General features: G+C 66.7%; 49 protein-coding genes and 1 tRNA gene (1 of these 50 running past the window's edge). 16 read left to right on the top strand and 34 right to left on the bottom strand.

The genetic code is table 11. From position 1 onward, the window contains the following. From ACWDA7_RS12480 to ACWDA7_RS12410, 15 genes are all read right to left on the bottom strand, one after another. Positions 1–203, bottom strand: partial view of an MraY family glycosyltransferase gene (locus tag ACWDA7_RS12480; RefSeq protein ID WP_450604079.1) — the 5' end (the start) only. 1138 nt of this gene lie to the left of the window's left edge; the window shows 203 of its 1341 coding nt (coding positions 1–203); it begins with the start codon at positions 201–203; the stop codon falls past the left edge of the window. A gap of 127 nt (positions 204–330) precedes the next feature. Then, the gene (locus ACWDA7_RS12475; protein ID WP_450604078.1) at positions 331–1572 is read right to left on the bottom strand and encodes a serine hydroxymethyltransferase; all 1242 of its coding nucleotides are present in this window, start codon (positions 1570–1572) and stop codon (positions 331–333) included. Positions 1573–1823: 251 nt separating this feature from the next. Beyond that, positions 1824–2501: an arsenate reductase/protein-tyrosine-phosphatase family protein gene (locus ACWDA7_RS12470; protein WP_359395457.1), complete on the bottom strand. Its 678-nt coding sequence runs from the start codon at positions 2499–2501 to the stop codon at positions 1824–1826. Beyond that, a complete protein-coding gene (locus ACWDA7_RS12465) occupies positions 2498–3145 on the bottom strand; it encodes an L-threonylcarbamoyladenylate synthase (protein ID WP_359395459.1) in 648 nt (215 codons plus the stop codon). Before ACWDA7_RS12465 ends, ACWDA7_RS12470 begins: the two co-directional genes overlap by 4 nt. Positions 3146–3200: 55 nt before the next feature. Continuing rightward, positions 3201–4040 carry a peptide chain release factor N(5)-glutamine methyltransferase gene (gene prmC, locus ACWDA7_RS12460; protein ID WP_432932644.1) on the bottom strand — a complete coding sequence of 280 codons (840 nt, stop codon included), beginning with the start codon at positions 4038–4040 and terminating at the stop codon, positions 3201–3203. Between the two features lie 68 nt (positions 4041–4108). Beyond that, positions 4109–5176, bottom strand: a complete 1068-nt coding sequence (gene prfA / locus ACWDA7_RS12455; RefSeq protein WP_359395592.1) for a peptide chain release factor 1 — start codon at positions 5174–5176, stop codon at positions 4109–4111. 145 nt (positions 5177–5321) lie between these two features. Next, positions 5322–5543 (bottom strand): 50S ribosomal protein L31, encoded by a 222-nt coding sequence (gene rpmE, locus ACWDA7_RS12450; RefSeq protein ID WP_006142443.1) that lies wholly within the window; start codon positions 5541–5543, stop codon positions 5322–5324. Positions 5544–5771: 228 nt separating this feature from the next. Next, entirely contained in the window at positions 5772–6911 is a 1140-nt protein-coding gene (locus tag ACWDA7_RS12445; protein ID WP_450604077.1) for an LCP family protein, read from the bottom strand. 442 nt (positions 6912–7353) lie between these two features. After that, positions 7354–9285, bottom strand: a complete 1932-nt coding sequence (rho, locus tag ACWDA7_RS12440; RefSeq protein WP_450604076.1) for a transcription termination factor Rho — start codon at positions 9283–9285, stop codon at positions 7354–7356. Positions 9286–9691: 406 nt separating this feature from the next. Further along, positions 9692–10609, bottom strand: a complete 918-nt coding sequence (gene thrB / locus ACWDA7_RS12435; RefSeq protein ID WP_450604075.1) for a homoserine kinase — start codon at positions 10607–10609, stop codon at positions 9692–9694. Positions 10610–10871: 262 nt separating this feature from the next. After that, positions 10872–11930 (bottom strand): threonine synthase, encoded by a 1059-nt coding sequence (gene thrC / locus ACWDA7_RS12430; protein ID WP_450604074.1) that lies wholly within the window; start codon positions 11928–11930, stop codon positions 10872–10874. A 6-nt stretch (positions 11931–11936) separates the two neighbouring features. Then, positions 11937–13283 carry a homoserine dehydrogenase gene (locus ACWDA7_RS12425; protein ID WP_450604072.1) on the bottom strand — a complete coding sequence of 449 codons (1347 nt, stop codon included), beginning with the start codon at positions 13281–13283 and terminating at the stop codon, positions 11937–11939. A gap of 165 nt (positions 13284–13448) precedes the next feature. Next, positions 13449–14843, bottom strand: a complete 1395-nt coding sequence (gene lysA / locus ACWDA7_RS12420; RefSeq protein WP_450604071.1) for a diaminopimelate decarboxylase — start codon at positions 14841–14843, stop codon at positions 13449–13451. Positions 14844–14861: 18 nt separating this feature from the next. Further along, positions 14862–15992 (bottom strand): ArgS-related anticodon-binding protein NrtL, encoded by a 1131-nt coding sequence (nrtL, locus tag ACWDA7_RS12415; protein WP_450604070.1) that lies wholly within the window; start codon positions 15990–15992, stop codon positions 14862–14864. Between the two features lie 300 nt (positions 15993–16292). Further along, entirely contained in the window at positions 16293–16790 is a 498-nt protein-coding gene (locus ACWDA7_RS12410) for a response regulator (protein WP_450604069.1), read from the bottom strand. Between the two features lie 256 nt (positions 16791–17046). On the opposite strand from ACWDA7_RS12410, the gene ACWDA7_RS12405 reads away from it, so the two are divergent. After that, a tRNA-Arg gene (locus ACWDA7_RS12405) sits at positions 17047–17118 on the top strand. Between the two features lie 277 nt (positions 17119–17395). On the opposite strand, the gene ACWDA7_RS12400 is transcribed toward ACWDA7_RS12405, so the two are convergent. Further along, positions 17396–18400, bottom strand: coding sequence for a hypothetical protein (locus ACWDA7_RS12400; RefSeq protein WP_450604068.1), 1005 nt, complete (start codon positions 18398–18400; stop codon positions 17396–17398). Positions 18401–18594: 194 nt separating this feature from the next. Between ACWDA7_RS12400 and ACWDA7_RS12395 the strand changes: the two genes are divergently transcribed. The 3 genes from ACWDA7_RS12395 to ACWDA7_RS12385 all read left to right on the top strand — a co-directional run bounded on the left by ACWDA7_RS12395 (position 18595) and on the right by ACWDA7_RS12385 (position 20123). Next, positions 18595–18894, top strand: a complete 300-nt coding sequence (locus tag ACWDA7_RS12395; protein ID WP_450604067.1) for a hypothetical protein — start codon at positions 18595–18597, stop codon at positions 18892–18894. A gap of 222 nt (positions 18895–19116) precedes the next feature. Beyond that, entirely contained in the window at positions 19117–19920 is an 804-nt protein-coding gene (locus ACWDA7_RS12390) for a hypothetical protein (RefSeq protein WP_450604066.1), read from the top strand. Then, on the top strand, positions 19917–20123 hold the full coding sequence (locus ACWDA7_RS12385; protein ID WP_450604065.1) for a hypothetical protein: 207 nt from the start codon (positions 19917–19919) through the stop codon (positions 20121–20123). The genes ACWDA7_RS12390 and ACWDA7_RS12385 overlap by 4 nt, the downstream gene beginning before the upstream one ends. A 128-nt stretch (positions 20124–20251) precedes the next feature. On the opposite strand, the gene ACWDA7_RS12380 is transcribed toward ACWDA7_RS12385, so the two are convergent. From ACWDA7_RS12380 to ACWDA7_RS12350, 7 genes are all read right to left on the bottom strand, one after another. Next, positions 20252–21640, bottom strand: coding sequence for a tyrosine-type recombinase/integrase (locus ACWDA7_RS12380; RefSeq protein WP_450604064.1), 1389 nt, complete (start codon positions 21638–21640; stop codon positions 20252–20254). Continuing rightward, positions 21637–21846: a helix-turn-helix transcriptional regulator gene (locus ACWDA7_RS12375; RefSeq protein ID WP_450604063.1), complete on the bottom strand. Its 210-nt coding sequence runs from the start codon at positions 21844–21846 to the stop codon at positions 21637–21639. Before ACWDA7_RS12375 ends, ACWDA7_RS12380 begins: the two co-directional genes overlap by 4 nt. Beyond that, positions 21836–23206 (bottom strand): replication initiator, encoded by a 1371-nt coding sequence (locus ACWDA7_RS12370; protein WP_450604062.1) that lies wholly within the window; start codon positions 23204–23206, stop codon positions 21836–21838. The genes ACWDA7_RS12375 and ACWDA7_RS12370 overlap by 11 nt, the downstream gene beginning before the upstream one ends. A 361-nt stretch (positions 23207–23567) precedes the next feature. Beyond that, entirely contained in the window at positions 23568–23858 is a 291-nt protein-coding gene (locus tag ACWDA7_RS12365) for a hypothetical protein (protein WP_450604061.1), read from the bottom strand. A 32-nt stretch (positions 23859–23890) separates the two neighbouring features. Further along, positions 23891–24085, bottom strand: coding sequence for a hypothetical protein (locus ACWDA7_RS12360; RefSeq protein ID WP_062234062.1), 195 nt, complete (start codon positions 24083–24085; stop codon positions 23891–23893). A 12-nt stretch (positions 24086–24097) separates the two neighbouring features. Then, the gene (locus ACWDA7_RS12355) at positions 24098–25207 is read right to left on the bottom strand and encodes an FtsK/SpoIIIE domain-containing protein (RefSeq protein ID WP_450604117.1); all 1110 of its coding nucleotides are present in this window, start codon (positions 25205–25207) and stop codon (positions 24098–24100) included. 209 nt (positions 25208–25416) lie between these two features. Continuing rightward, positions 25417–25764, bottom strand: coding sequence for an SCO3933 family regulatory protein (locus ACWDA7_RS12350; RefSeq protein WP_360994911.1), 348 nt, complete (start codon positions 25762–25764; stop codon positions 25417–25419). Positions 25765–25969: 205 nt separating this feature from the next. Here ACWDA7_RS12350 and ACWDA7_RS12345 point away from each other — a divergent pair, with 205 nt between their 5' ends. Further along, the gene (locus ACWDA7_RS12345) at positions 25970–26710 is read left to right on the top strand and encodes a GntR family transcriptional regulator (RefSeq protein WP_450604060.1); all 741 of its coding nucleotides are present in this window, start codon (positions 25970–25972) and stop codon (positions 26708–26710) included. A gap of 354 nt (positions 26711–27064) precedes the next feature. Here ACWDA7_RS12345 and ACWDA7_RS12340 read toward each other — a convergent pair whose 3' ends face one another. Both ACWDA7_RS12340 and ACWDA7_RS12335 read right to left on the bottom strand, forming a co-directional pair. Continuing rightward, entirely contained in the window at positions 27065–28789 is a 1725-nt protein-coding gene (locus ACWDA7_RS12340) for a GmrSD restriction endonuclease domain-containing protein (protein ID WP_450604059.1), read from the bottom strand. 15 nt (positions 28790–28804) lie between these two features. Beyond that, on the bottom strand, positions 28805–29578 hold the full coding sequence (locus tag ACWDA7_RS12335; RefSeq protein ID WP_450604058.1) for a serine/threonine-protein kinase: 774 nt from the start codon (positions 29576–29578) through the stop codon (positions 28805–28807). A gap of 553 nt (positions 29579–30131) precedes the next feature. Between ACWDA7_RS12335 and ACWDA7_RS12330 the strand changes: the two genes are divergently transcribed. From ACWDA7_RS12330 to dcm, 5 genes are all read left to right on the top strand, one after another. Then, the gene (locus tag ACWDA7_RS12330) at positions 30132–31604 is read left to right on the top strand and encodes an ATP-binding protein (RefSeq protein ID WP_450604057.1); all 1473 of its coding nucleotides are present in this window, start codon (positions 30132–30134) and stop codon (positions 31602–31604) included. Between the two features lie 162 nt (positions 31605–31766). Next, positions 31767–34466 (top strand): Z1 domain-containing protein, encoded by a 2700-nt coding sequence (locus ACWDA7_RS12325; protein ID WP_450604056.1) that lies wholly within the window; start codon positions 31767–31769, stop codon positions 34464–34466. Next, positions 34463–35467 carry a PD-(D/E)XK motif protein gene (locus ACWDA7_RS12320; RefSeq protein WP_450604055.1) on the top strand — a complete coding sequence of 335 codons (1005 nt, stop codon included), beginning with the start codon at positions 34463–34465 and terminating at the stop codon, positions 35465–35467. Before ACWDA7_RS12325 ends, ACWDA7_RS12320 begins: the two co-directional genes overlap by 4 nt. Next, on the top strand, positions 35460–37460 hold the full coding sequence (locus tag ACWDA7_RS12315) for an AIPR family protein (protein WP_450604054.1): 2001 nt from the start codon (positions 35460–35462) through the stop codon (positions 37458–37460). Before ACWDA7_RS12320 ends, ACWDA7_RS12315 begins: the two co-directional genes overlap by 8 nt. A 621-nt stretch (positions 37461–38081) precedes the next feature. Further along, positions 38082–40055, top strand: a complete 1974-nt coding sequence (gene dcm, locus ACWDA7_RS12310) for a DNA (cytosine-5-)-methyltransferase (protein WP_450604053.1) — start codon at positions 38082–38084, stop codon at positions 40053–40055. 17 nt (positions 40056–40072) lie between these two features. Here the strand turns inward: dcm and ACWDA7_RS12305 are convergent, their stop codons facing one another. Continuing rightward, a complete protein-coding gene (locus ACWDA7_RS12305) occupies positions 40073–41392 on the bottom strand; it encodes an ATP-binding protein (protein WP_450604052.1) in 1320 nt (439 codons plus the stop codon). A gap of 807 nt (positions 41393–42199) precedes the next feature. Continuing rightward, complete coding sequence (locus ACWDA7_RS12300) at positions 42200–42388, bottom strand: hypothetical protein (protein ID WP_450604051.1); 189 nt, start codon at positions 42386–42388, stop codon at positions 42200–42202. 53 nt (positions 42389–42441) lie between these two features. Between ACWDA7_RS12300 and ACWDA7_RS12295 the strand changes: the two genes are divergently transcribed. The 4 genes from ACWDA7_RS12295 to ACWDA7_RS12280 all read left to right on the top strand — a co-directional run bounded on the left by ACWDA7_RS12295 (position 42442) and on the right by ACWDA7_RS12280 (position 47080). After that, positions 42442–42906: a very short patch repair endonuclease gene (locus tag ACWDA7_RS12295; protein WP_450604050.1), complete on the top strand. Its 465-nt coding sequence runs from the start codon at positions 42442–42444 to the stop codon at positions 42904–42906. Between the two features lie 208 nt (positions 42907–43114). Next, positions 43115–44050, top strand: coding sequence for an HNH endonuclease (locus tag ACWDA7_RS12290; protein WP_450604049.1), 936 nt, complete (start codon positions 43115–43117; stop codon positions 44048–44050). An 89-nt stretch (positions 44051–44139) separates the two neighbouring features. Then, entirely contained in the window at positions 44140–45081 is a 942-nt protein-coding gene (locus ACWDA7_RS12285; RefSeq protein ID WP_450604048.1) for an HNH endonuclease, read from the top strand. 328 nt (positions 45082–45409) lie between these two features. Beyond that, a complete protein-coding gene (locus ACWDA7_RS12280) occupies positions 45410–47080 on the top strand; it encodes a DEAD/DEAH box helicase (protein ID WP_450604047.1) in 1671 nt (556 codons plus the stop codon). 85 nt (positions 47081–47165) lie between these two features. Here ACWDA7_RS12280 and drmB read toward each other — a convergent pair whose 3' ends face one another. The 4 genes from drmB to ACWDA7_RS12260 are packed head-to-tail and all read right to left on the bottom strand — an operon-like array spanning position 47166 to position 53630. Continuing rightward, positions 47166–48908, bottom strand: a complete 1743-nt coding sequence (drmB, locus tag ACWDA7_RS12275) for a DrmB family protein (RefSeq protein ID WP_450604046.1) — start codon at positions 48906–48908, stop codon at positions 47166–47168. Positions 48909–48911: 3 nt separating this feature from the next. Beyond that, positions 48912–52820, bottom strand: a complete 3909-nt coding sequence (drmA, locus tag ACWDA7_RS12270) for a DISARM system helicase DrmA (protein ID WP_450604045.1) — start codon at positions 52818–52820, stop codon at positions 48912–48914. Further along, positions 52813–53118, bottom strand: coding sequence for an ATP-binding protein (locus ACWDA7_RS12265; RefSeq protein WP_450604043.1), 306 nt, complete (start codon positions 53116–53118; stop codon positions 52813–52815). The genes drmA and ACWDA7_RS12265 overlap by 8 nt, the downstream gene beginning before the upstream one ends. Then, a complete protein-coding gene (locus tag ACWDA7_RS12260) occupies positions 53088–53630 on the bottom strand; it encodes a DUF262 domain-containing protein (RefSeq protein ID WP_450604042.1) in 543 nt (180 codons plus the stop codon). Before ACWDA7_RS12260 ends, ACWDA7_RS12265 begins: the two co-directional genes overlap by 31 nt. Before the next feature lie 206 nt (positions 53631–53836). Between ACWDA7_RS12260 and ACWDA7_RS12255 the strand changes: the two genes are divergently transcribed. Then, the gene (locus ACWDA7_RS12255; RefSeq protein ID WP_450604041.1) at positions 53837–54022 is read left to right on the top strand and encodes a hypothetical protein; all 186 of its coding nucleotides are present in this window, start codon (positions 53837–53839) and stop codon (positions 54020–54022) included. Between the two features lie 422 nt (positions 54023–54444). Here ACWDA7_RS12255 and ACWDA7_RS12250 read toward each other — a convergent pair whose 3' ends face one another. Beyond that, positions 54445–54756 carry a hypothetical protein gene (locus ACWDA7_RS12250; protein WP_450604040.1) on the bottom strand — a complete coding sequence of 104 codons (312 nt, stop codon included), beginning with the start codon at positions 54754–54756 and terminating at the stop codon, positions 54445–54447. Positions 54757–55044: 288 nt separating this feature from the next. On the opposite strand from ACWDA7_RS12250, the gene ACWDA7_RS12245 reads away from it, so the two are divergent. Further along, complete coding sequence (locus tag ACWDA7_RS12245; RefSeq protein WP_450604039.1) at positions 55045–55554, top strand: hypothetical protein; 510 nt, start codon at positions 55045–55047, stop codon at positions 55552–55554. 304 nt (positions 55555–55858) lie between these two features. Here the strand turns inward: ACWDA7_RS12245 and ACWDA7_RS12240 are convergent, their stop codons facing one another. Both ACWDA7_RS12240 and ACWDA7_RS12235 read right to left on the bottom strand, forming a co-directional pair. Next, the gene (locus ACWDA7_RS12240) at positions 55859–56290 is read right to left on the bottom strand and encodes a hypothetical protein (protein ID WP_450604038.1); all 432 of its coding nucleotides are present in this window, start codon (positions 56288–56290) and stop codon (positions 55859–55861) included. Continuing rightward, a complete protein-coding gene (locus tag ACWDA7_RS12235) occupies positions 56283–57269 on the bottom strand; it encodes a hypothetical protein (protein WP_450604037.1) in 987 nt (328 codons plus the stop codon). The genes ACWDA7_RS12240 and ACWDA7_RS12235 overlap by 8 nt, the downstream gene beginning before the upstream one ends. Between the last annotated feature and the right edge of the window lie 402 nt (positions 57270–57671).

The raw sequence follows: 57671 nt of genomic DNA, 5'->3' as shown, positions 1-57671 counted from the left end.
TTGAGGTGGTCGGCCACCAGCAGGCCCGCGCACAGGCCGAAGAACATGGCGATACCGCCGAGCCGGGGGGTCGGTTCCCGGTGCACGTCACGGGCCCGGATCTCCGGCATGGCTCCGGCCACGATCGCGAACTTGCGTACCGGCCCTGTCAGCAGATACGTCACCGCGGCCGTGATGCAGAGCGTCAGCAGGTATTCACGCACGGGCTTCCCCACAGATCTCGCTGAACATCCTCAGCCCCACAGCCTAGCTTCGCGTGCATATGGTTGAGGACTAACGGGTAGCGACGATGGTTGCACGGGTGGCTGTGCACTCCGCTCCGCCTACCCACTACCGGCCGGGATACGGCGGAAATCTTCCGGTGAGCTCCCGCACTTCTTCACGCACCTTCTTGCTGTCCGCCTCGTCCCGCAGCACGGCCGCGAACAATTCCGCGATGTACGTCATCTCGGCCTCGCCCATGCCCTGCGTGGTCAGAGCGGCGGTGCCCAGGCGCAGGCCGCGGGCGTCGCCGTGAGGAAGCGCACACGTGTCCAGGATCATGCCGGCCGCCGTGAGCCGCCCCCGCGCGGTACGGCCGTCCACGCCCAGCGGGGCGGGGTCCACCGTCAGCAGATGGGTATCTGTGCCGCCGGTGGTGATCGCCAGCCCCTCGGCACCGAGGGCCGCCGCGAGACAACGGGCGTTGATCACCACCTGGTGCGCGTACACGGCGAACGGCTCCGTCGCCGCCTCCCGGAACGCGACGGCCTTGGCGGCGATGGCGTGCATCTGCGCTCCGCCCTGGGTGAAGGGGAAGACGGCCCGGTCCACGCGCTCGGCGAGTTCGCTCCCGCACAGGATCATGCCGCCGCGCGGGCCGCGCAGCACCTTGTGCGTGGTGGCGCAGACGACGTCGGCGTACGGCACCGGACTGGGCGCCGCGCCGCCGGCGACCAGGCCGATCGGGTGGGCCGCGTCGGCGATGAGGTAGGCGCCCACCTCGTCGGCGACCTCCCGGAAGAACGCGTAGTCGATGTGCCGCGGATAGGCGATGGACCCGCAGACGATGGCCTTGGGGCGATGGGTACGGGCGAGGGTGCGCACCTGCTCGTGGTCGATGAGCCCGGAGTCCGCCTCCACCCCGTAGCCGACGAAGTCGAACCAGCGGCCCGAGAAGTTGGCGGGCGAGCCGTGCGTGAGATGTCCGCCGTACGGCAGCCCCAGGGCGAGCACGGTGTCGCCGGGCCTGAGCAGTGCGGCGTACGCGGCGAGCACCGCGGACGATCCCGAGTGCGACTGCACATTGGCGTGCTCGGCCCCGAACAGTGCCTTCGCCCGCTCCACGGCGATGCGCTCGGCCATGTCGACGATCTCGCACCCGGCGTGGTAGCGGGCACCGGGGTAGCCCTCGGCGTACTTGTTGGCGAGCGGGGAGCCGAGGGCGGCGAGCACCGCCGGCGAGGTGAAGTTCTCCGCCGCGATGAGCTGCAGCGTCGTCGACTGCCTGTCGAGTTCCCCGAGGAGGATCTCGGCCAGCTCGGGGTCCTGCCGCTGCAGGACGTCGGCCTCGAGGGTGTGCGTGACCGCCATGGTGGGCTCCGGGCGTCGGGAACGTACGTCCAATGTAGGCCCGGCGCCCCGGGCCCGCCGGTCACCGCGTCCGCGCGGGTACCGATGAGCCCTGACGGGGTCCCCCGTCCGCACGCACAGGGGGCTGCGGCGCCTTGGCCGTACCGCCGGGCACGGGCGGACCGGGCCCCTTCCCGCGCGCACCGGAGCTGCGGCGCCCGGCCGTCCTGACGGGCACGGGCGTTGCCTGCGAAGAAGCCGTGGATCGCGGATCAGGCCCGGGCCCGGACGCCCGTCAGGGCCGTCACCACCGGGTCCAGCGCCTGGTGGATCTCGTCCCCGATCGAGCGGAAGAACGGCAGCGGTGCCCCATACGGGTCGAAGACCTCGTCCGCCTCGACCGTCGGGGCGAGGAGCCAGCCGCGCAGGGCCGCAGCGGCCCGGACCAGGGCGCGGGCACGGGCGACCACGCCGTCCTCCAGCGGAGGCAGCGTGGCGGGGTCTATCGCGCGTACGAGGCGGGTGAACTCCTTCAGCGTGAAGGTGCGCAGGCCCGCCGAGTGGCCCATGGAGATGACCTGGGCGCGATGGTCCCGGGTCGCGGTCAGGACCAGGTCGGCGCGGATCACGTGCTCGTCCAGGAGTTCCCGGCCGACGAAGCCGGAGGGGTCCGCGCCGAAGTCGGCGAGGACCGTCTCCGCGTTCGCCTCCATGGGCGCGCCCTCGTGGCCCCAGGTGCCCGCGCTCTCCACGATCAGCCCGCCCCACAAGGGGTCTCCGAGCCGGTCCGCCAGGGCATGCCGGGTCAGCCGCTCGGTGATCGGCGAGCGGCACACGTTGCCGGTGCTGACGTGGAGGATGCGGAAGGTGTCACGGTGAAGCCCCACCTGTACCGGGCTTCCCGTCTCGTCCCCGTTGCCTATGCCACGCCCCGCGTCAGGGGCTGTCAATTCGCCACCTCGAGGTCGGGGACCACCTTGCGCAGCTCCTCGGCCGACAGCGCGCCCTGGCGCAGCAGGACCGGCACCTTGCCCGTGACGTCGACGATGGACGACGGCACGTTGCCGGGGGTCGGGCCGCCGTCGAGGTAGACGGAGACCGAGTCGCCGAGCATCTCCTGCGCGGCGTCGCAGGTCTCCGGTGCGGGGTGGCCGGTCAGGTTCGCGGAGGAGACGGCCATGGGGCCGACCTCGGTCAGCAGCTCGATGGCGACCGGGTGCAGCGGCATGCGCACGGCGACGGTGCCACGGGTATCCCCCAGGTCCCACTGCAGGGACGGCTGGTGCCTGGCGACGAGCGTGAGGGCGCCCGGCCAGAACGCGTCGACCAGCTCCCAGGCCATCTCCGAGAAGTCCGTGACGAGGCCGTGCAGGGTGTTCGGGGAGCCGATGAGGACGGGCGTGGGCATGTTGCGGCCCCGGCCCTTGGCCTGGAGCAGGTCGCTCACGGCCTCCGAGGAGAACGCGTCGGCGCCGATGCCGTACACGGTGTCGGTCGGCAGCACCACGAGTTCGCCACGGCGGACGGCGGACGCGGCTTCGCGCAGACCGGTCGTGCGGTCGGTCGCGTCGTTGGTGTCGTATCGCCGTGCCATCTTCAGCTGGCCTCCTCGTACACGTACTGCTGCGGAAAGAGAGTCTTCGGGGTGCTCACGGCAGCGCCCTGCGGGCGGTCGCGAAGCGGGGGCGGTTGTTGAGGTCGGGGTGATCGGCCGCGTCGGCCCAGCCCCGCTCCTCGGTGAAGATCCACGGCACCTGGCCGCCCTGGGTGTCGGCGTGCTCGATGACGACGACACCGCCGGGGCGCAGCAGCCGGTGCGCGGTGCGCTCCAGGCCGCGGATGAGGTCGAGGCCGTCCTCGCCGGAGAAGAGGGCCATCTCCGGGTCGTGGTCGCGGGCCTCGGGAGCGACGTACTCCCATTCGGTCAGCGGGATGTACGGCGGGTTGGAGATCACGAGGTCGACCTGGCCGTCCAGGTCGTGGAAGGCCCCAAGGGCGTCCCCCTGGCGCAGGTCGACCCGGGAGCCTTCCATGTTCTTGCGTGTCCACTGGAGGGCTTCCTCGGACAACTCCACGGCGTGGACACGGGACCGCGGCACCTCCTGGGCCAGGGCGAGCGCGATGGCTCCCGAGCCGGTGCACAGGTCCACGATCAGCGGCTCGACGACGTCCATCGCGCGCACCGCGTCTATGGCCCAGCCGACGACCGACTCGGTCTCCGGGCGCGGGACGAACACCCCGGGCCCGACCTGGAGTTCCAGGTACCGGAAGTAGGCGCGTCCGGTGATGTGCTGGAGCGGCTCGCGGGCCTCGCGGCGGGCGATGACCTCCCAGTAGCGGGCGTCGAAGTCCGAGTCCTTGACGGTGTGCAGCTGGCCCCGCCTGACGCCGTGCACGAACGCGGCGAGCTCCTCCGCGTCGTTGCGAGGCGAGGGCACGCCGGCGTCGGCCAGCCGCTGGGTGGCCTGGGCCACCTCCGCGAGCAGCACACTGCGGGGGCTTGAGGGTCGCCCCCCAAAATCTTGCTGCACGCTGGTCCTCCGGTTGTGTACGTGCCTTACGCGGCCGCGAGCTTGGCGGCCGAGTCCGCGTCGACGCAGGCCTGGATCACCGCGTCGAGGTCGCCGTCCAGGACCTGGTCCAGGTTGTACGCCTTGAAGCCGACACGGTGGTCCGAGATGCGGTTCTCCGGGAAGTTGTAGGTGCGGATCTTCTCGGAGCGGTCGACGGTGCGGACCTGGCTGCGGCGGGCGTCCGCGGCCTCCTTCTCCGCTTCCTCCTGCGCCATGGCCAGCAGCCTGGAGCGCAGGATACGCATCGCCTGCTGCTTGTTCTGCAGCTGGCTCTTCTCGTTCTGGCAGGAGGCGACGACCCCGGTGGGAACGTGCGTGATGCGCACCGCGGAGTCGGTCGTGTTGACGGACTGGCCGCCGGGGCCCGAGGAGCGGTAGACGTCGATACGGAGGTCGTTCGGGTTGATCTCGACGTCGACCTCCTCCGCCTCGGGCGTGACCAGCACACCGGCCGCGGAGGTGTGGATACGGCCCTGCGACTCGGTCGCGGGAACGCGCTGCACACGGTGCACCCCGCCCTCGTACTTCAGGCGGGCCCACACGCCCTGGCCGGGCTCCAGCTGACCGCGGGTCTTCACGGCGACCTGGACGTCCTTGTAGCCGCCGAGCTCGGAGTCGGTGGAGTCGATGATCTCGGTCTTCCAGCCGACGCGCTCGGCGTAGCGCAGGTACATGCGCAGCAGGTCGCCGGCGAACAGGGCGGACTCGTCGCCGCCCGCGCCCGCCTTGATCTCGAGGATCACGTCCTTGTCGTCGCTGGGGTCCCGCGGGACGAGCAGGAGGCGCAGCTTCTCGGTCAGCCCCTCGCGCTGCTTCTCCAGGTCCCTGACCTCGGCGGCGAAGTCCGGGTCGTCGGCGGCCAGTTCGCGCGCGGTCTCGATGTCGTCGCCGACCTGCTTCCAGGAGTGGTACGTGGCGACGATCGGGCTCAGCTCGGCATAGCGCTTGTTGAGCTTGCGCGCGTTGGCCTGGTCGGCGTGGACCGACGGATCGGCGAGCTTCTTCTCCAGGTCGGCGTGTTCACCGACCAGTTCCTCGACCGCCTCGAACATCTCCGGCTCCCATGGGATGTCCCCCGTCCGGCTGGACATGGGGACGTACGTACGACGAACAGTGGCTGCACCGCAAAGCGCCGGTCCCGGCGCCCCCGCTTCGGCGTGCGAAAAGGGGGCGCCGGAGACCGGCGCTGTGGGCTCGCTACTTCTTGGCAGCGGCAGCCTTGCCGAAGCGGGCCTCGAAGCGGGCCACACGGCCACCGGTGTCGAGGATCTTCTGCTTACCCGTGTAGAACGGGTGGCACTCGGAGCAGACCTCGGCCCGGATGGTGCCGGACTGGATGGTGCTGCGAGTGGTGAACGACGCGCCGCAGGTGCAGCTGACCTGCGTCTCGACGTACTCGGGGTGGATGTCGCGCTTCAAGGTGTCTCCTAGGTTCATGGAGGGCGCCGGGTCGCTGCCGCGGGATACGGGAGCGTGAACCGGAGCCGACGTACCAGTCTGCCAGGACTGGCCGCATCCCCCAAAACCGGGGGCACAAGTGATCTATTCCCACTACTGCCCCGGAGCCCCGGGGTGCCTGCCCGGTGCGCCGGCAGAGGCCCCCAGGGGCCCCGAGGGCGGGCCCACCGCCGGTGCGCGAAGACCCTGTCAGGACGACGCCACGACGCCCTTGGCCTCGCCTGTCGCCGTTCCCTTCGTCGCGCTCGCCGGGATCGGCTTGTCGTTCTTCAGGGCGTCCCACACCAGCTTGGCCTTGCTCTTCTCCACCAGGACCCGGTTGGGGTCCGACGGGTCGTACTCGACCGGCGTCGTCACCATGTTCATGTGCGAGGAGCCGATGCCCTTGAGCCCGTCGGCGAAGGACGCCAGTGCCTTGACGGAGGCCAGGTCGGAGTCGGTGGTGATGGACTTCGTCGCGGTGTCGGCCAGGTCCAGCAGCCTGGTCGGGCTGCTCAGGACGCCGATGTGGTCGACCTGCTCCACCAGGGCCTTGATGAAGGCCTGCTGGAGCTGGATGCGGCCGAGATCGGAGCCGTCGCCCACGCCGTGCCGGGTGCGCACCAGGCCGAGCGCCTGCTGACCGTCGAGGGTGTGCGTGCCGGCCTGCAGATCGAGGTGGCTGTTCTTGTCGTCGATGTTCTTGGTGGTGGTCACCTGGACGCCGCCGAGGTCGTCGATCAGCTTCTGGAAGCCGGAGAAGTCCACCTCGACGTAGTGGTCCATGCGGATGCCGGTCAGCGACTCCACCGTCTTCACCGCGCAGGCGGCGCCGCCCGTCGAGTAGGCGGAGTTGAACATCACGGCGGAGGCCGCGGGGTACGCGGTGCCGTTGGTGCCGGTGCACCGGGGGCGGTCGACGAGCGTGTCGCGCGGGATGGAGACGACGCTCGCCCGCTTGTGGCCCTTGTAGAGATGCACGATCATCGCCGTGTCGGAGCGTGCGCTGCCGTCGTCGGTGCCGCCGCCCAGCTTCTTGTTGCTGCCGGAGCGGCTGTCCGAGCCGAGGACCAGGATGTTCTCGGAGCCGTTGTCGACCTTGGTGGGCCGGTCGGTGCCGAGGGCCTGGTTGATGTCGACGCTCTTGATGTTGCCGTTGAGCTTGAAGTAGACGTAGCCGAGACCTGTGCCGCCGAGCACGACGATGCCGGCGGCGGTCCAGGCAGTGACGAGGAGCGCCCTGCGTCCCTTGCCGCGGGGCTTGCGGCGGCGGCCCTTGGCCCGGCTGCGCGGGCCTGCCGGTGCCGCCTCGTCGGCTATGCCGCCGTCCGGTGTGGTGTCCGCAGGCATGTGCTCCTCAGTCCTCGTCCGGTCGCGTACCCCCTGTTTTCAGGGCCAGTCCTGGTCGACCGTGACCCTGTCGGACGATCTCGGTGTCCCCCGGACGGGGGACCCCTGTCGCTCCATGGTCACTCCGTACGTCAGACGGAGAAACCCGGGACAGGGTTGCACAACGCACGGTGCCCAGCGTGTGGGAAGTCAAGCACGGTCCGTGACCGCCGAGCCGAATAGACCCCCTACCACCTGGGGTTTCACTCGAAAATGTCGTACCGCTGCAAACCGGTACCGACCTTGACCCTTGTGGCGAAAGTCTCTCCCGCGGCCTTCCTGGTGCCTTGCGATGGCAAACGGCGTCATCGGGCGCACGGAGCCGGAAGCCCTGTCCCGAGAAGGCGAAAAGGGCCGCCCCCGTCCGATCGGACGGGGGCGGCCCTCAGGGTGCCGGACGCGCTCAGTCGCCGTTCGGCGTCGGCGTCGTCTTCTGGATCTGCATCAGGAACTCGACGTTCGACTTCGTCTGCTTCATCTTGTCGAGGAGCAGCTCGATCGCCTGCTGCTGGTCGAGCGCGTGCAGCACCCGGCGCAGCTTCCAGACGACGCTGAGTTCCTCGGCGCCGAGCAGGATCTCTTCCTTGCGGGTGCCGGACGCATCGACGTCCACCGCCGGGAAGATGCGCTTGTCGGCGAGCTTCCGGTCGAGCTTGAGCTCCATGTTGCCGGTGCCCTTGAACTCCTCGAAGATCACCTCGTCCATGCGGGACCCGGTGTCCACCAGGGCGGTGGCGAGGATGGTCAGCGAACCGCCGTCCTCGATGTTGCGGGCGGCACCGAAGAAGCGCTTCGGCGGGTACAGGGCCGTGGAGTCGACACCACCGGACAGGATGCGGCCGGAGGCCGGCGCGGCGAGGTTGTACGCACGGCCCAGACGCGTGATCGAGTCGAGCAGGACGACCACGTCGTGGCCCAGCTCCACCAGACGCTTGGCCCGCTCGATGGCGAGTTCGGCGACCGTGGTGTGGTCCTCGGCCGGACGGTCGAAGGTCGAGGAGATGACCTCGCCCTTGACCGACCTCTGCATGTCGGTGACCTCTTCCGGACGCTCGTCGACGAGGACGACCATCAGGTGGCACTCGGGGTTGTTGTGGGTGATCGCGTTGGCGACCGCCTGCATGATCATGGTCTTGCCGGTCTTCGGCGGGGCCACGATCAGACCGCGCTGGCCCTTACCGATCGGCGACACCAGGTCGATGATGCGGGTGGTCAGCACGCCCGGGTCGGTCTCCAGGCGGAGCCGGTCCTGCGGGTACAGCGGCGTCAGCTTGTTGAACTCCGGGCGGCCACGGCCGTGTTCGGGCGCCATGCCGTTGACGGAGTCCAGGCGGACGAGCGCGTTGAACTTCTCGCGGCGCTCGCCTTCCTTCGGCTGGCGGACCGCGCCGGTGACGTGGTCACCCTTGCGCAGGCCGTTCTTGCGGACCTGGGCGAGGGAGACATACACGTCGTTCGGCCCCGGCAGGTAGCCCGAGGTACGGATGAACGCATAGTTGTCGAGGATGTCCAGGATGCCCGCGACCGGGATCAGGACGTCGTCATCGGTGACCTGCGGCTCGGCGACGTCGTCGCGCCCACGGCGGCCACGGCGGTCGCGGTAGCGGCCGCGACGGCCCCGGCGCCCGCCCTCGAAGTCGTCGTCGTCCTGCTGCTGCCGGTCCTGGCGGCCGCCGCCCTGCTGCTGGCCCTGCTGCTGGCCCTGCTGCTGACGCTGCTGGCCGCCCTGCTGCTCGTCGCCCTTGCCCCGGCGGTCTCGGTCACGGCCGCGCTCACGGCGGTCGCGGCGGCGGCCGTCGCCGTCACCGGCGTCGCCCTGCGGCTGCGCCTGCTGGCCCGGCGCCTCGGTCTTCGCCTCGGCGGCGACCGTCTCGGGGCTGCCGGCCTCGGCGGTCACACGGCGGCGGCTGCGCTCAGCCGTGGTGTCGTCACCGGCTCCCTGGCCGGGGATCTCGATCTGCTGCGAGGCCACGGCCTGCTCGGCCGGCTTCTCGGCCTTGGGCTCGGCCGCTGCGGCCTCGTCGCCGGTGCGGGTCCTGGAGGTGGACCGGCGCTTGGGCTTGGTCTCGGTGGCGTCCTCGGCCTTGGCCGGGGCACCGCCTCCCGCCTGCGCCTCCTTGATGACCTCGATCAGTTGGCTCTTGCGCATGCGCGCCGTGCCCCTGATGCCGAGGCCGGATGCGACCTGCTGCAGCTCGGCCAGCACCATGCCCTCAAGGCCGGTACCGCGGCGCCGCCGGGAGCCGGCACCGGTGGCAGGCGCGGAGGCGTCCGTGGCGGGCGCGGCAGCGGTCTCCTCGACACGTGCGCCCATCAGATCGGTGGTGTCGCTCACGAAGGGTCCTTCCCTGGAGCGGACGTCGGCCTGTCTGGCTCGGCGACCGGTTGTGCTGTCCGGCTTGAGTCCCTGCTGTGTGGACCGTGCCGGGGCGGTGGTCCGCCAAAAACGGCGGAGGAAATAACTGGTGATTGGCGCTTCCCGAAGCAGTGACACCCGGTTTTGTGTCACGCGGCTCGTTCACGCCGATTCCGGAGCGTGCTCTGCAACCCGTTCAGTGTCCGCGTACGACGTACTCACGTACGTGATACGGAACACAGTGCGGCTTGGGAGGCTCCCGGAAGAATGGTCGTCCCGGACTGGGACACGAAGCACCTCGCCATGGCTGGGCCCGGTGCAGACTTGAGGTTAACACTACCGGATCCAACAAACATTCCCCCTCTCCAAATCCGGCAACCGTGTGTCAGGACGCAAGCGGCAGCACGCTCGCTCCCTGCATGTCGAGGTCCAGCCGATTGGCGGCCCAGCCCTCGCCCGCCAGGTCGGCCACCTTGTCGGCGCTCGCGCCGTCGGCCAGCGCCAGGACGGTGGGTCCGGCGCCGGAGATCACCGCGGGGATCCCGTCGGCCCGCAGCCGCTCCACCAGCGCAGTGCTCTCCGGCATGGCCGGGGCGCGGTACTCCTGGTGAAGGCGGTCCTCGGTGGCGGGCAGCAGCAGCTCGGGACGCCTCGTCAACGCCTCGACGAGCAGAGCGGCGCGGCCCGCGTTGGCGGCAGCGTCGACGTGCGGTACGGAACGGGGCAGCAGTCCGCGCGCGGTCTCGGTCAGCACCGGCTTTCCGGGGACGAAAACCACCGGAACGATGGAATCGGCGGGGTCCATGCGGATCGCGCGGGCGGCGCCGCGTTCCATCCAGGAGAGCGTGAACCCCCCGAGGAGGCAGGCCGCGACGTTGTCCGGGTGGCCCTCGATCTCGGTGGCGAGCTCCAGCAGCGCGGCGTCGTCGAGCCGGCTGTCGCCGCCTATGGTGACGGCGCGGGCGGCGACTATGCCGGCGCAGATCGCGGCGGAGGAGGAACCGAGGCCCCGACCGTGCGGAATGCGGTTGGCGCAGACGATCTCCAGGCCGCGCGGCTGCCCGCCCAGGGCATCGAAGGCGGCACGCAGGGACCGTACGAGGAGATGGCTCTCGTCGCGGGGGAGCGTCTCGCTGCCCTCACCTGCGATGTCGATGTGCAGCCCGGAGTCGGCCACCCGGACGACCACGTCGTCGTACAGCCCCAGCGCGAGGCCGAGGGCGTCGAAGCCCGGGCCGAGGTTGGCGCTGGTGGCGGGGACGCGCACCCTGACGGCGGCGGCGCGGAAGGCTGGACCGGCCATCGCTCGATGACTCTCCTTGAGCTGCGTGATGGTCGAATGACATGCGAAACGTGCGGAAAACCCGAGGGCCGGGACGCAGGGACGGCGGTGTACCGCGGCATATGCGGCGGGCGGGTTCGGTACAGCTTATCGAAGGAAGGTTCTGTGGCGACATAGGGCGCACAGGAGGCGCACGATGCGTGTCGTATGCCCCCTGTGCCCCCGCAGCCGGGCGCCTACGGGGTTATCCCTCGGCGGCGACCGCGTCGCGCGAGTCGCCGCGTCATGCCAGCCCGAGCCGCTCGGCCGCCGTGGCCGCGTCGACCGGGACCGTGACCGGCTGCGGGGCGCCCGCGACGGCCCAGTCGGGGTCCTTGAGCCCGTTGCCGGTGACGGTGCACACGATCCGCTGCCCCGGGTCGACCTTGCCCTGTTCGGCGGCCTTCAGCAGGCCGGCGACCGACGCGGCCGAGGCGGGCTCCACGAAGACGCCCTCCTGTGCGGCCAACAGTCGGTAGGCACGCAGGATTTCACGATCCGTCACCTCATCGATGAAGCCGCCCGATTCATCCCTCGCCGCCAGGGCGAACTTCCACGACGCCGGATTGCCGATGCGGATCGCGGTGGCGATGGTCGACGGGTCCTTGACGACCTCACCGCGCACGATCGGGGCGGAGCCGGATGCCTGGAAACCCCACATGCGCGGGGTCCGCGTGGCGACGCCGTCCGCGGCGTACTCCCGGTAGCCCTTCCAGTAGGCGGTGATGTTGCCCGCGTTGCCCACCGGCAGGACGTGGATGTCGGGAGCGTCGCCGAGCATGTCCACGATCTCGAAGGACGCCGTCTTCTGACCCTCGATACGCGCCGGGTTGACCGAATTGACCAACGCCACCGGGTAGTTCTCGGACAGGGCGCGCGCGAGGGTGAGGCAGTCGTCGAAATTGCCGTCGACCTGGAGGATCTTCGCCCCGTGCACCAGCGCCTGGCCCATCTTGCCCAGCGCGATCTTGCCCTGCGGGACGAGCACGGCCGACACCATGCCGGCGCGTACGGCATAGGCGGCAGCGGAGGCGGACGTGTTGCCGGTGGAGGCGCAGATGACGGCCTTCGCGCCCTCCTCCTTGGCCTTGGAGATGGCCATGGTCATGCCGCGGTCCTTGAAGGACCCGGTGGGGTTGGCGCCCTCCACCTTGAGATGAACGTCACACCCGGTGCGTTCGGAGAGCACCTGCGCGGGCACGAGCGGCGTACCGCCCTCACGGAGCGTGACGACCGGCGTGCTGTCGGACACCGGCAGCCGGTCCCGGTACTCCTCGATGATTCCGCGCCACTGGTGGGTCATTGCTGGCTACTCTCCTTCAACCCGCATGATGCTGGCGACACCCCGCACGGTGTCGAGGCTGCGCAGCGCCTCGACGGTCCCGGCCAGGGACGCGTCGGACGCACGGTGGGTGACGACGACGAGGGACGCCTCGCCGCCGTCCCGTCGCTCACCACCCTGTTCGATGACCACCGCGTCGCCGCCGCTCTGATTCCTGCCCTGCTGGCGAACCGTATCGATCGAGACGTCGTGCTCGGCGAAGACGGTCGCGACCTGAGCGAGAACACCCGGTTTGTCGGCGACGTCGAGGCTGATGTGGTAGCGCGTGACGACATCGCCCATCGGGGACACCGGCAGGGCGGCGTACGCGGACTCGCCGGGCCCCTTGGCACCGTTGAGCCGGTTGCGGCACACGGCGACCAGATCGCCGAGCACGGCGGAAGCGGTCGGCGCACCCCCGGCACCGGGCCCGTAGAACATCAGCTGACCGGCGGCGTCCGACTCCACGAAGACGGCGTTGTACGCGCCGCGCACCGAGGCGAGCGGGTGGGTCAGCGGAATCATGGCGGGATGCACGCGCGCGGTGACCGAGCCCCCGTCGGCGGCACGCTCGCAGATGGCGAGCAGCTTGATGGTGCAGCCCATCTTCTTGGCGGAGGCGAAGTCGGCGGCGGTCACCTCGGTCATGCCCTCGCGGTAGACGTCGTCGAGGCGCACCCGCGTGTGGAACGCGATCCCGGCGAGGATCGCGGCCTTGGCGGCCGCGTCGAATCCCTCGACATCGGCGGTGGGGTCGGCCTCCGCGTATCCCAGGGCGGTCGCCTCGTCCAGGGCCTCCTGGTAGCCCGCCCCGGTGGAGTCCATCTTGTCGAGGATGAAATTGGTGGTGCCGTTGACGATCCCGAGCACCCGGTTGACCTTGTCACCGGCGAGCGACTCGCGCAGCGGTCGGATCAGCGGGATGGCCCCGGCGACGGCCGCCTCGTAGTAGAGGTCCTCGCCGTTCTCCTCGGCCGCCGCGTGCAGGGCGGCCCCGTCCTGGGCGAGCAGGGCCTTGTTGGCCGACACCACCGACGCGCCGTACTCGAAGGCGGTGGTGATAAGGGTGCGGGCCGGCTCGATACCGCCGATGACCTCGACGACGACGTCGATGTCCCCGCGTTTGACCAGGGCGGTTGCATCGGTGGTGACGAGGCCGGGGTCGATGCCCTCCCGCACCTTGGAAGGCCGCCGTACGGCGACTCCCGCCAGTTCGACGGGGGCTCCGATGCGGGCGGCGAGGTCGGCGGCGTGCGTCGTCATGATGCGCGCCACCTCTGAGCCGACAACCCCACAGCCCAGCAGCGCCACCTTCAGCGGACGCGTACGCATCATCCGACCTCGTTTCCTCATGCGGTCCACGGTTCGACCAGTCTCACTCACCGGACGGTACTTTCTGCCCTTTGTCCGGATCGTGAGACGAGCATTTCATTTTGTCAGCGGTGGAAGACCGCGAGATCTTCCGCCGGGTCCCAGAGGCCCCGAGGGCCGTGCGCACGGTCAGCCGACGTCGAGACGAAGCAGGTCCTCCTCCGTCTCCCGCCGGACGATCACCCGGGCCTCGCCGTCGCTCACGGCGACCACCGGCGGGCGGAGCACGTGGTTGTAGTTGCTGGCCATCGAACGGCAGTAGGCGCCGGTGGCGGGCACGGCGATCAGGTCGCCGGGCGCGAGGTCGGCGGGCAGGAAGGCGTCCCGTACGACGATGTCGCCGCTCTCGCAGTGCTTGCCGACCACACGGACCAGCATGGGCTCGGCGTCGGACGCCCGGGAGACCAGGGAGACGCTGTATTCGGCGTCGTAGAGAGCGGTACGGATGTTGTCGGACATGCCGCCGTCGACCGAGACGTACGTACGCAGGCCCTCCAGCGGCTTGATGGTCCCGACCTCGTACAGCGTGAAGGCGGTCGGCCCGACGATGGCGCGCCCGGGCTCGACGGAGATCCGCGGAGTACGCAGACGGGCGGCCTCACATTCACGCGTGACGATCTCCGTCAGCGCCTTGGCGATCTCGTGCGGCTCACGGGGATCGTCGTCACTGGTGTACGCGATCCCGAGCCCGCCCCCGAGGTCGATCTCGGGAAGCTCGACGCCGTGCTCGTCCCGGATGACCTTGAGGAGCCCCACGACCCGGTGGGCGGCGACCTCGAAACCCGACGTGTCGAAGATCTGCGACCCGATGTGGCTGTGGATGCCGATGAGCTCGAGCCCGTCCAACTGAAGGGCGCGTCGCACGGCCTCGGCGGCCTGCCCGTCGGCGAGCGGGATGCCGAACTTCTGGTCCTCGTGAGCGGTGGCGATGAACTCGTGGGTGTGCGCCTCGACGCCGACGGTGATCCTGATCTGGACGCGCTGCCGCCTGCCGAGGGACTGGGCGATGTGCGCCACCCGCACGATCTCCTGGAAGGAGTCGAGCACGATCCGCCCGACGCCGGCCTCGACGGCCCGGGTGATCTCCTCGACGGACTTGTTGTTGCCGTGGAAGGCGATGCGCTCGGCGGGCATGCCCCCGGCGAGCGCGGTGGTGAGCTCACCACCGGAGCACACGTCGAGGTTCAGCCCCTCCTCGTTCAGCCAGCGCACGACGGCACGGGACAGGAACGCCTTTCCCGCGTAGAAGACATCGGCGTCGTCACCGAAGGCGGTACGCCAGGCCCGGGCGCGGGCCCGGAAGTCGGCCTCGTCCATGAAATAAGCCGGGGTGCCGAACTCCTCGGCGAGCGTCTTCACATCGACACCACCGACGCGGACGACGCCGTCCTGCTCGTCCCGGGTGACGGTCTGGGCCCACACCTTCGGGTCGAGGGAGTTGAGGTCGGTGGGCGGGGCGGAGTAGTGGCCCTCGGGCAGGACGTCGGCGTAGCGGGGCCCGGCGGGATGTGCGGAACGGCTCATGGTGTGATCGGAGCTCTCTCAGAGATAGTCGGGTGCGCTGATGCCGAGCAGGGACAGGCCGCCGGCCAGCACCGTCCCGGCTGCTTCGGCGAGAGCGAGCCGGGCCCGGTGGGCGGCCGAGGGTTTCTCGTCGCCGAGCGGGAGCACGGTGTGCTGAAAGGCGAGCAGGGCATCGGCGACGGCCACGAGATGCCGGGCGAGCCGGTCGGGCGCGCGGTGGGCGGCCGCCTGGGTGAGGGCGTTCGGATACTCCGCGAGGGCACGGACGAGAGGGGCGGCGCTCGGCACGTCCGTCACATCACCGGGTACGGAGGTGAAGCCCAGCCGGGCAGCATTGCGCCCGAGCGCACGGGCGCGCGCGTGGGCGTAACGGACGCGGAAGAGAGGGTTGCTCTCACGCTGCAGCAGATGATCGGCGGTGATCCGAGGCCGGTCGTGGCCGGCGGGATACAGCAGCGCCCAGCGGGCGGCGTCGGGCCCCAGAGGAGCGGGGTCCTCGGGCGCCGGCACGGGCCGCAGATCGACGCTCTCCCCGGGACGAACGTGATCGACCTCGGCACGTCCGCCCTGAGTGGCGATGACACGCACAAGGGTGTCGGCGACGACTTCGGCACGTACTTCGTAGGGGATACGGAGGGGCACGACGGTTTGGGCGAGGGTGGGGGTGTGGCCGTAGGGGGTGGGGGGTGTGTAGTTCGGGGTGGGGGCGGGGGGTGTGCGCCTGGGGGCGGGGTGGCTGTGGCCGGTGGCGGTGGGGCCGTCGGGGCGGCTGGTCCTGTTGAGGCGAATGGGACCGTTGGGGCAGTCAGCGCCGATGGGGCGCGCGCGGCCGAGGATCTCCCCGACGAGGGCGGCGGTGGCGGTGGCCGGTTCGAGGTGGATGTTGAGGAAACCGGGCCCGGTGATCTCGACGTCGGCGACTCCGGCTGCGTCACGGAGCCGAGGACAGAGAATCTCGGCCACCTGCAGGGGCGGGCACCCGGCGGGACGGGCGAGCTGCAGGGCGATGTTGGTGGCGTAGTCGCCACGGCCTCCGGGCCCGGGCGCGGTGACGACGGCACGTTCAGGCACGGCGACGCTGAGTTCCCCGTCGTCCACAGCGCAACGCACCGCGCGCAGCACGGTACGGGAGAGCTCGACGGGGGTCACGGGACAAGGGTATGGGAGGAGGGGGGTGGGTATGCGACCTGGTTTGGGTCGAGCGTCCGGGATGTGGACGAGGGTACTGGGCGGGCTGGGCGGGGCTCGGGGGCTTGCGTGCGCTGCGGTCCTACTCCGGTCTGGATGTCGATGGGGGCGCGGCCGGACGGACTTGAGGCGGCTGAGGCGGTTGAGACCGCTGACAGCCAATGCGGCCGCTGAGGCCAGTGCGGCGATTTGACGCCGCCGGGGCCACCCTTGCCCGCCGGACCTTCGGCCTCTGCCCCTAGCCCCGAAATAGGAAGCTGCTCAGGCTCCTGGGCGCCCCGCGGGATCGGGATGGACGGCGTGCTCGGTGTGCTCGGGGCCGCGCGCACCGCCGAAGGAGCCTGCGACCTCAGCCGCGACCTCGGCACCGGAGTCGACGCGCCCGCGACGCTCCATCAGTTCCTTCACGAGGTCGATAAGTTCGGACGGCTCGAAGGGCTTGGCAAGAAATGCGTCGACGCCCACGTCGAGGCCGCTCTCGACCTCGTACTGAGTGCACGCGCTGATGATGGCGAGGGGGAGGTTCCGAGTGCGCGGATCGGCACGAAGCCGGGCGGCGGTCCGCAGCCCGTCCAGCCGTGGCATGACGACATCCAGGGTGACCACATCGGGCCGCACCTGATGGACGACGTCCAAACACTCGGCACCGTCGGCCGCGGTCACGACCTCGAGACCCTCCAGCTCGAGGTTGACCCTGATCAGCTGCCGGATGACCTTGTTGTCGTCTACAACAAGCACCCGGCCGGACACGCCTGGCACAACTCGAGGGTAGGTGGACACAGGGTGCCGCGTCCGGGTTTTCCCTGACTTCCACCCCGTCCGGGCGAGCCGCGCCCGACACCCGTTCCGCCATTCGGCAGCGTCGGCCAACGGAGCTGGGCTGAGGGCGGCCACGCGCGGTGTTGCCCCCTTGCCCAGGGGAGCCGCGCTCGGCGCACAGCCCGGGAAACCTGTTCATGACGACCCCGAAAGAGCTGGTAGGGTTCTACCCGTCGCCACAGAGAACGGCCGACACGCCCCCGTAGCTCAGGGGATAGAGCAACGGCCTCCGGAGCCGTGTGCGCAGGTTCGAATCCTGCCGGGGGCACCCTGCATAAGGTGCCCAAAGACCCCGTCACCAGCGGAAACGTTGAGGCCGGGGTCTTGTTGCTTATGCAGGCAGACGCCGCCGGAAGCAGGCGTTTGCCAGTGATCACGTCGTAATAGCGTGTTGATCTTGTGAGGCCTCGCAGCAGGTCAGCCGGCGTTTCTCCGGCCTCCGAGAGTGGCCGTGTGGACCGTGCGTGGACAGACCGGAGACCATGAGTGACCGCTGGTTACGGCAACGGCGGCCCGCCCGGCAGGACCTCCTGGAGCCGTACCCCTCAGACTGCGGTAAGCCCGAGGCAGCCGACCAGCTCATTCACGGCGTGGCGATCCTTGTCGGACAGGTTCACACGCAGGCCCAGGGAGATCCCCACGTCGGGGTCGTCGAGCGTCGGGATCATCACGGCGACACCGACGAACGGGGTGGTGTCGGGCAGCAGCATCGCCAGACGTTGCGCCCAGACCTGCGGCGAGCGGATCCAGGCCATGCCCGTGCGGGCAGCGTCGACCAAGAGGATCGTGGGCATGGACTCGGCCTGGCGGGTCTTCTGCGTGTCCTCTAGGACGGCCCGCACCTGGTCCTCGGCGTCCATCAGGTGCGGGCCCGGCTCGTTGCCCCAGAAGTGGTTCGTGACGACGACCCGCGAGCCGCTGGGCAGGTCGACCGCGGGAAGGATGCCGACACGGAGCAGGAGGCGCTTGCGGGCCGACCAGGGCTGCTCCACCTCGAACACTGCGGTTACCAAGTTCCCGCTGTGCACCCGCTGGACGGTCTCTTCGACCACCCTGGCCCGTACGTCGGCCTTGATGATGAGCGGCTGCGAGTCGGGCGTGAGGTGTACGAGGACCGGCGGGTGGATGCCAGCGAGCGCGGCCTCGAGTTCATCGTGCAGGTCCCGCAGACCGTCCAGGCGGCGGGCTTTGACCTCGACGCCGAGATCCATCTCGCGCAGCACCAGGTCCGGTTCGGTGGCGCCGTTGCGCCGACCGAAGTCGAAGAGAACGCCAGCGCGCGCGAGCTTGGCGCCGGCCACGAGCTCGGCTCGCACGATCAGCACATCGTCCAACGTGCGGGCCTTGCGGAAGACGCCGCGCACGCTGTCGAGGCGCTGGGGCTGCGCCTTCTCCAGGGACTCGATGATGTTCTCGAAAGCCTCGCAGAAGATCGAGGCGATGCCGTCCGGTGCCCCGCTGCCGACGGCCTGGTCGACGTAATCGCGCAGCGGGTGATCCTGCCGGGTTTTGTCCATCCACGCCTGCAGGAACGGGAATGACGTACTCACGTGATGTCCTTTTGGAGTTGCGCCGGGCGGAGGTGGTCACGCCTGCGGCACCGACAGCGTACGCGTGTGCGGGATCGGGCCGCACCGGGTTTCCGGGAGCTCCCGACGGACGGCCCTCTGCCCCTCAACGGCCGACCGCCCTCGTTGGCGATTCGGAGCCAGCGAGCTCCCTACAAGGAACCAGCTGACCCAAGTTGGCGCACCTCGGCGTGACGCTCGCCCCGGCGGCCGTCGAGGACACCATCGAGAAGAACATCAGCGCGCACAGCTTCGAGGAGAGCGGCGCCCGCAAGGGCGTGGGGCAGGGGCCGATTCCGCCGGTGGCCGCCCCTGGGCTCACGCTGGTCTTCGCCAGCGTTCCCGAGGCTCGGAGGCAGACCCCCGAGTCCTGCGGACGGCCGAGACCGGAGAACAAGCCCATTTCAAGCCCCGTACCGGATCTGCCGCGTGACACCGGTCACAAAAGGCGGGGGTTCAACAGTGCGTTGAAGTAGTGCGGGTGACGCGCCGTTTCAGGGCACCACCCCGGGCGTGCCGTGCAGATGTAACCGCTCATCCGTCTCCGGTCCTCATGTGTACTCTCAACTTGGACTCTCACTGGTACTGTCAACTGGATCTCTCAACCTGGCTCTCTCATAGCACCCGCTCCAGCGTCTGGGCTATGCTCCCATGATCAGACTGGATTCGAGCGCGTCGGTCTGGTCAAATTTGGCGGCATGAAGCAGATGACGCCGATGACCTCGGATGTGCAGCCGCCGGAGGTCACCGGGCACGAGACGCGGATGGAAATGTTCCACCGCGCCGGGCGCAAGGCCGTGCCCCTGCGCAAGACGTTCATACAGGCGCTGCGCGGCACCGACAGTCGCCACGGCCCCCTCAAGGAGTTCGTCAACAACGGCGATCTCCGCGGGCTCCGGGCGTACCTGATGGTGGTAGGCGCCTGCAGCAAGGCCAACGAGGACGGCTGGACCACCACGCACGACAGCATGGTGTGGGCGCGCCTGTTCGATACGCACATCAACGTGACCGCGCAGTCCGCCCGCACGGCCGCGTGGCGCACCCTCCAGCGGCTCGAGGACCGCGGTCTCCTGATCTGCGACCGGCCGCGGGGCAGCACCCGCATCTCGGTCACCCTCCTGCGGGAGGACGGCCAGGGCGCCCCGTACACCCGGCCCGACGGCACCAAGGCGGAGGACAGGTGGGTCAACCTGCCGATCGCCTTCTGGAAGCGGCAGTTCGACGAGCAGATCGAGGTCCCGGGGCTCGCGATGCTGCTCGCGGTCGCGGCAGGCAAGGCGTGGTCCCGGTTCCCCGCTGAGAGGTCCCCTGAGTGGTACGGGTGGTCGCCCGACACGACGGAGCGCGGGTTGCGGAAGCTGATCGACCTCGGCCTCGCCGACCGGCGCGAGGCGTACGTGAAGGCGCCGCTGTCCCCCAGCGGCCACACGCTGGTCTACGAGTACAACCTCAAGAAGTGGATGCGGCCCGCCCGCGGCAAGAAGCCCGGGAGCACGTCGTGACGTCGAACCCCACCAACTCCCCGGCCATGAAGGTGTTGTCCATCCTCGTGGCGCTGTTGTGCGGGGCCGTGGCTGCCCTGGTGGCCTACATCCTCGCCCGGCACACGTCTCCCGACCTGGGACGGGCTCTGGCCTGGAGCGCTGGATCCTTCATCGCCGTGACGTACCTCGTCTTCAAGATCGAGGACAAGATCGGTCTCTGAACCGTTCCACGTAGGGCCGGGGGGCAGCATGAGGCCCCCGAACCGCAGGATGCCGTTGACGAATTCGTGAATTCGTCAACGGCATCCCAGAGGTGGCCCGGGACCGGTCCCTCGGTCATGTGGCTATGTCAGTCCGTGATGTCGTCCCCCTCCCCTAGGCCCTGCATGATCCGGTCGTTCATCTCTTGCTCCTGGCCGTCGATGCACTTGGCGTAGATCTTCAGGAGGACGTCCACCGAGTGACCGGCGCGAGCGGCGACCTCGGGCGCTGGGACACCGGAGTTGAGCCACTGGGATACGCCCGCATGACGGAGGTCGTATGGCCGGAAGGCAAGCACCGAGGTCACCTGATCGGGGATGAACGCCAGTTCCCGAGCCTGCTTCCACGCTCGGGAGTAGGACGAGGCCGCGATCACGTTGCCCCGCTCGCTGGAGAACAGCCGGCCGTCCTTCGCCGTACCGAACTCCTTCAAGTGGTCGCGGAGCAGCCTCACCAGCGGAGGCGGTATCGGCACGATGCGCACCTCACCCTCGGCCCGCTGCTTCAGGCCGCGTCGATCGTGCGCCTCGCCGGAGTCCGTCCACATCTTCCCCGCAGTGGGACGGGTCTCCGCCAGCTCAATACGGCCCCACCCGGACGCCGGAAGGGTGCAGTCGGAGCGGCGGAGCCCCAATGCCTCCCCCGGCCGCATGGCCGCGTAGTACAGGCATCCGAAGAATGCCCGCAGCCGCCGGCCGCTCGCCCGGTCGTAGCCGCCCACGTACGTGAGCGCGGTCAGCAGCTCCCGAGCCTGCCGGGGATTGACCACCACCCGGCGGTCGACCTCCTGCACTGCACGCTTCCCCCGCTTGCGTCGGACCCGGCTCAGCGGGTTGGACGGCAGGTGTTCGAGCTCGACCGCGTACTCAAGCACGTTGAAGACCACCGCTCGCCGTCGCCGGTACGTCTGGGTCGCCGCAGACTTTCCGTCGAGCCTCCGGCCCAGCGCGTCGATCAGCTCATGTACGCGGGTGATCTCTTGCAGCTCTGCCACCGGAAGCGACGCCTTCTCGATCCACCGCACCGCCGTGGCGATGTCCTCCGGTCGCTCCCGCCCCCTACGGGGTACAGGCAGGACGTACGAGCGCAGCGCCCGCCGCAGTACCTCCGGAGCAGGCCGCCCACGTGCCGGTTTGACCAGGACGGGAACGACCGTCGCGAGCGCATCGGTCATGCTGTCCCGTTGCTTGGCCGACGCCTCCGCCCAGCGCGCATCCACGTACTTCACCGCCATATCGAGGAACGACAAGGCAGCTTTGCCACCACGCAGCGCGTCGGGCACACCGGTGACCGTGTCGAACGGCTCGCCCTTGTCGAGCGCGCGCACCAGATTGGCGCGGAATCGGTCGGCCAGCGTCTTGGTCTTGTAGGACTCGCTGAACGGCTGTCCGTCGACGACCCAGCGCACGAGGTAGGTCGGTTTCTTGGTCGTCTTGTTGACCGAGATCTTCCAGACGGAGACCTTGTACGACTTCACGACGCCGCCCCCTCCGCGCGGTCCTCCAACCAGTCGTTGAGCACGTCCCGCCGAACCCGGAGCTCCCCGTTGGGCAGCCGGATGCAGGGCGGAGCGATCCGCAGTTCCCGCCAGCGGTAGAAGGTGCGTCGGGAGATGCCGCCCAGTTCGTCGAGCACCTCGCGCACAGTGAGCAGCTCAGCCTTCCCACGGCTGTCACGCGCCATGACGACCACCGTCCTCCCGCACCGAGGCGGCCAGGAGCGCCGCTTCCGGCGAGTAGCCGCGACCCGCGTAACGCCACTGGCCGACAACGACGGTCGGGACGCGAACTAGGCCAAGGGATGCTTCCTGCTCCTCCGCGCGATGGTCGGCACGGGCCTGCCGGAGGGCGGTCAACGTGGTCGAGTAGCGACGCGACTTGGTGGAGAAGTGACCACCGTATCCGAGCATGTGGGCCCAACGGCGCAGCCCGAGCGGTGCGAACTCCGGCAGGCCGCCGAGCCACCAGCACGTACCGATCATGCGCAGCACGTGCGCCCGCACGGGCAGCATGACCATGTCCCGCGCGTGGTAGATCCGGCCGTCCACTGCGCCGGCGGACTCCGCGCCCTTCGTGGCGTACTTGGCGATGTAGCCCGCCACGGCCGCAGCGGAGGCGGGCCGTTCCCCCGCGTCCCGGTCGTACGAGGTGACCGGTCGAACGTCGATCTGCGTGCCGAAGTGCAGCTCCCGCGGGCCGACGACGTGCGCGCCCGGAGCCGCCAGCCGCACCCGACCGGCCACCGCCTGGACGGCGTCCATCAGGAGAGGCACGGTCGCCCACCCCGGCGGGGGCGCGTCGGGTCCGTCCGGTCCGTCCAGGCGAATCACGCCGTGGAAGTGGACCAAGCCGCGCCGCTGGTACTCGGCGACCTTCGCGTACGAGAGCCGGGCGACCTCCCCGAACTCCCTACGCGACAGCCCGGCACGCCGTGCAACCTCCCGCCGCAGCTCCAGCCCGAACCGGTGCCAGAGCCGACCGGCAAACGCGTGCCAGAGGACGGCACCCGCGTAGTCGTAGCAGCGCGGGCAGAGCGGTTCACCGAGGCGGGGATCATCCGTCACGTGGCGCTCATGGCATCCGGCCGGCCACCCGTGGGGGCAGCACTGCCCCGACCGGCGGGGACGGCAGGCCCGTACGCGCCGGTCGTGTTCGCGGCGGGTGTGAACCGGGCCGAAACTGGGAGCGGTGAGCGTGGCGAACACGCGCGGGTGTCCGCTCACCGCCTCCGTGACGTTCTTACCTCCGACGAGTCCGGCCCGGACGAGTTGGTACGTGTCCGCCCGGTACAGACCCGAGCAGGCCGGACAGACCGTCGCACGCCGATTGCCGCACGCGACGAGCAGGCGACCGCCGTAGGCGTCCGACCCGTAGGAGAGCAGGGCGGCGCCTGTGGTCGTGTCGTAGACGGTCGCCGCGCCGACCAGGTGAATCGGGTTGGTGCAGCCACCGAGGCGGACGATGTTCCGGCGCCAGGCCGCGAAATCCGCCTCCGATGCCCTGGCGACCAGGGCGGCAGCGCCCTTCGAAAGAGTCGTGGTCATCGGCGACCACCCCCGCCGCCGAACGCGTGCCCCATCACGGCCGAAATGCCCTCCGGCCGAGTCTTGGCACTGAAGCGGAGTGCCGGGTCCGTGAGCCAGAGCGCCGCAGCGTGCGCGGGGCACAGACGCCGCTCGGTGTCGTCGAGCCCGACGAGGACGACCTGTTCCCGTCCGGCGCAGGTCGAGACCTCCGAGTCGTGCTGCCGGAGCTCGCAGTCGGGCAGCTGAGATTTGCGCGAATGATGCGCGGTGGACAAAGTGTGAGTGCTCCTTTCACTGCTCATGTGGCGGATGGAGTGGGTTCCTGACGGGGTCGGGTTTGGCGACTTCGCGCCCCGTCGGGAGCCCGACGTACGGGCGATCACTGCCGCTCCTCAGGCGGAATCGCGGCGACGACGTACGCGATCGGTCCGAAGTCGCGGCGCGCGTTGAAGTAGCCCTGGCCGATGTCCTCCGCCGGCACGCCGAGTGGAGCGGCGACGGACTCCACTCCCTCTCGGCGACTGGCGGAGTCGGATGCGTCGACCAGGACGGCGACGGATGCATGGCGCGGCACCACGACCGCGGGGTTGGCTGTCAGGAAGCCGACCAGCTCCCGCAGACCGGCCAGGAACGCGGCGCGGTCACCAGAGCGGATGACGTACTCGGACACGGGATGTCCCCTTCTCGGATCAGCGGGTCGGTTCAGAAGCGGAGTTGGCCGAGGAAGCCGTTCACGCCGTCGAGGAACGCCTGAGCGAACGGCGCTGCCACGGTCTTGGAAAGCAGGAAGCCGAAGGCTCCGCAGAGCAGCGCGTCGACCCACCGCAGGTACCGGATGCGCAGAAGGAACCAGATCAGCAGGCCCAGCAGCAGGACGGCGGACATGGACACCAGCACGGCAGGCCCCTTTCACGGCGCTTCGACGTGTAGTTCGGACAGGACGGGAGTCAGGTGCGCGTACTCGGCGGCGACGGCTTCCGCGTCTGCCTCCGTGATCAGGTGCGACCGGGCGCGTTCCCAGCCGTCGCCGGAGGCGAGGACGGCCGTACCGGCCTGTTCCGGGGTGATGGCCTGTGCCGCCTTGAGCGCGTCGGGGTTGAGATCGCCGAGCGCCATCTCGGCCGTACCGGGGTCGGCCACGCGATGGCAGACCCGGCCGCCGAGCTGTGCCCGCAGCGCGGTGACACCGGGCCCCAGGTCGGAGCCGACACGCTGGCCAGCGACGACAAGGAACACACCGAGGGCTGCACCGAGTTGGGCCAGCCGGATCAGCGCGGTCGCGGCCGCCTGAGCTTCGTCCTTCTCGTTCCGGCTCGCCACAAGGAACAACTCCGCGAGCTCATCGACGATCACGACGACGGGTACGGGGCGTTCCTTGTCCGGCAGACCCCAGATGTTGCGGACGCGAGCCGCCCGGCAGACGGTCATGCGATCGAGGGTCAGGTCGACGAGCGCGGCCAGCAGCCGGACCGCCTGTTCACGGTTGGTCGCAAGGGCGGACAACCGCGGCTCGTAGAGGGACAGCTCCATCCCGCCCTTGCAGTCAATGCCGACGAGGGCGACTGGTTGCGGAGCCAGACCCGCGACAAGAGCATTGATCAGCGTGGACTTGCCGGAACGGGTGGCACCCACGATCAACCAGTGCGGAACGCGCCGCAGGTCGACCACCCACGCAGCCCCGGTCTCCAGCGCGCCCACGGTCACCCGAAGCAGATGGCCAGGGCCACGCTGCCTCGGGATCCGAGGAGCGGCCAACGGGTCAGCCGCCGAGGAGACGATCCGTACGACCCCCGGCTTCCAGGAGGTCACCCGCACCGCGTGAACCTGCCAGTCCTCCGCCATGGCAGGCGCAGCCTTGACGAAGTCCTCCGGCACCTGCCCCGGCAACAGCCGCACCAGCAGCACGAAGCCGCCCGAGGTCGGGCGTATGAGACCGCGACGAGGGACGCGCGGCTGCGGTGGAGGCGCCCCGTTGCCGACGAGCCCGGACACAACCGTCAGCGCCGGCCGCCGACTCACGGCGAGGCCACACCCGGCCATCAGGGGCCGCCACGTCTGCATGACCCGGAAGGCGGCAACCGGGAAGCCGAGTAAGAACCACCAGGCGACGGGATACCGGCGGCGCAGGGCCGGGCCTGCCAGAAGCAGACCCGACACCAGCACTGCGGCCACCAGCAGAGTCCAACTCGGCCCGGTCACACCAGCCGAAGTAGTGGAGGCCAGGTTGATCACTGCCCGGCCCCCTTGCCCGCCGACGCGGGAGCGCTCAGGGGCCGGATCTCCGCCGCACGGAACGCGATCCCGTGCCGCCCCTCGTTCTCCCACGGTGTGGCGACCAGGTCGCGCACGGCGACCGGCATGCCGAGCTGCACGCCGGTCGGTTCACCGGCAACGCTCACGGTCACGACGTCTGCCGAAGCGCCGGCCATCAAGCAGAGGCCGACTTGGTACATCGTCTTGCCGGTCTCGCGGTCGACGCGAAGCTGACCGGTCTCTCGGTTCGCGACCCGCGGAGCCGGGGGCACGGCGCAGATGATCCCCGTGAACTTCGCGGTGTCGATCGGAAGGCTTGCCACTGTTCGTCTCTCCTCATCTCTGGCACCCGAAGGCCGATCCTCCGGGTTGCTAGACCACCCGTAGTACGGGTGCGCGCCAGATCAGAGTGGCGACCCGTAGTACGGGTTGTCAACCGGCTAGCGATACGAGAAGCTGTCCACGATCGTCGGCAAGCCGTCTACGACGCAGAAACAGCCGCAGAAGCCACGGCCACGGAGGGCCCCCATGCCACCGAAGGACACGCAGCCGAAGTACCGGCAGATCGCCGACTACCTGCGCGATGGCATCTTGGACGGCACCTTCCCGGCCGGCCAACCGCTCCCGTCCGAGGAGGCGTTGGCCAAGCAGTTCGGCGTGACGCGTCCCACAGTCCGTCAGGGCCTTGCCGAGCTAAGGGCATCCGGTCTCGTCGAGGCCATCATGGGCCGCGGCACCTTTGCCCGCTCCCCCCACAGCCGCCCCGGCCTCACGCGCCCGCGCGGCGTACGCCGGGCCTCGGACGGCCGCTACGTCGAGGCCGACGGCATCCGCTGGACCGACGCCGAGCCGCCCGTAGCCACCCGCACCGACGCGCCTCTGGCCCTGGCCGACCTACTCCGCATCCCGCCAGGCGAGCCGATGTACACGTACGACGCCCTCCAGACAGCAGACAACGGCCGACTCCGCCAACTCCACCGCACGTACGTACCGTTCTCGGTCCTCATCGACACCAAGTACGAGGAAGAAGCACCACCGCCGGCACCCGAGCTCTACACGGCCCTGGCCGACCTAGGCCACGAACTCCACTTCACCGAATACGTCCGCACCCGCATGCCCCTACCGGACCAGGCCCAAGCCCTCCGACTCGCAGACGGGGTGCCACTCCTACACGTCCTTCGCGTGACACTCGCGGAGGCAGACAAGCCCTTGGCCCTGGAGGAGTTCCACCTACCGGGCGACGAGTTGGAGCTGTCGTTCAGGCTGTAGCCGAACCTCGGTTGGCTCAGAATTTCTTCACGTAATCAAGGCACCCGCCGCGCACAGCGCGGCGCGTGCGGCCCGCGTCCGGGCCGCCGCTCCTGTCTGCGCCCCGCTCCGGCCCGGCCGCACGCCTGATAGCTCGGGTTGATGGGGGGTGAACCCCTCTGTGGCTGGGGCGGTCGGCTCCACGGCTTTAGCCACCTCCCCGGTCAGGGACCCGCGTCGAGCAGGACCAGGGGGCCACTCGATCACATTGCGGTCACGCTCAAGAGCTGACCGAGTTGCCAACCAGCGTACGGCCCCCTGATCATGCTCGACCCCAGCCCGGGCAGGCCACCGGCCAAACTCGCTCCACCGACCTCACTCGGCCTCGTAGACGATCGAGCGTCCCGTGACGTCTTCGATGAGATCGACTAGAAGGCTTAGTCGCTCCCTCAAGAACATTTCATACGAACGCTTCATCAAGCCGCCTTCTTCACTGGCCTCGATGAGATGCGACTCCACTACTTCGGCGAACTTCTTCTGTGAAGCCGATTCCTGTCCCTCGACGTAATCTGCCAGGTGTCGCTCGCGAACCGCCCTCTTAGTGTCTTTGTCGACCAGGACACGATTCAAGATTAGATCTGGGTCGCGAAGCTGTTCGTCTTCGAAGGAAGACGCGGCAATCACGCTCCTCGGGAAGACCCGAATGTTGTCAAAGCTCGTGGATCCGATACTTGAGATGGCCTGGGCGGATGCGAAATCTTTCGCTCCAGACCGGATCAACAAAGTCATGACTCCACGGAACAGGGCCTTACGGTTAGCGCGTGCAAGCAGGAGATCGGAGTCCACGAGATTGAAGTGCTCGACTGCTTCCGGGAACCGCGCGGATCCTTCAGAGAAGAGCCATTCGCGAAGCGCCCGGAAGTCGGCCCCTGCTTGGCTGTTTGCGCCTTGGTCGTAGTTCTCGGAGAAGATTGAACACCAATAGAAATGGCCTACCTTTTCCATGGCCTCAATCCTGGCCTTTGGGCGCAAGTTAGCGATCTCGGAAAAGATTGCAGCCATAGGGACCAAAATCATGCTGTAGGGCAGCCAGGTAATTGACACCGCACCACACTGGCTCTTCAGGTAGTCAAGAGTGTCCGACATTCCCGAGACTGCCGCGTCCCAATGCTTGAGGACGTCCTGAGATGTCATCCTATTCAGCACGTCGGCTCGCTGCGCTGTTCCGCGAGCCCGCAAGGAAACTGCCTGGAGAAGGCTATATGCGTCGACCCCGAATTCGCTGATCAAGGGGTACCGACTCAGGGCCGCTTCCCAAAGGTCGCGCATGTGAACGCCTTCGGGGTAAAACTTGGCTGTGAGGAGGTCAAACGGAGTGAGCTCTTTTCCTGACCGATTCAGCGTCTCGAAGATGTTGCAGACCGCTACGAGCGGGGTGCTAGCAGGCAGGTCGACAACCGGAAATGCGTACGATTCCAGCGGCTGAAGGTAACTATCGCGAAATTGGTTGAGAAGCTCCTCTAGCTCATCTGCCGCGTCGCGATCAGATTCTACATGTCGGGCGAGTTTCTTAAACCAGGGACGCAGTCTGTCGTATTGGGAAACAGGGAACGTGGCGTTGTTGAGCTGCCACTCTTCGTCATTCGGATTGAAGCGTGAGCGAGGAGAGCGGGAGTCATGGGCGAAAATGGCGTCATCCAGCTCCACCTCGTCGAGCGATCGAAGCTTGCCGCTACCTCGATCGATGAAGGGCCAGACGCGAATAAAGAACGTGTGGTCGCCTGTCCCAGTCAGCGCCTGATACATGGAAGTAAGACGCTGCTGGCCGTCAAGAACGAGCCGATTCGGACGGCGGCCCGCTTCAGAGACACCATCGAAATACCTGTACCCAAAGCTCATTTGGTCGTTTTGTGTCCAAGTAAGCAGGGTCCCTGCCGGGTAGCGGGAAATGATCGATTTGAGGAGTTCAATCGTGCGCCTAGGTTCCCAAACGAAGCTCCTCTGGAAGTCGGGCAGCGCAATAGCGCCCTTCTTGATCGCAACGACGAGGGATCCCGTTGACTCGGGCAGCGCCTTGAATACGGGATCTTCCTTGAACATGGACGACATTATGCCCTAGCCTTTCTTTGCCTCGTCGAGTGCGGAGATGAGTGAACTTCTCAGATCGGCCACACTCTGGAATCGGTCTTCAGGTTCTTCCGCCACGCAGCGAAGCACCGTCGACTTGAATGCGGGAGGAATTTCGCTAAGTCGATTACCCCCCGGGGGTGGCGTGCTCCAAGTGAGGCAATGTACGAGGATCTTCCCGATGGCGAAAATGTCGGCCGCAGGGCCCACGGTGTGCGCATCGTCGTACTGTTCAGGGGCGGCGTACAGTAGTGTCCCTATCAGCCGCTCGGCTTGCGTGATCCGCAGGCTTTCAGAGTTTAAGTTCCGGCAGAAACCGAAATCGGAAACCATCCACTCGTTCTCGACGAGAAGGATGTTGTTTGGTTTTAGGTCCCGGTGGATTACTCCCTCGTCATGGGCGTGTTCCATGCCGTCAAGGATTTTGTGTACGACTTTCAGGGACCAGGCCATGTCACGTTTGCCGGACTGCAGGAAGTCCTGCAAGGAAGCTTTCGCGAGTGGCATAGCGTACCAAGGTCTCGGCCGGCCCGATGAATCCAACACGGGCATAATATTTTCGTGGCTTAGTCGGCTCTGCTCTTTCACCTCGCGCAGGAAGCGGGTTCTTTCCCGGTCGGACTCGACCGGACTAGACTTTTTCGTGCCCGGCGGAGTTAGGGTCTTCAACGCGACTTCCTGCCCAGTGTCCAGATTAATTGCACGATGGACGACTGCCTGCCCGCCGACGGCAATACGTGCGAGCTTCCTGTATTTGGCCATCCCACCCCTCGCCCCTAGATCGAAGAAGTCTAGCCCCGCGTTCACCTCCAACGGGCAGGTCGGCGTGCAGCTCGCTCGGCCGGAGCTGGGCCGTCCCTGGGCCGTGCGAGGGAGCTCAGAGGTGACCAGTGGCGACCAAGGTGACAGGCCAGCTACAGGGCGATGCGGGAATCAGCAGGTCAGGGGCCCTGTCACCTACTGGTTTCCGCGTGGGGGTGGCGGTCAGGCAAGATGGGGCGTTTCCCGCTGCGACGGCAGATGAAGGTGCTCGTGGTGGTGCTAGGTGAGGTATCGGTCCCCTCGGCACAGTTCTGCGGAGCCCCACTCGATGCGCCTGTCACCCAAGCCTGCAGCGGACACCTATGGACGTCTCTGCAGGTTCCCGACATGATGGTTAGTCGCTCCTTCAACAACGCGATGCGTAGGCAGGATGCGCCCATGCTCGTCCCCTCACCTCAGGTTCACCTTGCGCACAGAAGCACCATGACCAGCCACGAGGGGATACCTTCATCATTCAACCGTCTTGGACCGGAAGGGCAGGACCAAGTACCACATGGCGTATGATCTCGCGCCTCCCGAGCCAGTTGGGATGGTGGCCTCCCTGAGTTCGCTGGGCTACTCACTGCCGGACGCCGTCGCGGACTTGGTGGACAACAGCGTCTCGGCTAAGGCGGGGACGATCGATGTGGAGTTCACGTGGGACGGGCGCTCCTCGTGGGTCGCCGTGGTCGACGATGGTCATGGCATGTCGGAGGAGGCCTTGGTTACCGCGATGACCGTCGCGGCGCGCTGGTCAGCGACGGACCGCACGTCCACGGATCTGGGCCGGTACGGAGTGGGGCTGAAGTCGGCTTCCTTCTCCCAGTGCCGTCTGCTGACGGTCTGCACCGCGGAGGACGACGGCCCTTGGCGCTCGCGGACATGGGACTTGGACGTGGTCGAACAGACCGGTGAGTGGCGGTTGCTCCGCCGGCCGCCGGCCGAGGCCGAGAGGGCCTTGGCGCGGCTCACCGCCGGACGGTCCGTCGGCACAGTAGTTCTGTGGCACCGGCTCGCCGGGTACCGGGAGATCACCGCGGCCGACCGCAGGACCCAGCAGCAGTTCTACGACGAGGCCGAGAAGGTCCGCAGCCACCTCGGTCTCGTCTTCGCCCGGTTCCTCACTGGCTCGGCCGCGTTGACGTTGCGGGTCACGGGCCTGGCCGTCGAGCCGTGGGACCCGTTCCTGTCCAGCCACCCGTCGGTGCTGCACCACCCGGTGGAGAACCTGCCGCTCGAAGGGCACAAGGTCAGGGTCGAGCCGTACATCCTGCCCGGGCTGCAGCGGCTGACCCGTGTCGAGGCGGAACGTGCCGGAGGACCCAAGGGGTGGCTGCGGCAGCAGGGTTTCTACGTGTACCGCCGGAACCGTCTGATCCTCGCAGGGAGTTGGCTGGGCATACGCGGACTCCGGCGCGAGGAGAAGTACAACCTGGCCCGCATCGCCGTCGACATTCCGGCGGAGACCGACGCACAGTGGCAGGTCGACGTCCGGAAGGCGACAGTGGTGCCGCCGGTCGCACTGCGCCAGCATCTCCAGCGTATAGCGCGCACGGTCCGGTCCGCCGCAGCCGAGACCGTCCGCAACCGGGGTCAGATAGCGGCACGGCAGCGCGCCGAGAATCTGTCATTCGCCTGGAACGTACGGCGGGACGAGAACATGGTCCACTGCCGGATCAACCGGAAGCACCCCATGGTCGAGGCGGTACTACGGGAGGGGGGCGGCGATCCGGCGAACGTCCGGGCGCTGCTGCGACTGTTGGAGGAGACCGTACCCGTGCCGGCGCTGCGTGTGCTGCACGAGACCGACACAGCAGACGATCCTGAGCCCTTCGGTGGTCCGGGGAAGGCCACCGAGGAGGCGATCAAAGTGGCCCAGCGCATGTTCGATGTACTCGTCGCCCAGGGCCGCTCTCCGGATGAGGCACGACAGGTCATCCGCACAACGCAACCATTCGACCAACTAGATGGATTCTGGAACAAGTGACCGATTACCCGGGGTGGGGCGTGCCCTCCTGTTCCCGACCATCAAGTTACGTATCTCCAGGGGGAGGCATCCGTGGAACCGGCGGTCAGCAAGGATCTGTCCTTTGCGCTGAAGGTAGCCATTCAGTTTCTGCCGGAAGACCGGCAAGCTACTTCGGACGAGGTGACCAAGGCTGTTGAGACGGCCAAGATGGTCGCCGGCCTCAACGGAGTGACGGTGGAGGTCGCCGATCTACGCAAGCTGGTCGAGTCCCGCACTACCGTCTTTCAGGAGAGTTCAGCAGGGCTGAGTAACAGCGAGGACCACGTCCGGTGGCTGCCCGATGCCAAGAACGACCGTTCGTGGGCCTTCTGGACCCGGTACGAACGGTTCCTGAAGCATTCGCGGGGCATGCCACTCCAGGTGGTGAACAGCATCGACCGGACGACGGACGAGGTTCTCGGGGAGCTGGAGGATCCGCACCGGCCCGGCCCTTGGCGTCGGATGGGGCTGGTGATCGGCCAGGTACAGTCCGGGAAGACTGGCCAGTTCATCGGTCTGGCGGCGAAGGCTGCCGACGCCGGATACCGACTGATCGTTGTCTTCGCCGGTGTCCTCAACGACCTTCGTGCTCAGACCCAACTCCGCATCGACGAGGGCTTGCTGGGCTTCGACACCCAGTACCAGCTCCGGTCCGACCAAGAGGGCGCCGACCGTTACATCGGCGTCGGTGCCATGGCCGGTGAGCCCCGTCTTCACATCGCGTCGCTGACCAACAGCACCGAGAAGGGCGACTTCGACCGGAAGACCGCCTCCAAGGCGAATCTGCCGATCGGCAACTTCCCGGTTGTTCTCGTAGTCAAGAAGCATCCGAGGATCATCGACTACCTGCGTACCTGGGTCACGGAGGTCCACGGCGTCGAGGACCCCAAGACGGGCCGCAAGATAGTGCAGGACATCCCGCTCTTCGTCATCGACGACGAGGCCGACAACGCGTCCGTCAACACGGCCGGTGACGGTGCTGACCCCACCAGTATCAACGCCGCCATCCGCAAGCTGCTGACCAGTTTCGACAAGTCGTCCTACGTGGGCTACACCGCGACCCCCTACGCGAACATCTACATAGACCCGGATGCTGACCACGACAGCCTCGGCGGCGACCTGTTTCCCGAGAGCTTCATCCGTACGCTGCGGGCACCGTCCAACTACCTCGGTCCGGAGCGCCTGTTCGGTCTGCGTGCCTACGCGGAAGAAGAGGACATCGACCCGCTGCCGCTGGTACATCATGTCGACGACACCGAGGACTGGGTTCCCGAGAAGCACAAGTCCGGCTTCACGGTGACGGCCGAGCTGCCGGATTCATTGCGGCGCGCCATCCATTCCTTCGTGCTGACCTGTGCCGCCCGCCGCGCGCGGGGGCAGGTGGATGTCCACAACTCGATGCTGGTGCACGTCACCCGCTTCACCAAGGTGCAGGGGCAGGTCCGGGACCAGATCGACGATTACGTGAGGCTGCTCCGGAACGGCCTCAGAGACCGCTACGGGGACGCGTCCCGTGCGCTCATGAACGAACTGCGGGTTGTGTGGGAGGAGAACTTCGAGCCCACCACCGCTTTCTTCACCGCGGACGAGGCCGAACGGCTGTCCTGGGAGCAAACCGCCGCCGAAATTCTCCCTGCGATCCAGAAACTCGAGGTCAAGGCCATCAACGGGGTGGCAAAGGACGTACTCGACTACTACTCGAACCGGCACACAGGCATGTACGTCATCGCTGTCGGCGGGCAGAAGCTGTCGCGTGGCCTCACCCTCGAGGGTCTTTCGGTGAGCTACTACCTCCGCTTCGCCAAGACCTACGACACTCTGCTGCAGATGGGCCGCTGGTTCGGCTACCGGCCCGGCTACGAGGACCTATGCCGGCTTTACACGACCGCACAGTTGGTGGCTGCCTACGAGGAAATCACGGCCGCGACCGACGAACTCCGCCGGGACATCGAGGAGATGGCGGCGATCGGCTTCACCCCCCGCGAGTTCGGTCTCAAGGTGCGCACCTCCTCTCTGGGCCTGAGCATCACAGCCGCCAACAAGATGCGTCAGGGCACGCGGGTGCGGCTCAGCTTCTCCGGCGAACTCGCCGAGACGACGATCTTCCCTCTCACCAACGGGAAGCCGAAGCACAACTTCGACAGCCTGCAGAAATTCGTCGGCCTGCTCCTGGAGCAGGCTTCGCCAGAGGTCGACCCGAAGACTGGCAGCCTCGTGTGGTCGGACGTCCCCGCGGAGGTGGTGGCGTCCGGCTTTTTCGACCCCTACAGGTCTGCGCCGGAGGCGAACCGGATCCGTCCGGACGCCATCTCTGCCTACATCCAGCAGTGCGCCAAGGCCGGGGAGCTCGGCCGGTGGACTGTCCGGGTCGTCTCCCGCCGGGGAGCGGACATGCCCGTCGACCTCGCGGGACACACTCTGGGCGCGGTCACACGAGCGGCGTCCAAGACCGCCCGCCCGGATTCCACGAAGCACACCATCAAGCGCATCCTGAACCCCAAGGACGAGTCGCTCGATCTCGACCAGGAGCAATACGACGCTGCTTGGGAGGCGACGAAGAAGGCCGCTGCGGGGCGCAAGAACCGCAACGGCGAACCGCTCGCACCCACCCTGCCGACGGGTGAGCCGCTTCGCTGGCAGCGCCGCCCCGACCAGGCTCACCTGCTCATCTACATGATGGAGCCGCCGCCGAAGGCGAACCCCGATATACCGCTGATCGGATTCGCCGCCAGCTTCCCCTTCTCCCAGGCCCACACCGCGACCGAGTACGTCGTGAATGCTCCCTGGTGGAAGGACGACTCGGACGACCTCAGCTACGAGGATGGGGCCGAGGACGCGTGATCGACGAATCACTGTGGCAGGAGCTGGAGGCACCGCAGCCGAACCGGGGACGCTCCACCCGGCGGTTGTTCCCCGAGAGCGGGCACGACATCCATGTGGGCGTGTCCCACCCGGGGCGGCAACGCATGCTGCTGGTGCGAGGTGGTTCACAGGCGGTCGACCGTGCGCGCCCCCTCCTTGTCGGCCTACGGGAGACCCACGGCCTGAGCCTGTCCTGCAGTTCGGTGAGCAATCGCGAGTTCGAGCTCCAGATCTCCCTGACCGCGGGTGAACTGCGGGAGGTGTTTACTCCCCTCGCGGAGGACATCGCGCGTGCCTCGAGGGACGCCTCGTCGGAGACGGTCCTCGAGCGGGCGGTCCGACGGTTTGCGCACTGGCAGCAGCTCATGCGCAGTGTCGGATCCCAGGGTCTGGGCAGAGAGGCCCGGCTGGGGCTCTACGGCGAGCTGCGCTACCTGCGCACCCACCTGCTCACTGCTCTTCCGACGTATGCGGCGGTGGAGGCGTGGACCGGGCCCGAGGGCAGCAACCAGGACTTTCAGCTCCCGTCCGTCGCCATCGAGGTCAAAACCACCGCCAAGAAGAACCCGAGCACCGTCCGGATCGCCAACGAACGGCAACTCGACGGTCGTGGTGTCGGCCGCCTAGTGCTCGTACACCTGGCTCTCGACGAGCGCCGGGGTGGTCTGGGCGAGAGCCTCAACTCGGTGGTGGACAACATCCGCGCCGCCGCCAGCCTCACCTCGGCATCCGCCCGGTTCGAGAACCGCCTGATCCAGTCCGGCTACTTGCCGCACCAGCGGGACCTATACGACGAGCCGCGCTACACACTTCGTCGAGCCGACCTGTGGACCGTCGACAAGGAATTCCCGCGCATCGTGGAGACCGACCTGCCCGACGGGGTCGGCAACTGCGCCTACGACATCAGCGTCATCGCGCTTGAGAAGCACCGCACCACGACCGAAGAGGTCACCGAAGTAATCAGAGGTACTGATGGCTGAGCTGCCCCTTGCCGACTACGCCCGTACGCTCACGGGCGACATACAGACCTTGGCAGAAGCTGAGGACGGCTCCATCCCGAAGACGTTCACCCGTTGGGTGCTGGAGCAGTTGGAGGAGTCCGGCTTCGTCTCCAACATGACCGTCGCCTACCACAGCGGGCACGGCGTCATGGTGTACGGCTTCGGATACAGCGACGACCGCTCGGTCCTCGACCTCTACACCACAGATTTCAGCCTCGACCCCGTCGCCGACAGGCTGACCAAGGCCGACGTGACACGGCACTTCCGCAGGCTGCTCGCCTTCCTACAAAAGGCCGGCAGCATCCGGGGCAACTTCGATCAGCCCACCGAGGTGCACCAACTGTGCGAGGGCGTCGAGAAGCTACTCGCCAACGCCTCCAAGGTGCGCCTCTTCCTGTTCACTAACTGCGAGTCGACGGCCCGCACGCAGCCGGAACCCACCGACTTCCAAGACCTCCCCGTCGAGCATCACCTCTGGGACCTCGCCCGGCTCTACCGTCACCAGACGTCCGGTGCCGCCAGCGAGCCGATCGTTGTGGAGTTCGACCCGCCGATCAACTGCCTGTCGGTGCAAAGCATCGAGCCCGATCTCTCCGTCACCCTCGCCGTCGTTCCCGGACGCCATCTCGCCGAGCTGTACGAGGAGCACCGCACGCGTCTTCTCGAACTAAACGTGCGCGCGTTCCTACAGGCCCGTAGCACGGTCAACCGGGGTATCCGCCTCACCCTGCTCAACGAGCCGGGGCGGTTCCTGGCCTACAACAACGGCATCACGGCGACGGCGACCGACGCGGAGTTCGTCGAGGACGCCGAAGGCAGGCGCGTCGGCATCCGCAGTCTCACCGGCCTCCAGATCGTGAACGGCGGGCAGACCACCGCCACCCTCCACCACGTCTTCAAACGGGACAAGAGGGATCTGGCCGGTGTCAGCGTCCAGATGAAGCTGACGCTAATGGGCTCGGACGATCTAATGGAAATCGTCCCGAGCATCTCGCGGTACTCGAACACTCAAAACAAGGTCACGCTGGTCGATCTCTCAGCCAACGACAAGTTCCATGTCGAGTTCGAACGGATCAGCCGCACCCTGTGGGCGCCCCCAACCACCCCCGGCGGTCCGCAGACACGCTGGTTCTACGAGCGGGCCCGTGGCTCGTACGCGGTGGAGGAAGCGAAGCACACAGCAATCGCCGCGCGGCGCAAGTTCAAGGCCGAGAACCCGGCCGCCCAGCGATTCGCCAAATCTGACCTGGCCAAGTTCGTCAACGCGTGGAACGGGTTGCCGCACCTAGTCAGCCGTGGAGCGCAAAAGAACTTCGCCGCCTTCCAGGCTGACGTCAAGAAGCAGCCCCCAGTCATCGATGCGGACTACTGCCGCCGGACGGTCGCCATGGGCATCCTCTTCAAGGCGGTCGACAAGGTAGCCAAGGTCCACGACGCAGGAAGCCACAAGGCCCTGATCACGGCCTACACGGCGGCCCGCCTCTGCGAGGAGACCGAACGGCGCATCGACCTCGACCGCATCTGGCGGGAACAGAAGGTGAGCGACGCGGTCGTCCAAGCCACCCACGATCTGTGTCCGCTGATCATGGACATGGTCATCCAGGACGGCAAGCACGTCACCGAGTGGGCGAAGAGCAGCAAGTGCTGGGAGGAGGTCTCCCGCATTCCCTGGACTGTTCCGGAGGAACTGGCCGAGGAGCTTCTGGCGCAGCCCGTCGAGTTCGCGGTGGACACCCGGGAGGAAGAGGAGGAGCAGCTCTCTCGGCTCAAGCAGATCGAGCTGAGCGAGTGGGAGATGCTGGCCGACTGGGCGCGGGAGACACGCGCCTTGGAGCTGGCCGAGCAGCAGATCGCCACTACGATCGCCGCCAAGCTGGCGACCAACGGCACCATCACGGCGGCCCAGGTCAGGAAGGCGCTGGAGGTCTACGACAACGCGATCGAAGAGGGCTTCAGCGCGTTCGCGCCGTAGGCCGGCACATGACGGGCCTGCTCCCGAGGCAGGGAGCGCTCTTGGAGCAGGCCCTCGCCATCCTTGATCAGGGCGGGACCCGGCCGCCGTCCTCCTCGATAGAGGTCTGGCTGGACAGATCGTCCGCCAGGGGCTTGCCGACGCAGTGCTCGCGCAGCGGACACTACGGGCGGCTGGGTTGAGTGACTTTGCAGTACGCGTTGCCAGTCACGCGGAGAGCGGCCATACGCAGCGAGGAGTCCTTGCCTGCGCCGACAAGGCGGAAATCGACGCCGCGGAGTAGGACGCTCTTGGCGAGTGGGTCCGACAGACACGGGCCTTGGAGCTGTCCGAGCAGCAGCGTGCGGTGACAATCGCCACGAAGCTGGCCCCCGAAGGCGAGATCAGGCCTGCGCAAGTAAGGCAGGCCTTGACGTCCGCAGAAGGCGCTCAGCGTCGGTCTCAGTCCTGCTCTCTAGCCTTCCCAGGCCCCGTGGCTAGCGCTGACGCCGTATGGCGGGACACAGCGCCCCTTCCTCCAGCAGGTCCGAGGATGGCGTCAGCGGTGCGGCACAGCGCGGTCCCGCCCCCGCACCCGAAGCAGCAAAGGTAACCTGTGCTGGTGTTTTCTCAGGAGGCGTCATGACGGAGATCGCGGAAGCGCCGCGCAGCCCATACAAAGTGAAGCTAGTACGGGGCCCGTTCGTCCGTCTGGAACCGCACCCGGAGGAGTGTGGGGATGACCAGGCCTTCTTGGACTACGCCAAGCAGCTGCGTTCGGAGGGAAGGCTGCTGGCAGCGGACCTGTTCTGCGGAGCCGGCGGTCTGAGTTACGGCTTGGAGTCCGCCGGGTTCCGCGTCGTTCTGTCTGCCGACCATGACCGTGAGGCCTTGGAGACGCACCGGCACCACTTCGGCGGGTTGACCTTGGACTGGGATCTAGGCGATCCGGACCGAGTCAAGCGTGTGGCCGGGCTAGTAACTCAGGCCGGTATCACCTTGCTCGCTGGCGGGCCACCGTGCCAGCCGTTCTCCAAGGCGGGGCGTTACAAGATCCGGCATCGTGTCCGAGAAGGGCAGCGTGACCCTTATGACGAGCGCCGCGACTTGTGGCGCTCGTTCTTGGAGGTGGTCCGTCTCGCGCTACCGCCTGCCGTCGTCATGGAAAACGTGCCGGACATGGCACTCGACCGCGAGATGTTTATTCTGCGGACGATGGTCCACGAATTGGAGTCCCTCGGGTACACCGTGGAGGAGCGTGTCGTTGATACTTGGCGCTACGGTGTACCGCAGTTTCGGCAGCGACTGATACTAGTAGCCCTTCGCGATGGGCATCACTTCAAATGGCCTGATGAGACCCCGGACAAGGTCACGGTGTGGAACGCCATCGGCGATCTGCCTGTGGTCGAGGGCGGTTGGCGCCCAGAGGGCGGAGCCGACGGATGGAAAGAGTACGAGCAACCCCTCACGCGCTTCCAGAAGAAGATGCGCGAACAAGTGCCGAGCACGGACGCGGGCAAAGTCTTCGACCACATCACACGACCGGTTCGAAAGGACGATGAGGCCGCTTTCGAATCCATGTCTACAAGCACGCGGTACTCGGACCTCCCCGATGAGATGAAGCGGTATCGGGACGATATCTTCCGCGACAAGTACAAACGTCTCGACGAGAACGGCCTGTCGCGGACTATCACCGCGCATATTGCCAAGGACGGCTACTGGTACATCCATCCTCGGCAAAACCGAACACTGACAGTGCGCGAAGCGGCCCGCTTGCAGACGTTTCCAGATGGATTCCGCTTTGCAGGCCCCCCCTCGGCTGCATTCCGGCAGGTCGGTAACGCGGTTCCTCCATTTCTAGGCGAGCACCTCGGTAGTGCAGTCATGGCTGCTCTGGACGATGCGCGACCCGCCCCTCCTACCACGCAGAAAATCGCCGAAACTTTGGCGAACTGGTTCACAAGTCTGGCGCATCGCAATCTGCCATGGCTGACAGCGTCATCACGTTGGCAGGTCATCTCTGCGGAGATCCTGCTGGACAGAATGCCGCCCCAGCAATCCCGCCCCCTGTGGCCATTGTTGGAACGCTGGGCCACACCTACTGACACAATTACTGCGGAGACCGAACTCCGTGAGATGTCCCGGTGGATCGGTCGCGAGCGGCGTGGCGAACAACTTCTCGCCGTGGCCACCGAGCTCATCGGAGCTCCTCATATGCTCTCCGATGATGAGTTGTTGTCCAATATCGCCGGTATCAGTCAGGTCGTGGCCGACTTGGCTATTCTCACCGTCCCAGTGAGCGATAACGGCGACGAGGTGGGTGAAGGGGACGATTCCGCGTCGGAAGAGCCCGTTCTCGCACGTCAGGGCGTTCTTCGTGTCGCTGCGCGAGTATCCGGCGAGGACGTCCACCGGCGCAATCAGCTCACCGATGGACGTCTGGCAGTAGCCCGTCTGATTGGTTACGGAGCAAATGCTCGCAGCGCGCATTTGGGGCTGCTCGAGCTCGCCGCCAGCCTGTGCCGGCCCGTCGACCCCTTGTGCACCGAATGCCCGCTACAGAAGTTGTGCATTGGCTCCAAGGCCGAGGAACAGAGACAGCAACTACTCTACTGAGAGCGTCAGGTGGTGGCTCAGGTGCTCAACCCCAGGCCTTGAGCCACCGCTGGGGCTTCCGCCTCAAGGACCGCTACGATGCGTAGCAAAGCCGCGTACTCTCCTGCTTGCATCGACGCGGCCCGCAGCGCTAGCCCTGCATCCTTCATCGCAGCCGTTTCCGGCGATTCGGGACCACGCCATACCGCCTGACGAGGCACAAGAGGACTTGGCGTTCCCACGTCCGCGCCACGAGCTGTCTTGCGGTACGCCTCATCCGCTCGGCTACACAACTCGTTGATCGGCCGCTCCAGCATCTGGCGCAGCTGAACTGGGACAGTTACGCGGACCTTAGCGACATTGATGTTGAAGACACCGTCTAGGTCAGTGTCGAAGTCCAATGAGGCGCGGGCCAGCTTGGTATGTTCGTCAATGCCTCGAATCCCGCTCCACCCCCCCCATTGCACAAGGCGATCTGCCCGATAGATGTACAAACCCTGTTGGCGATTCCATTTCAATGGACCCGACAAACGCTCGAATTGCTCCTGCGAGCTGAAGTTCTCCTTGGCAGGCAACACGTATCGATTCATACGCACAGTTCCACTGATATCCCCTACGGTTACTTCGAACCGTTGGCTGGGAAGGTCCTTGCGCGCAGGCTCGTGCGGAGCGAAAGGATTCCACGGCTCAATCTTCTCACCGTTCATTGTGATGACGAGCCTACGCCCGCCGGCTGTACCCTCAAGGAATCGGTGGAACACCATACCGAGATGCGCAGCCGTACGTTTGGCCAGCGCGTCCAGCCTGCGACGCGCCCAACCGCCCTCGGGTCGACTCTCTGGTAGAACCCGGTCGAGCTTCTCCCAAATGACTACGGTGCCGGTTCCCTCAGTGAGGTACGTAAGAGCACGTTGAGGAAGACCTTCGCGGCCGAGCCTCAGAACCAGCCACTGGTCGGCCTCCGAGACCACGTCAAGATCGAGGGTGCGGACATACAGACGGGGAACCTTGACCGACTTCCGGGTGGCAACTGTGACAGCGCGGCACTGGGACAGCGAAGCCGTTTTCAACCCCAGTCCGTAACGCCCAAGTTCCCCCTGCTCGTAGTCCCGCCTAGTGCCATACCGGAGTGCCTCTGTCAAAAGGCTTTCACTCATGCCAGCGCCATCGTCAGCAATCAGAACGTATGATTCCGGGCCGTCGAACTCTATGAAGACGTCAACATGCTCGGCTCCTGCGGAAACACTGTTGTCGACGAGGTCTGCAACCGCTGCAGGGAAGTCGTACCCAATGTCCCGCAACGACTCAGTGAGGCGAGCGGCAGAGGGAGTGATGCTCTCAAACTTCGGTGGAGTCATAGATCAGGTGCCTCCGAGACGTCGACGCGGACCTCCAGGATCCCACACACCGCCATCAGGCGTGCCGTGGACGTAGGTTACGGAGGGCTCGCCCCAGTCGTGACACCAGCGGAGACCGCTACCGGCCGCCGGGGGAAGGATTTCCCTTGGTGGCTGCGGAGACGGAGCATGTTCGCCTCCCGCTTCAGGGCGCATCACACTGGACACTTCACATCGCGTAGAGACCTGAGGTCTCCCTGTCCAGGGAGCCATCTTGTAGCCATCACCGGCAACTGGTGGGATCGTGCTCCGCCGGAAGTCAGAACAGACCGACGCGACATCGCTAACTGACTTCGGAGGGCAGCAATGGCGACATTGACTGGAATGCGACGCGTCCGAACGATGACTCAACCACAGGCACCGCCCCGCCGGGAAGGGAGCCGCGACAGGGGACTGCCGGGCCTCCTCCACCGAGGCGTAGAGCTGCGTCAGCTCACGGGCGTTCACCCACTCTGCGAGACTTACTCTTCGCCAGCTGCCGTTGGCGCTACCCGCCGTCGTGATGCCCTTGTCGACTGTCAAGAATCGGACCTCTGTGGAGGCGAAAAAGATACTCGAGAGTCAGGCCGCAAGTTTTATGAGCAAGGACCTTCACACGGGGTCAGGCTGCGCCGGCTGGCGCCGAGCTTCTCAAGATCCCCGGCAGAGTGAAGCTCGGGCGAAACAGGCCTTGGAGGTCTACGAGAAGGCAACCGAGATCGGGTTCAGCCCTGCTCTCTAGCCCTCAGCAGGGGCGCTGGGGCTCACACGCCCAACCACACAGCCGGCTCACAGCACCCCGTCCTCGAGCAGATCGCGGATGGCGTCCTCTGCCCGGCGCAGCACGATTCTGCCGTCCCCGTCGCTGTAGGCTAGGACACTGGCGCCGGGCGACAGACCGGCCTCCGCCAGCAACCCAAGCGGCAACTCGACGTGGCCGTGGTCATCGATGCCAAGTTCCACTGGTTCCCGGATCATATGCAGAGTATGGCAGGCCCCAAGGGCACGATTGCAGAGCCGAGCGCTTCGGCATGAGCAAGAAGAAGACCAGTGCCGGCCCTGGCTGGGTCAAGACCGAAGAGGGGCAGCACCTCGCGGGCCGTCGAAGTCGCGACACCAAGCCGGAGATCAGGCTTCGACACGCAGTGCACCGGCTGGGGCTGCGCTATCGGCTCCATCGCCAGGTCGCACCCCGTTGTACCGCCGACTTCGTGCTGCCCCGTCATCGCATCGCAGTATTCGTCGACGGCTGCTTCTGGCACGGCTGCCCCACACACGGAGCGTCCGCGTTCCGAGGTCCAAACGCCGAACGGTGGGCAGAGAAGATCGCCGCCAACAAAGCCCGCGACCAGCGAAACACGGCCGCCGCCGAGGAGGCCGGGTGGACAGTCGTCCGCGTATGGGAGTGCGAGGTGCGGACCGCTCCGGACAGGGCGGCCCTGAGGATCCTGCAGCTCAGTGATCGCGCCCGAGACGACGGAACACAATCACGCTAGATCGTCGGAGCTTCGGTTTGGTGGAAGTCGAAGACGGGCGGAGCAGCCCAGCACCCGTGGAGACGGTAGACCTACTGGTATCGATCTGATAGGTCATGCTGGGATCTTCAGTCCTCTACAGGAGGACTAGATAACTGGGGCGACTCAGTGTCAGGGGCGTGAGAGGGATCCGGCCTTGTCACGGGAGCGAAGCGGGCAGGGGGAGCGGATGGCGAACGCGTGGTTGGTGTTGGCCGTGCCGGACGAGGACCGAACGCATGGCGGGAACGACGGCTACGAGGACAAGCCGTCACAGCATTACGGCTGGGACAGCACAGTACCCAACCACGCCGCGCTGACCATAGGTGACGTGATCGCCCTGTGGGACAAGAAGTCACTACTGGGCGTATCGGTCATCGAGAACATCGACACCGGTCAGGCGGTTAAGGAGACCTACACCTGTCCCAAGTGTGGGCGGGCCAGGGCGTCCCGGCCGCGTCGCAACAAGACCCCTGCGTATCGATGCTGGAACTGCAAAGCCGAGTTCGACGCCCCGACGGTGCACCACAAGGAAGTGACTACCTATCGTTCCCGCCACTCGACGGCCTGGGTCGACATGGCCGGCCTGCTAACCGGACCAGACCTGCGATCCCTGTGCCACTCGCCCAACTCCCAGCTGAGCCTACGACCGCTGGACTGGGCCCGGATGCGCGAGGAGATCGTCGTAAGCGGTGCGGCGACCTCGGTAAGGATCGTCGATCGGGCGCAGCGGCAGCTGGCTGGCGGCCACCGCACGGCCATGGTCCGGGTACGGGTAGGCCAGAGCGCCTTCCGTAAGCGCCTACTGGAAGAGCAGGGCGAGGTCTGCGCGTTCACCGGTCCGGTGCCGGCCGCGGCATTGGAGGCGGCACACCTGTACAGCTACGCCGCCGACGGCCAGCACCACCCCGAAGGCGGACTCCTGCTGCGCCGGGACCTGCACCGGCTGTTCGATCTCGGCCTCATCGCCCTCGACCCTCAGCAGGGCACGCTCGATGTGGCGCCCGAGCTGGCTGGCTTTGCCGACTACACGCGCCTGCACGGCCAGCCGGTGGCCGTTCCACTCGGCAGGGGGCACCAGGCGTGGCTCGCAGCGCACTGGGACCTACACCGCACCAGCCGGTAGCCCCGTACGTGCGTCGCTAGCGGCACACCGCGGGGAATGCGATCGCTGCCGGTGTCGGCCGGTAGGTGAAACGGGAGTGAGGAGTAAGGGTGGCGACTGCATGGTTCGTGTTGGCCGTTGGTAGCGAACGTCAGCACGGCGGCAACGATGGCTACGATGACAGTCCAGCAGCCCACTACAGCTGGGACAGCACTGTGCCGCAACATGCCAGCCTGGCCGCCGGGGACGTGATCGCCCTGTGGGACAAGAAGATGCTGTTGGGTATATCGGTTATCGAACGCATCGACGTTGCCCAGGCCGTCAAGTCGTCCTATTTCCACGAGCGCTGCGGCAAGGCTGACTTCAAACGTCTGAAAACCGGTGAGCTGAAGTGGTGGTGCAACAAGTGCCGCATGCGTTTCGAGGCACCTGGCGTGCGCGACAGGGAAGTGACCACCTACCGCTCCCACCACAGCCGGGCCTGGCAGGACCTGCGCGGCCAACTGACAGGCGGAGAAATCCGCGCCCTGTGCGACAAACCGACGTCTCAGCACAGCATGCGCCCGGCCCGTTGGGAGAAGGTGCGAACCGCCCTGCTTGAAGCCGGCGCGCGAGTGACCGTCGACACCACCGATGGCGCTCGTGCGGTCATCCGCGGAGGACACCGCCGCGCCACCGTCCAGGTACGCCAAGGACAAAGCATCTTTCGCGAACAACTGCTCAGCGAGCAAGGCGAGAGGTGCGCGTTCAGCGGGCCGACGCCCGCCTGCGCACTGGAAGCCGCCCACCTGTACAGCTTCGCTGAGAGCGGGGAGCACTACGAATACGGCGGCCTACTCCTACGACGCGACCTCCACCGCCTTTTCGACTTGGGCCACATCGCGGTTGACCCCACCACCGACTGCATCGACGTTCGCGAGTCCATCCGCGCCTACGCGCTGTACGGACAGCTCCACGCCAAGCCTGTGTCGCTCCCGCTCCACTCACAACACCGCGTATGGCTGGGAGCCCACTGGGACCAGAACCGCTCCCAGACCGACGCAACTCGGTGAGGAAGTGCTCCGCGACGTACACCCCTGGTAGCGCCACTCGCACCATGTGCTGTCACAACGCAGCCCGCGAGGCGAACAGACCAGAACCGGCCATAATTTGACATATAATCAGTGCATGTGTAACCCCGGGGGACCACAACTCCGAGCGTGCGGGACTTACAAGCCCCACTGCAACCGATTGACCGGCTGTGAATGGCTCAACACATTCGGTTACTAGTTGTCGAGGAGACAGTGTTCGGTGGAAGCCTTTGGACAGTTGAGCGAGCAGGACCGCTCCCAGGCAATCCAAGTACTGCGTCGGCGGCTCGCCTCACGGGATCTGCGGGCGGTGATCGAGGACCTCGAGAGCGGAGGGAGATCCCGCTCAAGGAAGTCGGTGGAGTGGATCATCGCGGCCGTGGAGAACGAATCCGGAAGGCTGCGGTCAAAGCTTCCCGAGGGCGAGCTTGCCGAGTTCCTGGTCGACAGGTCGGGCTTCGGTCTTCTGGAGTCCAGGACGCTACGGGAACGGCTTGCGCTTTCCGCATCGGAGGACGAGCTGGAGAAGCTGCACGACTACCGAGATGGCGAGCGCAGCCGTGGCGGGAGCAGAGCGAAAGCCAAGAAGATCGCGGAGCGCACGTGGAAGCCAGGCAAGAGCTGGCCCCGCCACTTCGTAAGAGTCCTCGACATCCCGCCTGCCTTTGCCGGCCTGCCGGGAAGTACACGGGAGCCGGACACCCTGGAAGTCGCTCCCTTTGTACCGCTCCGAGATCTGGAGGACTTCCAACAGGACCTCAAGGAGCAGGTGATCGAGGTGCTCTCCGGGGCACCCGGCGCCAATCGGGGTGTTCTGACCCTGCCCACTGGAGCTGGCAAGACCAGGACCGCGGTGGAGAGCATCGTCGCCTGGCGCATCTCGCAGCGTCGCCGTCAGGCCGTCCTCTGGATCGCCCAGAGTGAGGAGCTGTGCGAGCAGGCCGTCCAGGCGTTCCGTGAGGTGTGGACAGACCTGGGGCACCGCGATGACCAGGTACGGCACACCATGGAGATTGCCCGGCTGTGGGGGAACGCCTCGGTCCCGAGCGACCCCGACGTCGTGGTGGCCAGCATCCAGAAGCTCGACGCGGTTCTTCGAGGCACCAACGACGACGTGCAACAGGAACTCGAGCTGCTGCGCGAGAACCTCGGCACGGTGGTTGTGGACGAAGCCCACCGAATGCTGGCCCCCAGCTATGGCAGAGTCCTGCGCTTCCTTGGGATCGAACTCAGGCAGAAGGCCTCGGTGCCCCTCATCGGGCTGACAGCCACACCCTTTCGAAGGGTCGACGCCGAGACTCGCCAGCTGGCGGCCAGGTTCCACAGCAAGCTTCTCAGTTCCCGCTCCTTGGGAGACGACATCGTCTCCGAGCTCCGTCGGCGAGATGTACTGTCACGGCCTGAGCACAAGGTGCTCTCGTACGCCAGCTCTGCGTTTCAGATGGAGGACGTCGAAAGATACCGAGCGCACTTCGCTCAGTTCGAGGACTTCCATCCTGACTTCCTCCGTCAGATCGGTGAATCGGACGCAAGGAACCGTGCTCTGCTCAAGCAACTGCTCGAACTGCCGCCGGATTGGCCGACGTTGTTCTTCGGCTGCACCGTGGAACACGCCATAGCAATGGCTGTCCTACTGCGCCGCGCTGGCCGAGCCGCGGAGGTCGTCACCTCCGGCACGCGCCCTGCGACGCGGCGCGCGCTTATCGAACAGTTCCGCGACGGGCATCTATCCGTTCTCTGTAACTACGGTGTCCTCACGACCGGTTTCGACGCTCCGACGGTACGAGCGTTGGTGGTCGGCCGCCCCACCACCAGCCCGGTCCTTTACGAGCAGATGATCGGTCGGGGCATGCGGGGACCACGGTTCGGCGGCACGGAGAGCTGCCTGGTTGTGGACATTGAGGACAACATCCGGTTCAGCGGACAACTCGCGTACAAGCGGTACTCCAGCTACTGGTCAGGCGCCCAGAGCCGCACGTAGCTCCGACGGCGCGCCGCTCCTGCGCCGGCTGTCCGCCAGCCCACGCAGAAGCGGTTGGAGATACCGGCCCCAGCCGACCAGCAGGTCACGGTAGGTTCTCGGCGAGGAGAAGGCGGTCCAACCCCTGGTTGCGGTGCTCACACGAGGTCTCCGACGCCAGGAGACACGAGTAGCAGGCAGCTCCGTCTGCCCCCACCGTCGGCGCTTCCTGACACAGCGGGTCGTTCGAGCAGCTGTCGACGTCCTGCAGCGCCTGCGAAAGAACGTTCCCGAACCGGTTGACAAGGGCGACCAGTCCACCGAGGGTGCCGTCTCCTCCGGGTTGGACCGTGTAGAGGAGAAGTCCACTGCCGGAGACCCTGCCGTCCCGCACGGTGAGATAGACCCGCTCACGGATCGCTGCAGACGAGTACCCGGAATCCACTGACAGCGCCCGGAGGAGACGGTGGGAGAGGGTGTGCCACCAGACATGAACGGGGTGGAGTGACGGATCACCGTGTGGGTCACTTCTGAACCGTTCGTTCCACTGGTTGGCCCTGCTGCCTCCCAGGGCGGGCGAGTCTTCCGCAAGATCAATGAAGACGCCCTCGCCGAAGAGCTCGATGCCCGGGTACCAGGTGGTGCCGTTCCAGTCGAAGGCAGTCGACACATTCTGGGCCTTCTGCGGATCCAGCCGCTGGTAACCGGTCTGGACCATGACCATGCGGAGACGGCTGACGGGTGCGACCCGGAGCCTGTGACGGCAGGCAGGCCCCTGTACGAGGCGCACGTCGCCTTGGCGAACTTCAAACAGCGGAGGAGAGCCCGGGTGCGGGTGGGGCACCGCCGGAACACCACAGGTCGCTGCCTGCCGTAGACGGTCGAGTTCGTCGTCACGTAGTGACGACGAGGCCGTGTTACCAACCCCCAGTAGTTGATCAACCGCCTTGCTGATCTCGGACCAGGGTGTCTGCTTCAGGTACTCGATCGCGTCCGGGGGAAGCCCTGCCCGTTCAGCCCCTGCCATGAGTGCCACCTGGTCGAGGAGACCAAGGGGGTGAAGTGCCCCAACCGCCCCCATCAGGGATCGATCGCTGAGGATGTCATGAAGCCTGGTCGGCATATCCACGATTGTCAGCGCGCTCTGGAGCAGGCTGAGCCGTAGGTTGGCAGCCCCTCGCTGGATGATGCGGGCCTTCTGCACACACCGAGCCGTCGCCGGCGCCGGGCGCCCTCCGTGCTCCACAATGCGGCCACTACACCGCCAGGACCTGGCGTATGCCTGGCCGAAGTTGGCGGTCGCATGGCAACGAGGACACTCAATGCGGACGAGTCGGAGGGCGCGGCCGCCCCCATGCCACAGGTAGTGCTTCGTGCCGCATCCCCCACCTTCGTGCACAAGTCCGTGCCAATGGACCTCGTCCAAGTGACCGTTTTCGCATGCCTGAACGAAACGGATCGCCTCACGCCCCGCCTTCTCCCGACGCTGCTGCGAGGACACCGATGGACACTCCGGGCAACCGCTCCCCGTCTCGTACAGCACTTGGTGGGGTCGGTGCTGCGTGCACAGGGACCAGAAGGGAAACCCGTGTGTGGGATAGATCGTTCTGTCAGAGGGGAGTCCGAGTTCGGCGTTGGTGGGCACACGAGCGATTCGCGCACCGTTCAGCTCCAGTCGTGAGAGCCGTTCGTCGACGATCTCGAAGTCCTGGGGCTGACGGCCGATCTCGTTGAAGAGGGTGTCAACCGTCTTCAGTACGACCGGCCCGGATCCGGTCTCGAGAATGCTTCCAGGGCCGAGAGTGATGACGAACTGGGACGGGCGGATCTCCTGGTAGGGACGGCTCACGGTTCATCCCCTTCCCTTGACGGTGGTGGTGGCCTCCACCTCACGCAGCGAGTTCGGCGCGTTCTCGTAGGCCTCACCGGTCTTTGCGACAAGGTGCGCAAGGTCACCGAGGACGACCGGCCGAGAGGCCGGACGCGTGACCGTCGGCTCGTGGTACAACAAGGCACCGCCTACGCGATCAGCAACCTGCCGCCAACTTTCCAACTCCGAGCGGGCGTGGTTCTCCGTATCCGAGGTCGGTGGGCGACGGAGGGCAGGCTGCTGAGCGGCGCGTTCCTCGAGAATTCCAGGGAGAAGGTCCACCTCGGGGTCCAGGTGGGCATCGCTCATCTCATGGGCACGGCAGAACCAGCCCCCGTTACTCAGCCGCTGTTGGATCCGCCACCGCTCGTGGACTTCCACGGAACCCGTCGCGGTCGGAACGCTCGCCGCCTGACGAAGGACACTCACCATCACCGGGCCGAGGGCCCTGTCCCTGGCCCTGGGCGCGAAGGGGTTGACGGTGACGGGCTCGACGTGGCGATAGAGCGTGGTGTGGTAACCAGCGAAGTACTCGTAGTGACTGAGGTCCCGCGGGCGCGAGGCTCGGTAGAAGGTGACGACAAGCCCGCCGACACCCCGGCCCACACGACCGGTGGCCTGGATGTAGGAGGAGGTCGTCTTCGGCTGTCCGTGTACGACCATGAGTCCGAGCCTGTCCACGTCGACACCCGTGCCGAACATGGAGGTGGCAACGACCGCGTTCGCCGGTTCCCGGCCGAGCGCCAGCCGGACCCCCAACTCCTCGAGCATGCCCGGGAGCCGTAGGGAACTGGTTCGGCTGGACAACTCCATCGGCTCCTGCTCGTCCAGAGTGCGAGGCGACGCGGCAACGCTCCCCAGCCGTTGGGGGATGTCCTGACGGGCCAGCGCAACAGCTCCGGCGAGTTCACGAATGGCGTTGAAGTAGCCCACGAGCGTCCAGAACGGATCCAACTCCTCCTGTGCGACGCCGGCGTCAAGTCGGTCGCGGGGTGTCTGGAGTAGACGCGACCACATCCTGACAATCGGTGTCTGCGCCCCGCGGCCGGGGGCGATCACCCCGACGTACAGACGACCCGCCCCCTGTGCGTCGAGCGGATGGGAGGAGCCGGTCGCGGAGAAGAACGTCTCCTCTGCCCGGAGTCCCTGGGGAGGAAAGACCTCAAGACTCCGGTCAAACAACGAACGAACCTGTTCCTCCGCCCTCCGGACGGTCGCGGTGGAGGCGACGTACTTGGGCCTGACAGTGTTCTTGCCGTCGTGCACCGTGGAGAGGAGGTCGATGCCAGCCTCGTAGAGGCCGACCATACTGCCCAGAGGTCCTTCGATGAGATGCAGTTCGTCCTGCAGCACAAGGTCAGGTGGGCGGAACCCACGGACCGGAACGTTGTTCCCAGCTGTCACCTCCTCACGGGCGTTTCGTGGGAGGGTCGCCGGCCCTGCCGGAGGTGCCCAGGCCCGGTAGTAGCCCAGGTGTTCGTTGAGCCTGTCGACGTTGCCGAACAAAGCGCCGGCTCTCGGTTCGAACGCCAGGCGGGCGAACTTGTCCACCGTCGCCACCACCATCGACGGGCACCTGGCGTAGACCTGCTCGTCCACCGTCCACGCCGGGACAGGGCAGTGCGTCGAGGAACCGTCACCCCGGTCGAAGGCCGGTGGCACAGGCCACGCACCAACCTCGGTCGTCTCGGACCAGGCCAAGTGGGAGTTGAGCGGACACTCCGGGTGCGGACAGAAGATCTCGAACTCGACGGGCTTCTCGCTACGTCGCTTGCCCCACTCGACAGTCCGCACGAAGTACCCCGGCCGGCTCGCACGTGCGGAGACGAGCCAGGATCCGGAACCGAGCAGACGAAGCACATGCCCGTCGAACCACTTGTCGACGCTCTGGTCAGACACGTCCGCAGTAGCGCGAAACCGAACCGACAAGGTCACGAACGACCGGTCCGGATGACGGGTTACCGTGACCGCGGTCACGTCGAATGGTTCTTCCGACAACTGCGCTGCCACGTCTGGGCTCAGAGCGGGATCAGGGTCGCCCACCACGAAGTGCAGCACACCCGTGTCGCCTTCGCGGAGTCCCTCCGGGGGAAGGGCCAGCGTCGACCTGCAGGCCGGACAGTTCAGGATCTGGGCCGGGTCACCCTCGCCCTCCTCCCCCTCCAGTATCGAGATGGCTCCGTGCCTCTTGACGATCCTGTTGTTCGCGTCGCGGTATTCGAAGTCCTGCAGGTTGTTCGGGGTCACGTTGCCACCCACCCACAGCCCGACCGAGAACCTGGTGGAGCCCCACGGCACGTCACCGAGATCCTCCCACCCGGAGGGCCGCCAGCCAGGCTGCTCGGGCGAGCCGCTGACCCTGAGGAACTCGCACGCGGTCACCATCGCGAGCGCCCTCCTGTACTGCTGGATCGTGAGGAGCCGCAGTGTGTACCGGGAAATGACGGTCACTCCTGCTCCTCCCCCGGGCTCCTGCCCTTGCTGGGCACGGAGCCGCCGAAACGCGAGAGTGAAGGCAGCAAGTCCCAGATACGCCTCGGTCTTGCCTCCACCGGTCGGGAACCACAACAGGTCACATACGTCGCGGTCCTCATGGGTGTCGTCGACGATCCCCCGCAGGCTGACCAGCTGGAACGCGAGCTGGAAGGGCCACCAGCGGTTGACCTTCCCCTTGGTCCACTGCGACTGGAGGGCAATCGCTCGATTGGCGAAGCAGAACGCGAGGAGGGCGTCGCGGTCGCCTGCCAACACCTCTATACCGTCACGGATCCGATCGAGCGCGCGTCGGCACCCGGAGAGGTGTCGATGGGCCGGCGTACCTGGCGCATGGTCTCCCGCCCCGCGTGCTTGGCCCTCGATCCAGCGTTCGTATGCGTCCGCGAGCGGCTCCAGCCTTTGGCGGAGTACAGCACCATCCGTGATTTCGGCCAGTTCCGTCGGGTCCAGCTCGGGTGGATCCCCCGCGTCGGCCGGCCAGCCCTTGACCGGGGCGTTGACCGGAACCACAGGAACGAACTCGGACCTGACGTCGGCCGGCTCGAACTCGGCCACCGTATCGTCGTCGAACAGGTGACGCCCATCGGACCACCTGAACGGGGGCCGAGTTCCTTCCAACCCTCCCGGATGTGGGCGCTCTGGGTCGACCTGGCGCCAGACGGCGGAGCAGAGGTGTCCCCTCGCAAGGACGGGACGGTCCTCGTAGAGAAGCGCAAGGCTCTCGTCCTCCTCGTCCTGCCCCAAGTGCTGGTGTTCCAGTGGGACCAGCTCAACTCCGCCCTGACAGCGCAGACGCACCTGCGGCTGGAACACGTGGTCCGAAGGGGAGGGGTGGTCTGATTCCACAGGGCTCTGGTTGACCACGAACACCGAGATCTTCCAGATGCCGCGGGAGTCCCTTCGACTACGGACCCTCACCACGACCCCTGGATCCGCGGGGTCGCTCAGCGGGTTATCGACGGAACAGTCCACGTCGCGCCAGACAACCCCGTGTGGCTCCCGGCGCCATTCTCCGTTCGCCTCCTTGCGATACCTGGCCCAGGTACCGCAGATGTCGAGGCGTGGCCTGTTAGAGGCACTGACCGCCAGGGACACACCCATCGACGAGGGTCTGGCGCGGGGGTCGATTGCCAGAGGCGGAAGGCTCGCGCCAAGAGGTTGGTGTCCAGACACGGAGTCCCCTGGATCGAGGTCGTCATCACCGCCCAGGAGCTCTTCGCCGACGAGCTCCTGGGCCGAGTCGACCTCGACCGAAGGGGATGAGAACGGAGCCAGGACACCGACGACGTACTCGTCAAGCGGGTCCTCGTCGCCCCCCAGCCTCTCGATCGGCCCTCCCCGGGGACCGAGCATCTCAGCTACGAGATCCTCGACGAGGTGGTCTCGCTCACTCATCAGGGTGCTCCTTCTCGCTTCGTTCCTCGTGGGGGAACTCGAGAACGAACGCGGCGCCGCCGAGTTCGTCCGGCTGCTCGATCTGGTCCGTAAGGCGCAACGTGCATCCGAGACTCCGGGCCAGCTCAGCGGATGTGAAAAGGCCGAGCCCAGTGCCCCCGAGCTTCAAGGTGCTGAAGGGTTGGAAGAGCTGGTCAACTATCTCCGGGTGGACGCCCGGACCAGAGCCGACGACGAGGATCTGCCGGTCCGCTGGCCTCAGGCGAATCACGATCCGTCTGTTGGCTGCTTCGTCCACCGCTGCCCAGTAGCTCGCGTTGTGTATTCACGTTCGGTAGTACTCAGATCAAGCACCACCTTGCGAGCAAAGTCCCGCTTGAGCGTGCGATCCTCGGGCACCGACACAATCGCCTCATCCCGGTCTGCCGGCGGACCGACCGCCTTGGCGATGTCCACGTAGTACCAGGCCTTCATGTCCTTGCCGCGGGAATCCCGCGTCTCCACCGGTCTGTCCTGGTGAAGCGCCTGGACCAGGGAGGTCAGCCGCTGCTGCCCGTCCAACAGCAACAAGTCCGGCGTAGCGCCTTCGCAAGCCTCGACGCCCTGGAGCGGCCGGGCCTTGAACTGCGGAGTGCCGCCGGCGTGTAGCGACATGACTACGCCGAGTGGATACTTCAGCGTCACCGTCGTGATGAGCGCCCTGATCCGCTCGTCGTCCCATTTCCAATCCCGCTGAAAGTCCGGAAGTTGAAGAGCACCAGAGGCGACCTCCTTGAGCACGTCCTTGAGATCCGGATTATCTAGTGCCACGCCCGCCTACTCCCCGACCAACAGGTGGATCAGAACAGTGCAACTGACCATACGAGCAGGGTGGTTCGGTGCGTGTCAACCGTTGAGCACGCATTGCAGCGGCGTCCGGTCGGGGTGGGTGGAGTCGCGCTCATCGCGGCCTCGGGGCGGTCAGCACGCTGGCAGGATGTGACAGGGCGCCATGCCCCGAGGGGAGGAACGGGACCATGCTGAGTGCTGGAACGACCTGCGCTGAAGCGATCAAGTTCTTGGAGGATGAGTTGCTGAGCGGAGGTCTGAACGACGCCTCTAATCGGATCCCGGTCACCATGACACCAGGGCCAGGGCAGACCTACGAGCAGGTGTTGGACGAGATTCGGGCCATTCGCAACCGATACGACGACTGGACCTGAGGGCCGCCGAGGAGATCAACCGCCGGTTCACCGACCGGGAGATTGCGGGACAGCTCCGCTCGGGCCGCTACCGAACCATCCTTGCCGCACCGCTGGAGGAGGCCCGGCTGATGATGTTCATGGAGTTCGACGAGTTGCGCCAATACGCTGCCATGGTCTCCCCCGTCAACGGGTCCGTAACCTCTGTGCCGCAGGAACCTCCAGCAGCCTCCGCACGCGGTGTCGACAGGCCATGGACCATCTGTGGACAGGGCAAGCCTGGTCCGGGGCCCGCGAGGCTCTGACCAGCTGTTATTCATGAGCTCGAAGCGCCCTCCGGAGAGGTTTGCAAAGGTCAGAACCGCACGCCCAGCAGTACTCCAGCCACCGCCCGTCAGACGTCGACCTGCCGGCACGGGCCGTCACGCGTGGTCATGGCTTTGTCACTCAAGATCGAGATCCAAGATCTCCGCGAGGCGGGAGATCCCTTCGATTGATCGCTTCTTATGTACAGCGATGATTCGGTCTCGTACTTCTTTGGGGAGGTGCCGGTCCGCCTCCTGCATCAGCGCGGCGTACTCCCCGAAGACCTGCACGCACAGGTTGGCGAGTTGCGCCGCTTGACGACGAACCGGGTCGTCCGCGTTAAGGTCCGCCTCGAACAGTGCCAGGGTGTCTTCCAGGACAGAGAGACGATTGGGTGCGAGGGCACCAGGTGTTGGTCGGTCATCCATAGACACAGTCTGGCGGCTCATGCGGGCAACGGTGAAGAACGTAGGAACGTTGGATCGCCGTCGATCACTGCTGTGGCTCTCTCGACACATCGCAGGTGCAGCAAAACAGGTCCGTGCCTGATCGTGCGGGGAACCACGGGGAACGCGGGGCACCAACCGTCCAGGGCCGATAGAGGCCAGTAGCCGGGACTAATGCCGAGAGAACTGGCAAGTAAGATGCACTAACGGCTAGACGCGCCGTCTGTACGTGTGTCACGATCGCTCCTGCCGCCAGACCGCCGGACTGGTGTATAGACCCGGGGAGGACCCATGACTCAGGAAGACCAGACGCACTTCATCTCGGTGCCCGTGCCGAGCCAGTACGTCACGCAGGTGTACGCCTACCTTGCGGAACTGACCGGCACCGCTACCCCTCCCGTCCCCCCAGTTCCGCCGGCGGGCACGGGCTCGACGGCGGACTCACCGGAAGACGGCAAGCTCCCAATCGTCCAATGGACCGTCGAGGACTTCCGCAAACTGATGATCGAGCCGCTGAGCTCTGTCCAAACGGTCGCCCGCGCACTCGACATCCTGGCTAAGCAGCCTGACACGCGGGTGAGTTACACCTCACTGGCCACCCAGCTGGGCATGGAGAAGAAGAGCCTTCAGGGCAACCTCTCGGCCTTTACGCGCACCATGCACCGGCACTACAAGCGCCGCAACTGGCCTATGACATGGGTGGAGGCGCTCACAAACGAACCGGGGCTTAAGTCGGAGTTCTTTTACACGATGACCGCGACCGTCGCGAAGCGTTGGCTGACGGCCCGCGCCCACGGCTGACAAGTAAGAAGAGCTAGCGGGATCCTGACGGCAGAAGATGACGGCCACAGGGCCACCTTGGCAGTAGCAGGGGACTGCCTTGAGCCCGTGGAGTAGCAATGCGGCAGCGCGCATGTAGCCATGAATGAACTCCTAAAGCGGGTGTCGCAGGTTCGAATCCTGCCGGGGGCACCAGGGAAAAGGCCCCAGCCCGATCATGGTCCGGGGCCTTTGACATGTCACCTGAGCCAGCCGCCTCTCCGCCCTGCGCCGCCGCCGGACCAGCTCGTGTCCCGGCGGCGGGTCATCTCTGAACGCGTTGCGGTCAGAGCTCCCATACTTGATCCGGGTCGTCCAGTGCCGCCCGGACCTGAGAGAGGTCTCCGATGTCCGCGAGCGGCGAGCTCTTGGCGATGTCGACGATCCCACGCACGACGGTGTGCAGCACTTCGCCGTTGCCCTCGTCGAGTGCCCTATCCAGCCGGGCGAACATCTCCTCGTAGATGTTGCGTCGTTCCGCGAATGCCTGTGCGAAGTAGTCTTTGAGGACGGCTTCAGCGGCCCGGATCCGAGCGACCTCCGTGGCTTCGTAGGCCTCCATCCGGGCTCTCTTGGTGCTCTCAACCTCGTGGATGTGGATGCACTCACGGGCGGCTTCGACAATCTGGTTCAGCGCAGCGAAGCCGTCCATCGCCCGAACGGAGCCCTTAGCTGCGTTGACGACCTTGCCTACATGCACCTTGGGTTGGTCAGGCATCTTGAGTCTCCTCAATCAAGGGTCGGTACCTGATCGTGAGGTTTGCGCTGCGCTCGTCCAACTTGCCTTCGGTGTCGACAATCGGAGTCGCCGCCACGTCGCGGACCGCCATGACCAGTGTCATGGCCCGCTGGAAGCGCGCGGCGTGCCTCGGCGGATCGAACGGCTCAGACTCCAGGAGCTCCAGCGCCTCGAGTGCTCGGAAGGTGAGGCCCGTGAGAAGCCCGCGCAGCTCTGCGGCGCGGGCGTCGACGCCCTTCAGGCGGGTGTCCGTCTCGTCAAGCTCAGCGATTGCCACGGCGATCTTCGCCTCGAACTCCCTCGCCCGGGTGATCGCCTTCGTGCCTTGGCCCTTGACGACCAGTCCACCGACGAGCAGCGCGGGACCGATGGTGACGAAGTTGAGCACCCTGGCTCCCAGGGCCATCCCGCCGCCACCCGATGCACGCGACCCACCGCCTAGGAAGGCGCGGGTTGCACTCTCGGCCGCGGCGCCCGTCAAGCCGGAGATCGCCACTCCGGTGCTCGCGACTCCGAAGCTGCTCGCTGCCGCCGTGATCCCAGCGCCCGCGACCGCTCCCGCCACCGCGGATCCGAGAGCCCCGCCAATCCATGCCACCGCGTCGACGTCGAGGCCGCGAAGCCCGGGGATCTTGGTCATGGTGACGTCGATGCCCTCCACCAGCAGCCGCTCGCTCTCGCGCACCAGTCGCTCGTGGCGACGCAGGAAGTCGCCCATGCGTACGACGACATCGACGCGCGCCTGCCTCTGCTGCTCCCCCAGTGCCTTGAGGGCAGTGTTCGTCGCTGCCAATGCGTCCTCGGTCTGGGCTAGGCGTCGCTCGTGGCCCTGGCCCGCCTTCTTGAGCCGGTCCTTCGAACGCTTGAGGTCGTGGGCGCCTTTGCCACCGAGGGCGACCCCGCTACCGCCGGTCGCCACACCGACACCGATGAGAATGACTGGTATGAAGAATGGCACGATCTCCCCCCGTGGTGCCCCATGACCCTGCGCGAACCAGCAGGTTCAACCGTTCACTTTGTGCCCTTGGTCAACGATGACAGAAAGGCGCCCCAGTCCGGGACATCTTTCTGTCGATTGATCCTTCATTGGCCGATGGCATCGAAGGTCACGGCGCTCGACGGCCCAGAACGGAAGCCCCTCTGTGTGCTGAATGAAGCCTTCACGAAGCACCTGGCTCGTGCCAGATACGTGCCAGTTCTAGCGGGGAACACCAGGGAGCAAGGTGCTGGCTCACTGAGAAGCCGTTATCAATCCGGGTGTGATCGCTTGATTTCCGCTGGTCGGGCTTGGTGTCGGCGGGTGGGTGGCAGGGATGTCGGCGTCGTGTCGCCGCATCGTTGGAGGGCCGGATGCCGTCGC

It is taken from the genome of Streptomyces sp. NPDC001156 (genome assembly GCF_053598275.1).
This window is presented reverse-complemented; position numbering and strand designations above follow the sequence as displayed.

Excerpts from the sequence above, each read along its gene's own strand:
- ACWDA7_RS12445 (WP_450604077.1), bottom strand. The coding sequence starts at position 6,911 with ATGCCTGCGGACACCACACCGGACGGCGGCATAGCCGACGAGGCGGCA.
- thrC (WP_450604074.1), bottom strand. The coding sequence starts at position 11,930 with ATGACCCACCAGTGGCGCGGAATCATCGAGGAGTACCGGGACCGGCTG.
- ACWDA7_RS12305 (WP_450604052.1), bottom strand. The coding sequence starts at position 41,392 with ATGACTCCACCGAAGTTTGAGAGCATCACTCCCTCTGCCGCTCGCCTC.
- ACWDA7_RS12370 (WP_450604062.1), bottom strand. The coding sequence starts at position 23,206 with ATGACCACGACTCTTTCGAAGGGCGCTGCCGCCCTGGTCGCCAGGGCA.
- lysA (WP_450604071.1), bottom strand. The coding sequence starts at position 14,843 with ATGAGCCGTTCCGCACATCCCGCCGGGCCCCGCTACGCCGACGTCCTG.
- ACWDA7_RS12475 (WP_450604078.1), bottom strand. The coding sequence starts at position 1,572 with ATGGCGGTCACGCACACCCTCGAGGCCGACGTCCTGCAGCGGCAGGAC.
- ACWDA7_RS12245 (WP_450604039.1), top strand. The coding sequence starts at position 55,045 with ATGACTCAGGAAGACCAGACGCACTTCATCTCGGTGCCCGTGCCGAGC.
- drmA (WP_450604045.1), bottom strand. The coding sequence starts at position 52,820 with ATGAGTGAGCGAGACCACCTCGTCGAGGATCTCGTAGCTGAGATGCTC.
- ACWDA7_RS12240 (WP_450604038.1), bottom strand. The coding sequence starts at position 56,290 with ATGCCTGACCAACCCAAGGTGCATGTAGGCAAGGTCGTCAACGCAGCT.
- ACWDA7_RS12315 (WP_450604054.1), top strand. The coding sequence starts at position 35,460 with ATGGCTGAGCTGCCCCTTGCCGACTACGCCCGTACGCTCACGGGCGAC.
- ACWDA7_RS12345 (WP_450604060.1), top strand. The coding sequence starts at position 25,970 with ATGCCACCGAAGGACACGCAGCCGAAGTACCGGCAGATCGCCGACTAC.
- ACWDA7_RS12375 (WP_450604063.1), bottom strand. The coding sequence starts at position 21,846 with ATGGCGCGTGACAGCCGTGGGAAGGCTGAGCTGCTCACTGTGCGCGAG.
- ACWDA7_RS12300 (WP_450604051.1), bottom strand. The coding sequence starts at position 42,388 with ATGATCCGGGAACCAGTGGAACTTGGCATCGATGACCACGGCCACGTC.
- ACWDA7_RS12465 (WP_359395459.1), bottom strand. The coding sequence starts at position 3,145 with ATGGCACGGCGATACGACACCAACGACGCGACCGACCGCACGACCGGT.
- ACWDA7_RS12390 (WP_450604066.1), top strand. The coding sequence starts at position 19,117 with ATGAAGCAGATGACGCCGATGACCTCGGATGTGCAGCCGCCGGAGGTC.
- ACWDA7_RS12425 (WP_450604072.1), bottom strand. The coding sequence starts at position 13,283 with ATGATGCGTACGCGTCCGCTGAAGGTGGCGCTGCTGGGCTGTGGGGTT.
- ACWDA7_RS12330 (WP_450604057.1), top strand. The coding sequence starts at position 30,132 with ATGGCGTATGATCTCGCGCCTCCCGAGCCAGTTGGGATGGTGGCCTCC.
- ACWDA7_RS12340 (WP_450604059.1), bottom strand. The coding sequence starts at position 28,789 with ATGTTCAAGGAAGATCCCGTATTCAAGGCGCTGCCCGAGTCAACGGGA.
- ACWDA7_RS12250 (WP_450604040.1), bottom strand. The coding sequence starts at position 54,756 with ATGAGCCGCCAGACTGTGTCTATGGATGACCGACCAACACCTGGTGCC.
- prfA (WP_359395592.1), bottom strand. The coding sequence starts at position 5,176 with ATGTTCGAGGCGGTCGAGGAACTGGTCGGTGAACACGCCGACCTGGAG.
- ACWDA7_RS12290 (WP_450604049.1), top strand. The coding sequence starts at position 43,115 with ATGGCGAACGCGTGGTTGGTGTTGGCCGTGCCGGACGAGGACCGAACG.
- ACWDA7_RS12335 (WP_450604058.1), bottom strand. The coding sequence starts at position 29,578 with ATGGCCAAATACAGGAAGCTCGCACGTATTGCCGTCGGCGGGCAGGCA.
- ACWDA7_RS12255 (WP_450604041.1), top strand. The coding sequence starts at position 53,837 with ATGCTGAGTGCTGGAACGACCTGCGCTGAAGCGATCAAGTTCTTGGAG.
- dcm (WP_450604053.1), top strand. The coding sequence starts at position 38,082 with ATGACGGAGATCGCGGAAGCGCCGCGCAGCCCATACAAAGTGAAGCTA.
- ACWDA7_RS12295 (WP_450604050.1), top strand. The coding sequence starts at position 42,442 with ATGAGCAAGAAGAAGACCAGTGCCGGCCCTGGCTGGGTCAAGACCGAA.
- thrB (WP_450604075.1), bottom strand. The coding sequence starts at position 10,609 with ATGGCCGGTCCAGCCTTCCGCGCCGCCGCCGTCAGGGTGCGCGTCCCC.